Annotated in this window: 55 protein-coding genes (1 of these 55 only partly in view); 23 read left to right on the top strand and 32 right to left on the bottom strand. The window is 69.3% G+C overall.

Translation table 11 applies throughout. The annotated features are described in order from the left end of the window. A protein-coding gene (locus tag ACZ6ZD_RS37075) for an NAD-dependent epimerase/dehydratase family protein (protein ID WP_465679228.1) crosses the window boundary here: on the bottom strand, positions 1-774 show its 5' portion. The gene continues 111 nt to the left of window position 1, outside the view; the window shows 774 of its 885 coding nt (coding positions 1-774); the start codon lies at positions 772-774; its stop codon lies off the left edge, out of view. A 173-nt stretch (positions 775-947) separates the two neighbouring features. Between ACZ6ZD_RS37075 and ACZ6ZD_RS37070 the strand changes: the two genes are divergently transcribed. Beyond that, the gene (locus ACZ6ZD_RS37070) at positions 948-1,841 is read left to right on the top strand and encodes a trypsin-like serine peptidase (protein ID WP_465679227.1); all 894 of its coding nucleotides are present in this window, start codon (positions 948-950) and stop codon (positions 1,839-1,841) included. 42 nt (positions 1,842-1,883) lie between these two features. On the opposite strand, the gene ACZ6ZD_RS37065 is transcribed toward ACZ6ZD_RS37070, so the two are convergent. Next, positions 1,884-2,285 (bottom strand): hypothetical protein, encoded by a 402-nt coding sequence (locus ACZ6ZD_RS37065; RefSeq protein WP_465679226.1) that lies wholly within the window; start codon positions 2,283-2,285, stop codon positions 1,884-1,886. 2 nt (positions 2,286-2,287) lie between these two features. Next, positions 2,288-2,980, bottom strand: coding sequence for a hypothetical protein (locus tag ACZ6ZD_RS37060; protein ID WP_465679224.1), 693 nt, complete (start codon positions 2,978-2,980; stop codon positions 2,288-2,290). A gap of 116 nt (positions 2,981-3,096) precedes the next feature. Here ACZ6ZD_RS37060 and ACZ6ZD_RS37055 point away from each other — a divergent pair, with 116 nt between their 5' ends. From ACZ6ZD_RS37055 to ACZ6ZD_RS37040, 4 genes are all read left to right on the top strand, one after another. Beyond that, positions 3,097-3,453, top strand: a complete 357-nt coding sequence (locus ACZ6ZD_RS37055) for a hypothetical protein (RefSeq protein ID WP_465679223.1) — start codon at positions 3,097-3,099, stop codon at positions 3,451-3,453. Between the two features lie 43 nt (positions 3,454-3,496). Further along, positions 3,497-4,150: a hypothetical protein gene (locus ACZ6ZD_RS37050; RefSeq protein ID WP_465679222.1), complete on the top strand. Its 654-nt coding sequence runs from the start codon at positions 3,497-3,499 to the stop codon at positions 4,148-4,150. 163 nt (positions 4,151-4,313) lie between these two features. After that, complete coding sequence (locus tag ACZ6ZD_RS37045) at positions 4,314-4,616, top strand: hypothetical protein (RefSeq protein ID WP_465679221.1); 303 nt, start codon at positions 4,314-4,316, stop codon at positions 4,614-4,616. A gap of 21 nt (positions 4,617-4,637) precedes the next feature. Then, complete coding sequence (locus ACZ6ZD_RS37040; protein WP_465679219.1) at positions 4,638-5,627, top strand: Kelch repeat-containing protein; 990 nt, start codon at positions 4,638-4,640, stop codon at positions 5,625-5,627. Positions 5,628-5,674: 47 nt separating this feature from the next. On the opposite strand, the gene ACZ6ZD_RS37035 is transcribed toward ACZ6ZD_RS37040, so the two are convergent. The 3 genes from ACZ6ZD_RS37035 to ACZ6ZD_RS37025 are packed head-to-tail and all read right to left on the bottom strand — an operon-like array spanning position 5,675 to position 7,094. Then, entirely contained in the window at positions 5,675-6,040 is a 366-nt protein-coding gene (locus ACZ6ZD_RS37035; RefSeq protein ID WP_465679218.1) for a hypothetical protein, read from the bottom strand. A gap of 21 nt (positions 6,041-6,061) precedes the next feature. Beyond that, positions 6,062-6,424 carry a hypothetical protein gene (locus ACZ6ZD_RS37030; protein ID WP_465679217.1) on the bottom strand — a complete coding sequence of 121 codons (363 nt, stop codon included), beginning with the start codon at positions 6,422-6,424 and terminating at the stop codon, positions 6,062-6,064. 37 nt (positions 6,425-6,461) lie between these two features. Further along, on the bottom strand, positions 6,462-7,094 hold the full coding sequence (locus tag ACZ6ZD_RS37025) for a TetR/AcrR family transcriptional regulator (RefSeq protein WP_465679215.1): 633 nt from the start codon (positions 7,092-7,094) through the stop codon (positions 6,462-6,464). Between the two features lie 139 nt (positions 7,095-7,233). Between ACZ6ZD_RS37025 and ACZ6ZD_RS37020 the strand changes: the two genes are divergently transcribed. Then, entirely contained in the window at positions 7,234-8,118 is an 885-nt protein-coding gene (locus ACZ6ZD_RS37020; protein WP_465679214.1) for an alpha/beta fold hydrolase, read from the top strand. On the opposite strand, the gene ACZ6ZD_RS37015 is transcribed toward ACZ6ZD_RS37020, so the two are convergent. The 7 genes from ACZ6ZD_RS37015 to ACZ6ZD_RS36985 form a co-directional block, all read right to left on the bottom strand. Next, entirely contained in the window at positions 8,115-8,300 is a 186-nt protein-coding gene (locus tag ACZ6ZD_RS37015) for a hypothetical protein (protein ID WP_465679213.1), read from the bottom strand. The genes ACZ6ZD_RS37020 and ACZ6ZD_RS37015 overlap by 4 nt on opposite strands. 110 nt (positions 8,301-8,410) lie before the next feature. Next, positions 8,411-8,899, bottom strand: coding sequence for a DUF2505 domain-containing protein (locus ACZ6ZD_RS37010; RefSeq protein ID WP_465679211.1), 489 nt, complete (start codon positions 8,897-8,899; stop codon positions 8,411-8,413). 28 nt (positions 8,900-8,927) lie between these two features. Further along, positions 8,928-12,473: a DUF8189 domain-containing protein gene (locus tag ACZ6ZD_RS37005; protein WP_465679210.1), complete on the bottom strand. Its 3,546-nt coding sequence runs from the start codon at positions 12,471-12,473 to the stop codon at positions 8,928-8,930. 72 nt (positions 12,474-12,545) lie between these two features. Then, positions 12,546-13,700 carry an ROK family protein gene (locus ACZ6ZD_RS37000; protein ID WP_465679209.1) on the bottom strand — a complete coding sequence of 385 codons (1,155 nt, stop codon included), beginning with the start codon at positions 13,698-13,700 and terminating at the stop codon, positions 12,546-12,548. A 31-nt stretch (positions 13,701-13,731) separates the two neighbouring features. Continuing rightward, entirely contained in the window at positions 13,732-14,142 is a 411-nt protein-coding gene (locus ACZ6ZD_RS36995; RefSeq protein WP_465679208.1) for a hypothetical protein, read from the bottom strand. A 9-nt stretch (positions 14,143-14,151) separates the two neighbouring features. Next, positions 14,152-15,606, bottom strand: coding sequence for a glycoside hydrolase family 76 protein (locus ACZ6ZD_RS36990; protein ID WP_465679206.1), 1,455 nt, complete (start codon positions 15,604-15,606; stop codon positions 14,152-14,154). A gap of 104 nt (positions 15,607-15,710) precedes the next feature. Further along, on the bottom strand, positions 15,711-16,172 hold the full coding sequence (locus ACZ6ZD_RS36985; RefSeq protein WP_465679205.1) for a hypothetical protein: 462 nt from the start codon (positions 16,170-16,172) through the stop codon (positions 15,711-15,713). 81 nt (positions 16,173-16,253) lie between these two features. Here ACZ6ZD_RS36985 and ACZ6ZD_RS36980 point away from each other — a divergent pair, with 81 nt between their 5' ends. The 4 genes from ACZ6ZD_RS36980 to ACZ6ZD_RS36965 are packed head-to-tail and all read left to right on the top strand — an operon-like array spanning position 16,254 to position 19,708. Next, the gene (locus tag ACZ6ZD_RS36980; protein WP_465679204.1) at positions 16,254-17,075 is read left to right on the top strand and encodes a tryptophan 2,3-dioxygenase; all 822 of its coding nucleotides are present in this window, start codon (positions 16,254-16,256) and stop codon (positions 17,073-17,075) included. Positions 17,076-17,085: 10 nt separating this feature from the next. Further along, complete coding sequence (locus ACZ6ZD_RS36975) at positions 17,086-17,691, top strand: hypothetical protein (protein WP_465679202.1); 606 nt, start codon at positions 17,086-17,088, stop codon at positions 17,689-17,691. A 26-nt stretch (positions 17,692-17,717) separates the two neighbouring features. Beyond that, the gene (locus ACZ6ZD_RS36970) at positions 17,718-18,404 is read left to right on the top strand and encodes a response regulator transcription factor (protein WP_465679201.1); all 687 of its coding nucleotides are present in this window, start codon (positions 17,718-17,720) and stop codon (positions 18,402-18,404) included. Positions 18,405-18,406: 2 nt separating this feature from the next. Then, a complete protein-coding gene (locus ACZ6ZD_RS36965) occupies positions 18,407-19,708 on the top strand; it encodes a sensor histidine kinase (protein WP_465679200.1) in 1,302 nt (433 codons plus the stop codon). A 6-nt stretch (positions 19,709-19,714) separates the two neighbouring features. On the opposite strand, the gene ACZ6ZD_RS36960 is transcribed toward ACZ6ZD_RS36965, so the two are convergent. The 5 genes from ACZ6ZD_RS36960 to ACZ6ZD_RS36940 form a co-directional block, all read right to left on the bottom strand. Beyond that, positions 19,715-20,425, bottom strand: coding sequence for an anti-sigma factor (locus ACZ6ZD_RS36960; RefSeq protein WP_465679199.1), 711 nt, complete (start codon positions 20,423-20,425; stop codon positions 19,715-19,717). Then, positions 20,422-21,027, bottom strand: a complete 606-nt coding sequence (locus ACZ6ZD_RS36955; protein ID WP_465679197.1) for a sigma-70 family RNA polymerase sigma factor — start codon at positions 21,025-21,027, stop codon at positions 20,422-20,424. The genes ACZ6ZD_RS36960 and ACZ6ZD_RS36955 overlap by 4 nt, the downstream gene beginning before the upstream one ends. 102 nt (positions 21,028-21,129) lie before the next feature. Next, the gene (locus ACZ6ZD_RS36950) at positions 21,130-21,792 is read right to left on the bottom strand and encodes a fasciclin domain-containing protein (protein WP_465679196.1); all 663 of its coding nucleotides are present in this window, start codon (positions 21,790-21,792) and stop codon (positions 21,130-21,132) included. 100 nt (positions 21,793-21,892) lie between these two features. Continuing rightward, positions 21,893-22,732: a methionyl-tRNA formyltransferase gene (locus tag ACZ6ZD_RS36945; protein ID WP_465679195.1), complete on the bottom strand. Its 840-nt coding sequence runs from the start codon at positions 22,730-22,732 to the stop codon at positions 21,893-21,895. A gap of 12 nt (positions 22,733-22,744) precedes the next feature. Then, positions 22,745-24,079 carry an aminotransferase-like domain-containing protein gene (locus tag ACZ6ZD_RS36940; protein WP_465679194.1) on the bottom strand — a complete coding sequence of 445 codons (1,335 nt, stop codon included), beginning with the start codon at positions 24,077-24,079 and terminating at the stop codon, positions 22,745-22,747. A 62-nt stretch (positions 24,080-24,141) separates the two neighbouring features. Here ACZ6ZD_RS36940 and ACZ6ZD_RS36935 point away from each other — a divergent pair, with 62 nt between their 5' ends. Both ACZ6ZD_RS36935 and ACZ6ZD_RS36930 read left to right on the top strand, forming a co-directional pair. Beyond that, positions 24,142-24,750 carry a DJ-1/PfpI family protein gene (locus ACZ6ZD_RS36935; protein WP_465679193.1) on the top strand — a complete coding sequence of 203 codons (609 nt, stop codon included), beginning with the start codon at positions 24,142-24,144 and terminating at the stop codon, positions 24,748-24,750. Positions 24,751-24,863: 113 nt separating this feature from the next. Continuing rightward, the gene (locus ACZ6ZD_RS36930) at positions 24,864-27,353 is read left to right on the top strand and encodes a X2-like carbohydrate binding domain-containing protein (protein ID WP_465679191.1); all 2,490 of its coding nucleotides are present in this window, start codon (positions 24,864-24,866) and stop codon (positions 27,351-27,353) included. A gap of 55 nt (positions 27,354-27,408) precedes the next feature. Here the strand turns inward: ACZ6ZD_RS36930 and ACZ6ZD_RS36925 are convergent, their stop codons facing one another. Then, entirely contained in the window at positions 27,409-29,616 is a 2,208-nt protein-coding gene (locus ACZ6ZD_RS36925) for a hypothetical protein (RefSeq protein ID WP_465679190.1), read from the bottom strand. 225 nt (positions 29,617-29,841) lie between these two features. Between ACZ6ZD_RS36925 and ACZ6ZD_RS36920 the strand changes: the two genes are divergently transcribed. Beyond that, positions 29,842-30,225 (top strand): hypothetical protein, encoded by a 384-nt coding sequence (locus tag ACZ6ZD_RS36920; RefSeq protein ID WP_465679189.1) that lies wholly within the window; start codon positions 29,842-29,844, stop codon positions 30,223-30,225. Between the two features lie 90 nt (positions 30,226-30,315). On the opposite strand, the gene ACZ6ZD_RS36915 is transcribed toward ACZ6ZD_RS36920, so the two are convergent. The 8 genes from ACZ6ZD_RS36915 to ACZ6ZD_RS36880 form a co-directional block, all read right to left on the bottom strand. Then, entirely contained in the window at positions 30,316-31,794 is a 1,479-nt protein-coding gene (locus ACZ6ZD_RS36915) for an alkaline phosphatase family protein (protein ID WP_465679187.1), read from the bottom strand. A gap of 92 nt (positions 31,795-31,886) precedes the next feature. After that, a complete protein-coding gene (locus ACZ6ZD_RS36910; RefSeq protein WP_465679186.1) occupies positions 31,887-32,591 on the bottom strand; it encodes an ABC transporter ATP-binding protein in 705 nt (234 codons plus the stop codon). Further along, on the bottom strand, positions 32,591-34,444 hold the full coding sequence (locus ACZ6ZD_RS36905; RefSeq protein WP_465679185.1) for a dipeptide/oligopeptide/nickel ABC transporter permease/ATP-binding protein: 1,854 nt from the start codon (positions 34,442-34,444) through the stop codon (positions 32,591-32,593). The genes ACZ6ZD_RS36910 and ACZ6ZD_RS36905 overlap by 1 nt, the downstream gene beginning before the upstream one ends. Continuing rightward, complete coding sequence (locus ACZ6ZD_RS36900; protein WP_465679183.1) at positions 34,444-35,430, bottom strand: ABC transporter permease; 987 nt, start codon at positions 35,428-35,430, stop codon at positions 34,444-34,446. The genes ACZ6ZD_RS36905 and ACZ6ZD_RS36900 overlap by 1 nt, the downstream gene beginning before the upstream one ends. Continuing rightward, entirely contained in the window at positions 35,430-37,010 is a 1,581-nt protein-coding gene (locus ACZ6ZD_RS36895; protein ID WP_465679182.1) for an ABC transporter substrate-binding protein, read from the bottom strand. Before ACZ6ZD_RS36895 ends, ACZ6ZD_RS36900 begins: the two co-directional genes overlap by 1 nt. A 32-nt stretch (positions 37,011-37,042) precedes the next feature. Continuing rightward, positions 37,043-38,467, bottom strand: a complete 1,425-nt coding sequence (locus ACZ6ZD_RS36890; protein ID WP_465679181.1) for an amidase — start codon at positions 38,465-38,467, stop codon at positions 37,043-37,045. A gap of 79 nt (positions 38,468-38,546) precedes the next feature. Then, positions 38,547-39,419, bottom strand: coding sequence for an alpha/beta fold hydrolase (locus ACZ6ZD_RS36885; RefSeq protein ID WP_465679180.1), 873 nt, complete (start codon positions 39,417-39,419; stop codon positions 38,547-38,549). A 4-nt stretch (positions 39,420-39,423) separates the two neighbouring features. Continuing rightward, positions 39,424-40,002: a TetR/AcrR family transcriptional regulator gene (locus ACZ6ZD_RS36880; RefSeq protein ID WP_465679178.1), complete on the bottom strand. Its 579-nt coding sequence runs from the start codon at positions 40,000-40,002 to the stop codon at positions 39,424-39,426. A gap of 78 nt (positions 40,003-40,080) precedes the next feature. Here ACZ6ZD_RS36880 and ACZ6ZD_RS36875 point away from each other — a divergent pair, with 78 nt between their 5' ends. Both ACZ6ZD_RS36875 and bglS read left to right on the top strand, forming a co-directional pair. After that, positions 40,081-41,625 (top strand): acyl-CoA synthetase, encoded by a 1,545-nt coding sequence (locus tag ACZ6ZD_RS36875; protein ID WP_465679177.1) that lies wholly within the window; start codon positions 40,081-40,083, stop codon positions 41,623-41,625. Between the two features lie 106 nt (positions 41,626-41,731). After that, entirely contained in the window at positions 41,732-42,496 is a 765-nt protein-coding gene (bglS, locus tag ACZ6ZD_RS36870; RefSeq protein ID WP_465679176.1) for a beta-glucanase, read from the top strand. Between the two features lie 34 nt (positions 42,497-42,530). Here bglS and ACZ6ZD_RS36865 read toward each other — a convergent pair whose 3' ends face one another. Further along, positions 42,531-43,559, bottom strand: coding sequence for an SDR family oxidoreductase (locus tag ACZ6ZD_RS36865; protein ID WP_465679175.1), 1,029 nt, complete (start codon positions 43,557-43,559; stop codon positions 42,531-42,533). 85 nt (positions 43,560-43,644) lie between these two features. Between ACZ6ZD_RS36865 and ACZ6ZD_RS36860 the strand changes: the two genes are divergently transcribed. Further along, positions 43,645-44,175, top strand: a complete 531-nt coding sequence (locus ACZ6ZD_RS36860) for a TetR/AcrR family transcriptional regulator (protein WP_465679173.1) — start codon at positions 43,645-43,647, stop codon at positions 44,173-44,175. Here ACZ6ZD_RS36860 and ACZ6ZD_RS36855 read toward each other — a convergent pair. Both ACZ6ZD_RS36855 and ACZ6ZD_RS36850 read right to left on the bottom strand, forming a co-directional pair. Next, positions 44,143-44,712: a TetR/AcrR family transcriptional regulator gene (locus ACZ6ZD_RS36855; protein ID WP_465679172.1), complete on the bottom strand. Its 570-nt coding sequence runs from the start codon at positions 44,710-44,712 to the stop codon at positions 44,143-44,145. The genes ACZ6ZD_RS36860 and ACZ6ZD_RS36855 overlap by 33 nt on opposite strands. A gap of 37 nt (positions 44,713-44,749) precedes the next feature. Beyond that, a complete protein-coding gene (locus ACZ6ZD_RS36850) occupies positions 44,750-45,781 on the bottom strand; it encodes an aldo/keto reductase (RefSeq protein WP_465679171.1) in 1,032 nt (343 codons plus the stop codon). 108 nt (positions 45,782-45,889) lie between these two features. Here ACZ6ZD_RS36850 and ACZ6ZD_RS36845 point away from each other — a divergent pair, with 108 nt between their 5' ends. Then, positions 45,890-46,519 carry a TetR family transcriptional regulator gene (locus ACZ6ZD_RS36845; protein WP_465679169.1) on the top strand — a complete coding sequence of 210 codons (630 nt, stop codon included), beginning with the start codon at positions 45,890-45,892 and terminating at the stop codon, positions 46,517-46,519. Here ACZ6ZD_RS36845 and ACZ6ZD_RS36840 read toward each other — a convergent pair. Beyond that, complete coding sequence (locus tag ACZ6ZD_RS36840; RefSeq protein WP_465679168.1) at positions 46,506-47,345, bottom strand: arylamine N-acetyltransferase family protein; 840 nt, start codon at positions 47,343-47,345, stop codon at positions 46,506-46,508. The two genes, ACZ6ZD_RS36845 and ACZ6ZD_RS36840, sit on opposite strands and share 14 nt — an antisense overlap. Before the next feature lie 88 nt (positions 47,346-47,433). Between ACZ6ZD_RS36840 and ACZ6ZD_RS36835 the strand changes: the two genes are divergently transcribed. The 3 genes from ACZ6ZD_RS36835 (at position 47,434) to ACZ6ZD_RS36825 (ending at position 49,553) form a co-directional block, all read left to right on the top strand. Then, positions 47,434-47,742 (top strand): ArsR/SmtB family transcription factor, encoded by a 309-nt coding sequence (locus ACZ6ZD_RS36835; RefSeq protein WP_465679167.1) that lies wholly within the window; start codon positions 47,434-47,436, stop codon positions 47,740-47,742. Positions 47,743-47,744: 2 nt separating this feature from the next. Further along, positions 47,745-48,482, top strand: a complete 738-nt coding sequence (locus tag ACZ6ZD_RS36830) for an SRPBCC family protein (protein WP_465679166.1) — start codon at positions 47,745-47,747, stop codon at positions 48,480-48,482. 99 nt (positions 48,483-48,581) lie between these two features. Beyond that, a complete protein-coding gene (locus ACZ6ZD_RS36825; RefSeq protein ID WP_465679164.1) occupies positions 48,582-49,553 on the top strand; it encodes a helix-turn-helix transcriptional regulator in 972 nt (323 codons plus the stop codon). 46 nt (positions 49,554-49,599) lie between these two features. Here the strand turns inward: ACZ6ZD_RS36825 and ACZ6ZD_RS36820 are convergent, their stop codons facing one another. Beyond that, positions 49,600-51,810, bottom strand: a complete 2,211-nt coding sequence (locus tag ACZ6ZD_RS36820) for a M4 family metallopeptidase (RefSeq protein WP_465679163.1) — start codon at positions 51,808-51,810, stop codon at positions 49,600-49,602. A gap of 252 nt (positions 51,811-52,062) precedes the next feature. On the opposite strand from ACZ6ZD_RS36820, the gene ACZ6ZD_RS36815 reads away from it, so the two are divergent. The 3 genes from ACZ6ZD_RS36815 to ACZ6ZD_RS36805 all read left to right on the top strand — a co-directional run bounded on the left by ACZ6ZD_RS36815 (position 52,063) and on the right by ACZ6ZD_RS36805 (position 54,826). Next, positions 52,063-52,803 (top strand): SDR family oxidoreductase, encoded by a 741-nt coding sequence (locus ACZ6ZD_RS36815; protein ID WP_465679162.1) that lies wholly within the window; start codon positions 52,063-52,065, stop codon positions 52,801-52,803. A 33-nt stretch (positions 52,804-52,836) separates the two neighbouring features. Beyond that, positions 52,837-53,577, top strand: coding sequence for an SDR family oxidoreductase (locus tag ACZ6ZD_RS36810; protein ID WP_465679160.1), 741 nt, complete (start codon positions 52,837-52,839; stop codon positions 53,575-53,577). Positions 53,578-53,716: 139 nt separating this feature from the next. Beyond that, positions 53,717-54,826, top strand: a complete 1,110-nt coding sequence (locus ACZ6ZD_RS36805) for a sugar phosphate isomerase/epimerase family protein (RefSeq protein ID WP_465679159.1) — start codon at positions 53,717-53,719, stop codon at positions 54,824-54,826. Positions 54,827-54,933 lie beyond the last annotated feature (107 nt).

Here is a 54,933-nt window from a genome sequence, read left to right as displayed (position 1 = left end):
GGCGTCGGCGAAGCCGGTGCCGAGGCGGGTGTGGGCTTCGTCGGTGGAGCCGGGGGTGGCGCCGGGGGCGCCTAGGGTGCGGGCGGCGGCTTCGGTGAGGGTGCGGAGGGTTTCGGCGGTGTTGTTGCCGACGAGGTAGCGGCCGTGGGCGGCGGGGTTCTCGAGGGCGCGGCGGTAGAAGTCGGCCAGGTCGGCGGCGTGGACGAGGGCCCAGTGCTGGTCGCCGCTGCCGAGGATGACCAGGCGACCGGCGTCGTCCCGCGGCGAGTTCAGGATGATGCCGGGGATGGAGCCGCTGGCGCCGTCGCCGTACGCGTTGCAGGCCATGGTGATCGTCGCGCGAATGCCGGCGGTGCCGAGGAGGCGGTCCTCGATGGGCTTGCGCCAGGCGATGACGGACGCCGGGTCGAACGGCGACTGCTCGGTGATCGTGGTGCTGTTGCCGTACGTCCAGACGCCGCCGGTGTGCACGTAGGGCCGTCCGCTGCCGTCGTACGCCGCGATCGCCGCGTCAGCCACCGAGGAGTCCACCTGGGCACTCGTCGCGTCGCCAGGACTGGCAGTGTGGACGGCGCCGTCCGCCGCCTCGAAGATCTTCGTCACAGCAGCCTGATCAGTGAGATCGACGACGACCGGCCGCACACCGCGGACGGCGAGCGCATCGGCGCCCCGGTCGTCGCGCATCAGCGCGGTGACCTCATGACCATGGTCGAGCAGATTCGTGAGAACGTGCGAGCCGATGAACCCGGTTGCCCCCGTGAGCGCCACCTTCATGCTGATGAACCTCCTTGTCGAGACCTGACACGTTGCCTGTGTCAACTAGTCGCCCGCTATGACCGAACACCCGCTGATTTCGTGACAGGCAGCCGTGTCACAAGCCGATGGCGCGTCATGTCTTTCTGGGCATGCGCAAACTATGGTTGCTGACAGCCACGACGCTGTCGGCCATGAGTCTGATCCCAGCCAACGCCGCGAAAGCGGACACCCTCGAGGAGCCCTCGGGCAGTTCGTCCAGCAATCAGTCCGAGGTGCGCTCGGAGGCGGACACGCTGACCTACTGGACGCCGGAGCGGATGCGGAACGCCAAGGAGCTCGAGGCGCCCGCCCCCGCTCCGGGGAGCACGGGTAGCTCGCTGCCGACGTCGTCCGGCGTGGTGGTCGACCCGGTCCTGCCGAAGCGGAGCGGCGGTGGGACGGCGGCGCACGCCGTTCCGTTCGGCGCCGGGAAGCTGTTCTTCCGGACGCCGGCGGGCGACAGCGCGTGCTCGGCCTCGATCGTGTCCAGCCCCAAACAGAATCTGGTGATCACCGCGGCCCACTGCCTGCACGGCGGAACCGGCGGTGCGTGGTCCACCGACATCGTCTTCGCGCCGGCCTGGAACAAGGGGCCGTCGAAGCTGGGCAGGTGGTCCTGGACGGGATCACGTGTTCCGACCGCGTGGATCGATCACAAGGACGTCCGCTACGACCAGGGATTCGTCACCTTCGGAGAGCGCAACGGCCGTACCCTGCAGGACGCCGCAGGGATCGCCAACGGTCTGACGTGGGGGGAAACACCGGAACACTGGACCGTGGAAGCGTCCTGGCCGACCAATGAGCCCTGGCGTGGCGAGACCCGGCGGGTCGTCTGGGGTCGCACGACCCCGGACCGGGGCGCCGCGATCCTCAAGGGCGCGAACGGCTTCGGATCGAGTGGGGCAGGGTGGATCCGGGACGTGCAATTCGGCCCGGACGGCCCCGGCTGGCTCTGGACAGTCCACTCGCACGGCAACTCGACGAGCGGGCGCGCCTACCCCAACCAAGCCATCGTGAAAGAGATGTGGGACCTGATGGTCAGCTGACCAGGACGCCGGTCGGCAGCTGCCGACCGGCGCTCAGCAGCCTTACGTCCAAAGCGCCGGCCAGGCCCAGTCGGAGCACTCGTCGCGGCCGAACCCGTTCGGCCCGCAGGCCCGGAACTTCGTGACGTCGATGCCCAGCGGCAGTGCCCGCGAACTCTTCTTGTCGGTGTAGAGCTTGTGCATCTCGGGGTCGCCGTCCAGGTAGTAATCGACATGCGCGCCCAGATTGGTCGTACTGATCCAGACCCAGCTCTTGGCGCCGGGTGCGGAGTACTTGTTGTCGACTTGCGCGGTGTACTTGCCGACCGCGCGCAACGGAGTGATCGAGATCGTGCAGACAACCCAGCCGTCGCAGTCGTAATCGGCAGCAACCGCAGGTGTGGCGGTAGCCGGGCCGGCGATGAGTGCCGCGCCGGCTGCGACCAGGATCGCTAGGGTCGGCATGGTCAGTATCTCCAGGGGGAGCAGTTGTTGTCGCCGCGGCTTTCGCAGATGCGTACTTGGGCGATCTTTCCGTAGGGGAAGCTCCAGCTGTTCGACTTGCCGCCGTCGACGATCTCGCTGCCTTGCGTGAAGCCGTCGTACATCAGGTATTCGAGGTGGATCTTGCCGCGGCCGGCGTTCTTGACCCATAGCCAGCTCGATATGGTGGCGCCGCTCGGGTTGTTGCCGAAGGCAGCTTCGTGTTTGCTCTTGCCGGGGCTGGTCCAGGTGAACTCGCGGGCCGCGATGGGGGTCTGGTTGGAGAACCGCTCGGAACAGGAGCCCCCGGAGGCGGTCTCGCAGATCTTCACGTAGATGAGGTTGCCCGTGTCGACGTCGAAGGACTCGCTCTTACCGCCGCCGACGGACTTCGTGTACTGGTAGAGATTCTGGCCGTATGCCCAGAACTCGACGTTCACGCTGCCCTTGCCGCCGTTCTGCACCCAGATCCAGCTCTCTTTGCCGCTGCCTGGGTTGTTGTCGTACTGCACGGCGTGCGTGCTCCCGCCGGGGCTCTTCCAGGTGTACCGCGGCGAGGCGCTGGGGCCGGCATCAGGCGCGGTGGACGCCGACGCGGGCGCGAGGGGGATCACGGACAGGGCGGCCGCCGCCAGGATGAATGCGGTACGGCGGGCTCCGGCAATCTTTGGCTTCATGCCAGGCAATGACCTTCGACGCCGTCGACCTGTGACGGGCCGGGCCGTGACGGCGATCACGCGGGGCGTTGTCACAACCGGCGAAGGGCGGCTGTCTTGTCGGCATGACTCCTCTCATGACACGAGCAGCCCGTGGGTTGGCCTTGACGGTGGCGGTTGCCGCGGCGATCACGATCGCGCCGGCGACGGCGTCCGCGGCGTACGACGCGAACTTGAAGTGGGAAGGGCACGAGATGCAGATCGATCGCTATCCGAGCAGCCGGGTGAAGGCCTGGGTGTGGTTCTACAACGGTCGCAAGGGGACGAAGCTCCGGCTGGAACTCAAACACGACGCTCCGATCCAGAGCCAGCACTTCGTCCTGGACTACAACCAGGGGAAGGCGTACGAAATCATCGACCACCACGTCGTGTGGGCACAGCTGTGCGAGCTCGACCGTGACAACCGCCCGACCCGGTGCTCGGGCACGATCTAGGCAACGCTGTCACAGGGCGGCCGGGTTGTCGGTCTGGGTGGGCATGAGACTCAACATGCTGCGCCGCGGCGTCACCGTGACGGTGCTCGCCCTGGCCGCTTCGGTCCTCGCCGCCCCGCATTCGTCGGCCGAAGGGCCGGCTCCCGCCGGTTCGCCGTACACCTGGAAGTGGCGGGAGCACACCTTTCAGATCGACAACCAGCCGGACAACGGCGCCGCCGGCTGGGCCTGGGTCCACAACGGCGGTCGCGCCGGCCTGAAGGTCGAGGCCTACCGCCGGAACGAGAACTTCCCGAAGTCCGAGAGCATCAAGTCGGGCACGACCTGGCATCGTTCGTACGACTCGCCGGTCACCGGCCTGATCGTCTGTGAGAGCTCGGGAAGCCGCCGCTGCCGGGCCGCGGTCCAGCCGTCGTCCAACGGCGGTCACCACAACTACACCTGGAACTACACCAGTGGGCCCGCGGTGACCGTGCAGATCGACAACGATCCTGGGTTCGGGCGGGCGGCCTGGGCGTGGGTCAGCAATCGAGGAGCGCAGGTCATGGAGGTGGAATTCGACTTCGCCGAGGGCGGCAAGACGATCCACGTCGCCTCGGGGCGCAGTGTCGGCCTCTACCTGGACAAGCAGGTCGAGCACTACGTCCTGCGGGATTCCTACTTCTCCTACAACACCTTGGTCCCGGTCGGTCCGTGACCGGGTGAAGACCTGACCGTCCACCTGCCCGTGGACGGCCAGTAGGCAGGGCCGGGTCCTGGGACAGGGGCCCGGTCCGCGCCTGTTCTCGTTACCTGCAAGCGGTCACAGCTTCTCAGAGCTGTCTGTCTGTAGGGGTATGAAACGAGCAAACTGGCGCTCGATGCTCGAGCTACTGGGATGGGCTGCACCAGCCGCGCCCGTTCTCCGCAGCTTCCACTGGCAAGGACGCGCGGTCCAGGCCGGCAACCATCCCGGCGTCGGCGCGTGGGCACATGTCGACAACTGCGGCCGGGGTGGGGTTCGGCTGCACGTCCGGTTCGCCGACAACCGCGAATACGTCGGTGATCGGATCGAGCCGGGTGAGTCGGCGGGGGACTGGTGGCCGTTGGCAACGATCCGCACCGTGCACCTCGAGGCGGATATCGACGCCGGTGTCTGCTCGCCCCTGTTCTATCTCCGATGACCTCGATCCGAAAGGTTGGCCATGCGTCGTGTGGTGGCGTTTCTCCTGGTTCTGATAGTCGGCAGTGTGTTGCTGGTTCCGAATGCGACCGCCGCGGCCGGATGGCGGTCGCTGGCTCCCCTCGCCGGCGGGCCCCGTCAAGAGCACGGTGTGGCAGCGCTGAACGGCAAGATCTACGTGATCGGCGGTCTCGACGGGACGACGCCGGACACGAACACCCGCCGGGTCGAGGTCTACGACCCGCGTACCGACACCTGGTCCACCGCGGCGCCATTGCCAATGGCAATCAATCATCCGAACATCGCCGCGGTCGGCGGCAACATCTACGTTCTCGGCGGCCTCACCGGCTCCGGCCCCTGGGTAGCCACCGGGGCCGCCTTCAGCTACGACCCGAAGACTGATCGATGGAGCTCGCTGCCCACGATGCCGGCCGGTTCGGAGCGTGGCGGCGGTGCCGTCGGAACGTCCGGCACGAAGATCTACATCGCCGGCGGTCTGCGGCAGCTGGTCCCCGGCCCCGGCGGCTTACAAGACACGGTCGCCACGTTCTCGGCGTACGACGTGGTCACCCGCAAGTGGCAGGCCCTCCCGCCGCTGCCCGAGCCGCGTGATCACCTCGGCGGCGCCGTCGTCGCCGGCACCTTCTACGCGCTGGGTGGCCGCGCCAACGGCATCGGTAACCCCAAAGCCACGGTCTTTCACTTCAGCCTGAGCACCGGGCGCTGGACCACCGGTACGCCGATGCGCACGCCGCGCAGCGGAGGCGCCACCGCCGTCGTCGGCGCGCGGATCTACCTGATGGGTGGCGAAGGTAACGACGCTTCGCCCACCGGAGTCTTTCCCCACAACGAGTCCTACGACACCCGAACCAACTCCTGGACCAGGCACGCCGACATGCGCACCCCGCGCCACGGCATGGCCGCGGTTGCTCTCGGCAACACCATCTACGTACCCGGCGGCGGACCCATCACCCGCCTGAACCCTGCCACCACCAACGACGCTTTCCGGTAAGCGGGCTTGCTCGAGCTGCTCCGCCCCGCAGCTCGAGCAGGTACCTGCTACCAGTCCGGGTCGAGGTACTGACCGGAGCACCGCTGTTTGCCGCTGATCTCGCAGATCTCCACCCAGCGGACATCCGAACTACCCTCGACGCTGAAACTCGACTTCTTCGCGATGCCCAGACTCTCGAAGTAGTCGCCGTCGGCGAACTTCACCTTGACCTTGATCCCGGCCCGGCCGCCGTTCCAGGCCCAGATCCAGCTGCCGGCGCCGTTCCCGGGATTGTTGTCGAACTTGATCGTGTGTTCGCGCCAGTAGTTGGTCACCTCAACCGCGGACGCGGTGGTCGCGACACCGGCCGCGGACACCAGAGCAAGGGCCAGGACGCCGGCGCCGCGCCGGATCGTCGTACGCAAGAACTTCATGTCGTACTCCTTCCGAAAGGATCAGAGGTCCGGGTACCAGAGTTCGGAGCAGCGGCCGAGGAAGTTCGTTTCGCACACCTGCACCGTCAGCACGGCGCGCTGGGTGAAATTGAACGCCTGGTCGGTCCGCGGCGGGATGCGGTCCGAGGTCCAGCGCTCCTGGCCGAAGGAGACGACCAGCTTCACCCCACCGCGGCCGCCGTTCTTGACCCAGGCCCAGCTACCGGCGCCGTTGTCGGGCTCTTGGTCGATCTGGACGGTGTGCTCACGCCAGTAGTAGGTGTTCGGTGTTTTGGCGCTCGCGGGAGGTGCCAGACCGATGCAGCTCACCAGGGCGGTCGCCAGCACAGCTGTCAGCTGCGTCGCGAGTTTTCGTGAGTTCATGCTCCCTAAGACAGGGAGCTACCCGTTCGCGTGACAGTCAGCGGGTGAGGCCGCGGCGGACGGTGATGTAGAAGGTGGTGAGGTCGTCGATGAGGAGCTCGACCTGGGCCGGGCTGGTGAGGTCGGCGTCGAGGAGCCAGTCGGAGATCTGGTCGAACATGCCGCCGACGAGGCCGATGGCGACGGAGTGGCGCAGGGGGCGGTGCTCTTCGGTGGGCGGGCCGTCGTAGTGGTCCCAGAGTTGTTCGAGGAAGGCGGCCGACCAGCGGCGGTTGGTCCGGCGCTCGCGTTCGGCGGATTCGGAGATGCCGGCGGCCATGCCGAAGGTGACGCGGGTGACGCGCGGGTCGTCGACGAGGGCGTGGACGAAGGTCGCGAGCAGCCGGGGGGCTTCTTGGCGTTCGTTGCCGGTGGCCTGTTTGGCGGCCTCGGCCATCTGGGCCTCGAGCCGCTCGGACGTCCGGCGGAGCAGCGCCACGTAGCACTCCTCGCGGCTGCTGAAGAGCTCGTAGAAGCTCTTGGTGCCGATGTACGCCGTGGTGCAGATCTGCTCGATCGAGGTGTTCAGGTAGCCGTTGGCGGCGAAGAGGGTGAGCGCGGCGTCGAGCAGCTGCTCGCGTCGCTCGGCGCGCCGTTGTTCGGCGTCCAGTCCCCGAATGGTCCGACTCATGCGCTGGACGTTACCCCCGGTGCGGTCTGCGTAACCAAGTGATGTGTTTTGAACACGAGCTCTTGTTCATAACCCGGAAACCTGCTCAACTTTCCGTTACCCACCGGTCACCGACCGACACGTCACGGGGAGTCCCACCATGTCCAACCGCCGTACCAGCACTTTGTTACGCAGGGCCGCCCAAGCCCTGCTCGCGACCGCCGTGGTGACAACCGCCCTGGTCACCACGACCCCGGCCGCGACCGCGGCCCCGTCCGCCGGCTTCGACAACTGGTCCTGCAAACCGTCGGCCGCGCACCCGAACCCGGTCGTGCTGCTGCACGGCCTGGGCGGCAACGGCCCCGGGAACTACTCGTTCCTCGGCCCGTACCTGGCCGCGAAGGGGTACTGCGCCTTCACGCTCACCTACGGTCAGGCGTCGCCGCTGATCCCGGTCGGCGGCACGATCCCGATCGCGGAGTCGGCCGCGCAGATCCAGGCCTTCGTCCAGCGCGTCCGGCAGACCACCGGGGCCGCCAAGGTCGACATCGTCGGCCACTCCGAGGGCGGTTTCCACAGCATCTACGGCCCCAAGGTCCGCGGGTACGCCGGATCCGTCGGCAAGGTCGTCGCGCTCGCGCCGCCCACCCACGGGACGACGTTCGCCGGCCTGGTCAGCGTCGGCGACTACCTCGGGCTGCGGCCGCTCGTCGACCAGGTCCTCCGGGACTTCGGCTGCCCGGCGTGCAAGGAGATCATCGTCGGCGGCTCCGCGATCAAACAGCTCACCACCGGCCCGATCGCCCAGCCGGGCGTCAAGTACACGGTGATCGCGAGCCGGCTCGACGCGCTCGTCACACCGCACGAGACGTCGTTCATCCGCGAGCCCGGCGTCACGAACAAGTTCGTCCAGGACGTCTGCCCGCTGGACCCGGTCGGTCACGTCGGCCTCGCCTTCGACCCGACGGTCGCGCAGCTGGTCGCCAACGCCCTCGACCCGGCCCGCGCCAAGCGGGTGATCTGCGGCTTCGGCCCGCCGCTCTAGGCGGAGCGGTCGAGCTCCTGCAGCAACGGATCCACCAGGAGCGCGTAGCCGCACGCGACGCAGACCAGCTCATCGGTCTCGTCACCCGCGTGATCGACCGCGTCGACCCGCTCGAACGGCATCGTCCCCGCGCAGATCACGCAGAACTGAGCGGTATCGGCCACCAACTGGAACTTCCGCATCAGGCTCACCTCCGGAGAGCGCTCACTGACCACCATGCCACCGGAGGCCGGGCAAACCGATGAGCGACACCCCCGCGCACCTGGGGGGCGGGGGTGTCGCTCAGCGGGACTTACTTGGTCCACTCCTGGCCGAGCTCGTGCTCCTTCTCCAGGCCCTTGCGGATGGCGTCGACCACGAACGGCTCGATCTTCTTGCCGATCAGCGGTACGGCGACCTTCACGTCCAGCTCGATCCCCTGGGCGGTCTGAGCGCCGCCCGGGACGATACTCGCGGTGCCCTTGAGGCTGACCGGGGTGTTGGTGATCTCGCCGCTGACGTCCGCCGTCCGGGAGCCGTCGGCGGCCGCCGCGTGCCAGGTCTCGGTCTGGACGACGGTGAGCGTGCCCCCGACGAACTTGCGGGCGATGTCCGGGACGTCGTCCGACGCCATCTCCCGGGTCACCTTGACGACGGTGTCGGCGCCGGACGTGCTCACCTGGACGTCGTACGACAACGCGTTGGTCTTCTCACAGGCCTGTTCCCGGAACGTCTTGTCCGTGACGACCGCGAACACTTCCTCGGGCGTGGCGTCGTACGACGCGGAAAGCTTCAGCTCCATGGCGCCATCATGGCATCACTCGCCGAGTTCAGGCATCGGCAACCTCACCTCCGCGCCACGGGCCGTTACCCGGCACGTCCTGCCACCAGTGCCCGAGGCGGCCCGACGCGAGCCGGGCGAGGTAGTGCAGCCGCCCGTCCGCGGACTGCGTCGCGGTCCCGTCGCCGGCGATCACGGCCGGGACGCCGTCCACCCGGATGACGGTGCTGTCCCAGGGCCCGCTGGCCGGGGATCGCTGCCAGCTGTGGAAGATCCGGTTGTCCGTCGTCCGGGCGAAGTACGCGAGCTTGCCGGAGGCATCGAGCGTGCTGACCGGATCGCCGGCGATCGTGACGGACTCCGCCGCGCCGTCGATCGTGAGCGGCAGCGTGTCCCATCGCCATGGCCCGCTGCCGGGCGACGACTGCCAGCCGTGCACGATCGCGCCGGCCAACGACCGCGCGTGGAACGTGAGCCGTCCAGAGATCTCCTGGGACACCGCCGGTCGCCCTTCGAGGACGGCGGCCACCCCATTACCCCCTTGGCGAATCAGATCGACGGCCCACTGGTCGTTGCCGGGCGCGGTCTCCCACCCGTGCAGCAGCTCGCCGTTGTGCCCGCGGACGAAGTACGTCAACTTCCCGGACGGGTCCTGCACGCTCATCGGATCCGCGCCGACCCGCATCCGACTTCCGCTGCGGTCCAGCACGTACGACGCCAGCCAGGTCGTTGCCCCGGGCGCGGTCTGCCGACCGCGGATCAGATTCCCCTCGGTGGTGCGGGCGAAGTAGGTCAGGCGGCCGAGCGCATCCAGTACGGCGGCCGGCGTACCGGTCAAGGTCGCCCGCGGCCCATTGCCCGGCACCGGATCGACGACGGTGTGCGTCCAGCTGCGATCCAGTCGGCTCCACCGCAGCTGGCCGCTGGTCGTCAGCCCGACCAGGTTCATCCGCTGCGCCACATCGACGACGCCCGCAACGACTCCGGTCACGCCGGCCGCGACACTCGTCACCTCGAACCCGGCGCCGTTCTCTCGGCCGTATCCGATCGTCCCGTCCGCACGCACGGTCTGGAACGTGACCCGCTGCTCGGCGTCCTGGCGCGACCACGTCCCCGGCGTCGGCAGCCCGGTCTTGCTGCGCAGGAATCGGACGCTGTCCAGGTAAACCGTCAGCGCAGCATCCCGCTTGTCCACCCGCAGCTGGATCGATGTGATCCGAGTCAGATCGTTGACCAGTCGCGTCAGCGGTACGACGACGCGCTGCTGCTTGCGCGGCGCGAGATAGAACGGGTTGCCGTCGTCCCGGCGTACCGGGTCGTAGAAGTCGCAGTGCATCACGACCAGTTGGTCGGAGTCGTTGTAGAGGTCGAACGCGACCGCGTCGATCGTCGACCAGTCGTTACGGCCGATCGATTGCGCGGGCTGCCCGTCCTTCTGCGTGTACAGGTAGACCCCGGCCCACGCCGGATCGGTTGCGTTGGCGTTGAAGACCAGCTTCGCTGACCGGCCGCCGGTGGTCGGGTGCTGATCGCTCAGCGTCGCCGATGCCTCCCGGGTGGTCAGCCGCCCGACGTCCGCTGAGGTTTCGAAAGCGTTGATCATGATCTCGTGCGGCGCTGCGACCGGGGCGACCTTGATCGTCCGGGAAAACTTGCTATTGGCAACGGAAATGGCGATCGTCCGTTCACCGGCGGGGAGATCGAGGACGACGCGATGCGTTGCCGAGGGCCCCGAAACGGCGACCGGCGTGCTGGTGACGCCGCCGATGGTCACCGCGGCGTCCTTCAGTGTGATCAGGTCGACCGCCACGTGACCGGCCGTCGGCTGGTCGATCCGGACCAGCGCCGGCGTCGGCCCGAACAGCTGGGCGACCTCGGCGCCGACCTGCGCTCGCACCTGGTGGAAGAAGGCCGGATCGTTCCGGTACGGCGCCAGCCGGTCGTACAGGACGTCGTGGTACGTGCCCAAGCCCCGCTCGGGTTTGGCGACGCCCCAGCTCGCCGCGAGTGCCTCGGCCTTACGGTCGTAGAGGGCGAGATACTCCAGATCCTCGAACCCTTCCCGCATCCACTCCAGTCGCACGGTCCCGGCCGGCCCGTCGACGCCGACCGCATTGCCCGGATACATCAGGAAGCCGTCGCCGGCCTCGGTGTCCAGTCCGAACGGATCGGTCCATCGGTTGCCCGGCTCGTAGCCGTCGCCGGTCCACTTGCCGAAGACCGTGCTCGACCAGAACAGATAGCCCTCGATGCCCAGGTTGTACTGGATCCACGGCAGCAGTCGATGCCCGACGCCGCTGTCGGCGATGAAGACGCCCGGCAGCGGGTAGTGGTGGCTGACCGCCGTGTACCACCAGACCAGATCGCCGCGATCCTTGAGCTGGGCAACGATCTCCGGAAGCTCCGGCTTCGGCACCGTGATCACGAAACACCAGGCGCGGACGAAGTCGAGCAGCTTCTGGACCGGTGGTCGCTCCAGCGTCAGCACATGTGTCAGGTCCGGCGCGACCCGGCTGACCGTCGCGAAGAGCTTGCGGACGTGCTCGTACGCCATGTCCGTCATCGGCTCGTCGGCGTAGTAACCGTAGGCCCGGTCGAGTAATCCCTTGGCCCGCAGGCCGTCCACGAGTTGGCGGAGCTTGACCTCGTCGGTCTGGAAGCCCTTCTCGTAGTCGCCGCTGGTGTAGAGCGGGACGCGGAACCGGACCACCCGCGGATCGCGAAGGTACTGATCCGCCTTGGCCAGGAACTCGGCCGGCTCCGGATCTTGCCCCGGCCCGGGCGCCAACAGATGGGGCTGGTTCGGATGCTGGAGCTTCGGTCTGGTCGAGATCGGGATGTCACTCGACAGCATCCGGTGCTTCAGCTGGAACTCGTAGTACTTGCGCAGCAACGGCTCGTGCCGCGGATCGCCGTACGGGATGTTGTGCGACCGGGCGACCTGCTGGTACCAGATCGACACTGCGGTCGCCGTACTCCACTTCTCCGGCAGCTCGAAGTTCCAGACCTCCAAGTCGATCGGGACGACGACCGGCGTCGTCCCGCCGGTGATCGTGAGCGAGCCGGTGTAGTGGCCGGGCGCGGCGTCGCGCGGGACGTTGACGGTGAACCAGATGCCCTGGTTGGCGCTCGCGTCGACGGCGATCCGCCGCGTCGGGGCGAGCGGCACGAGAGCGTCCGGGTAGGTGCCCGGCCCGTACGGCGCGGAGTCCGGCGGCGTCTTGCTGACGTAGATGTAGCGCTGCTCGAAGACCTCGATCCCGCTCAGCTTCGCGCCGCCCGGGCCGGTCAGCTCACTCGCGGTGACGCCGATCTCGGTCGTGCCGCTCGTCGTCCGGACGACGACCTGGCCGGACTCGTACTCGTTGCGCGCGGCCTGCAGCCGGATCGCGTCGGTCGACGGGCCGAAGGCGCGGTCGCGCTTGATCTTGTCGGCCGGCGCGGGCAGCCAGACGGTGAGCGGGGCAGCCAGCGTTCCCAGACCGGCCGCGGCGGCGGGCTGTAGGCCCAGCGGCGTACCGGCGACGACTGCGCCGGCGCCCATCCAGCCGAGGAGTTGCCGTCTGCCGACGGAGGCGGGGGTGTTCTCGGGCATGGGCGACTCCCTTATTTTGAACGGACTCCATAGATATAAGTCCGCCCCCGGAAGCTGGCAAGCCCCTTCGATTCAGGTGGAAACGGTTGGCCGGGCGTGCGCGGGTAACGGGCCGCTGCCAGCTCCGAGGAGTGCGTCGTTCACCAGGTCGGCCGCGGCGCAGAGCGCGCCCAGGGCGGCCGAGTCCGCCCCGAGCGCGGAGATCTCGAGGCGCGGCATCCGGAGCACGAGCAGCTCGAGCTCCGCGGCGAGCAGCGGGACCAGCAGCTCGCCGTGCGCCGCCAGCGAGCCGCCGAGGACGAGCACCTCCGGATCCAGGATCGACACCACCGCGCCCGCGGTGTTCCCGAGCATCCGGACGTACCGGCGGACGGCGGCGAGCGCCTCCGGCGAACCCTCTTGCGCGGCGTTGAGCGTGTCGGCGACCGGGTCAGCGGTCGGTCCACTCGTCGGCGCGACGCCGCTCAGCGCGAGGAACTCGATCGCACCCTCCCACTTCAGCGCCGGGAACCGGCTGAGATCGCCCGCCGTCCCGCCGAACCCGCTCAGCGGCCGGCCGTCCAGCACCAACCCGAGCCCGGTCCGTCGTCCTGCCTGCAGGAGCACCAAACTCTCTGGCTGCCCAGGCCCGAGCCGCTGCTCGGCCAGCGCGGCCAGCCGGCTGTCGTTGCCGATCTCGATCATGCTGCTCGGGAAGCGGTCGCGCAGCTGGCCGCGGAGGTCGACGCCCGTCCAGTCCGGGATGGCGGCCGACAGCACGATCCGGCCGTCGCCGACGCGGCCGGTGCTGCCGGCGACGATGCCCCAGGCGTCGCCCTGGCCGACCTCGCGCAAACAGTCGGTGATCGCCGTCGCGATCAGGTCGATCCGCTGATCAGCAGGTAGTTCGGGCGTCGTGTCCCGCCGCTGCCAGGCCAGCGCCCGCCCGGTCAGGTCCCCGACGACGACGCGCAGGTTGAACGCCCCGACGTCCACCCCGACCAGCATCCCGGCCCCCGCTGGGTACTCGTACCGCACTGCCGGCCGCCCGCGCCCGCGTACGACCGGCGCCACCTCGCGGATCCAGCCGCTGGCGACCAGGTCTCGCGTCACGTCGCCGACGGAAGCGCGCGCGAGCCCGGTCCGGCGGACCACCTCGGTCAGGGTCTCCGCGCCCGCGCGGATCGCGCCCAGTACGGCCAGCTCGTTGATCCGCCGCAGCCCGCCAAGATCCGTTCCGACCGTCATGCCGCCGAATTATGCCGGAAACCGGCTCAATTCAGTCCGAGTTCATCCAGAACCAGTTGCTCTTGGTGGCCGGGACGCCGGCGGCGAGGAACCCTTCGAGAACCTTGGCCTGGTTGCCTTTCAAGGGCAGCTGGCTGCCCAGGACGCCTTGGTCGATCAGCGCGGCCAGCCCGCCGGCGAGGCGCTCGCGGGCAGGATCGGCGCCCGGCGCGTACGCATCCGCGAGGACGTCGAGGGCGTCGTACGGGGCGTTGACGCTGTAGCCGTACTCACGGCCGGCGTCGGCGCCGAGCGGGGCGTAGTCGTAGAACTCGGTGAAGACGATGCCTTCGGCGCCTCGGCTGGGGTCCACGAGCAGGGTCAGCCGAAACAGACAGTCCGAGGGGCGGTCGGCACGCAGCAGCGTCGCGCGCCACTGCGTGCCGTAGCTTTCGATGTCCACTTGGCAACGTTAGACAGGGGAGTTCAGTAGGTCGAGGGCTGACTGCTGGCGAGCTGAGTCGAGTTTGTCGATCGGGCCGGACCAGCGCAGGCCGTACTGGTCCATGGCCGTCCGGTCGGCGGCGTACGCGCGGTCGGCCTGCTTGCGCAGGTAGGGCGTGTAGGGGCGGTCGGAGAGGGCGTCGTTGAGCTTGGTGAGGGCGCGGGCATAGATGCCCTTGAAGGACGGTCCGTCGCCGCCGCAGTCGCCGTTCTCGCAGGGCTCCCGCAGAATGCCGTCGGAGGTGTGCAGACCGGCCGCACTGGTCGAGGCGTTCGCCAGCTGACGCGCAGTGGTCAGGTACGCCGAGTTGTTGGTCGCCTTGTGCAACTCGGTCAGCGCAGCGATCGGAACGCCCTGGTTGTAGGTCCAGGTGGTGTCGCCGTTGTTGCGGCAGGTGGACAGGTCGATGCCGTCGTTCACCAGGTTGGCGCTGTTGATCATTCCGGTCTGCTGGAACCACGTCCAGCCGCTCTGGGCCCGCTGCAGGTAGGTGGTGTCACCGGGCATCCGGTTGTGCAGTGCGGCGTTCAGCTGGATGTAGAGCGCGTTGGTGATCGCGTTCTTGTAGGTCTTTGCCTGACTCCACCAAACGCCGCCACCGCACACGTTGTCCCAGTGCGCGGCCATGTGGTCGGCGTCGATGCGTGCTGTCTGCAGGTAACGCGCCTCACCGGTCAGGTCGTACGCCGCGATCCACGTCAGCCCCCACCAGCCGGTGTCGTCGATGTAGTCGTTGCGGAACTGGCCCTGGTGCGCATTCAGGTTGAGGTCGTACGTGCGCCCGATGGCGTACTTGTAGCTCTGCATGCCGCTGACCCGGATGTTGTCGATCAGTGCGTTGAGCGCGTTGGCCGAGTTCCACCAACCCGTCGTCCGGAAGAGGCCGGTGGCAAGGTTGTAGTCCTGCATGAGGGCGGTTGCGGCCGCTGTCCGCCGGTCCCACGCGTTCCACGTCGTCCGGGCCCAGGGGGAGCAGGCGATCTCAGGGCGGCTGTTGGCCTTACCGCAAACCCGGAGCGCGCCGACGCCGAGGTTCTGCCAGTCGTCGACGTTGTACATCTGGGTGCGCCAGCCGCGCTGGCCGGCTGGTGTGGTCGTGGCGCCGAGCTTGCTGCCACCGCTCCAGCTGCGGCCGCCGTCCATCGAGCGGTCCAGCCATACCTCGTCGCCGGGGTCGCCATTCTCGACCGAACCCCAGCCCATCGCGTCGGCGTCGGTGAAATGCAGTTTGAAGGTCCGGCCGAACAGCGTGGTCGAGACCGGCACCCGGTCGCCGGGCGCCAAGGCCGGGTCGCGGGCGTCGCAGTACTTGTTGCAGATCGCGGCTTGTGCCGACACAGTGCCCTCCGGTGTCGCCGGCGGCGGGGGCGCGCCGAGCGGGGTGACGAGCAGACTGAGGCTGGAAACGATTCCAAGTAACATCACGAGCCTCCCTGGGGCGGTAGGGGGTGAGCGGTGCACCGAAAGTAGGTGTCCGCCCGAGTGACGTCAAGACATCAAGCCGGCGTCGAACCGGCCGCGGCCGGTCAGAAGGTCAGCAGCGCGGCGAACAGACCCACCGCGAGGACGGCGGTGGCGGTCACGGCGACCCGGCGGCCGCGGATCACCCGCCGGGCGATCGCCGACCGGTCCAGCTCGACGGAACAGGGGTCGAAACCGAGGGCGTCGGCCGGGGCGAAGACACCGCCGACGCGGTCGAGCAGCGGGCGGCAGGCGGCCTGGCGGGTGGCCTCCTGGACGACGCGCTGACGGAGGAACTCCCGGGGCTCCCGATCCGGCACCGGCAACCCCGGGGGCACCGCGCGCTGCACCACCCGGTGCGCGGCCGCGATCCGCCGCGCCCGGCTGAGCGCCGGGGGCAGGATCAGATAGGCCAGATGGGCCAGCGACCGGTACTCGTCCAGCAGCAGCGCCTCGATCATCGGCTCTTCGCGCGTCGGCCCCTGAACCGGCCCCGGGACCAGCGGCGTCTCGACCGTGGCGGTCATGCAACTCCTCAACTCGGCGTACCCCTGGTCCAACGACCCAATCGCTGACCGGTCACGAAGTGCCTGAGTTAGTCTCCCCACATGACCAGTGGTGAAGAGGTAGTAGGCCGGTGGGGCGGCGTCGACGTGAACTTCGGCGAGGAGGGCGGCCGGCTGACGTACGGCAGCTACCTGCGGTTGACCGAGCTGCTCGACCAGCAGCGCCTGGAGTCGGACCCGCCGGCGCACGACGAACTGCTGTTCATCACGATCCACCAGGTCTACGAGCTGTGGTTCAAACAGGTGTTGCACGAGCTGACGGCGTCCCGGGACGCGATGCTGAACGATGAGCTGTGGCTGGCCCAGCATCTGCTCCGCCGGGTGCACACGATCGAGCGCACGCTGACCCAGCAGGTCGACATCCTGGAGACGATGACGCCGCAGGACTTCGGTGAGTTCCGGCACCGGTTGTCACCGGCCAGTGGGTTCCAGTCGGTCCAGTTCCGGGAGATCGAGTTCCTGTCGGCCGCGAAGGACCCGTCGTTCGTCCGGCGGTTCCGCGGCCTGACCGAGGCCGAGACCGCGCGGCTCGACCAGCGCCTGACCGAGCCGACCCTGTGGGACTCGTTCCTCGTCGTCCTCCGAACGGCCGGGTTCGCGACCGACACCGACGACGCAACCAGCGACGCCTTGCGCAAGGTCGCCGGCGACCGCGCCCACTACGGCGCCGTCTGGGAGCTCGCCGAGGCCCTCCTCCAGCACGACGAGCTCGCCGCCGCCTGGCGCGCCCGGCACGTCGTCATGGTCGAGCGGATGATCGGCACCAAGCCCGGCACCGGCGGCTCCTCCGGCGCCAACTACCTCCGCAGCCGCCTCGACCTTCGTTATTACCCGTTGCTGTGGGATCTCCGCTCCAGCCTCTAATCTCACTGCGGTGAAGCTCTACTCGCAGGTCGGTGGACAGCGGTTCTGGCAGCTCTTCGGCGACCTTCTCCTGGTCGCGTGGATCTACGTGTGCGTGCGGGTCGGCTTGCTGGTCTTCAAGATCACCAACGCCCTGGGGACGCCGGGGCGCAAGACCGCGGAGGCCGGCGACGGTCTGGCCGAGGACCTGCGCCGGCTGTCCGACCCGATCGGCAAGGTCCCCGCCGTCGGCGACGAGCTGCGCAGCCCGATCGACGGCGCCGCCGGGGCCGCCGCCCGGATGGCCCAAGCCGGCCGCGACCAGGCCCACGCCGTCGAACAACTCGCCTACGTCCTCGCCGCCGTCACCATCACCCTCCCCATCCTCTTCGCCCTCCTCATCTGGCTCCCGCGCCGCATCCGCTTCATCCGCCGCGCCACCGCCGCCCAGCGCTTCATCGACTCCGCCGCAGACCTCGACCTCTTCGCCCTCCGCGCCATGGCCAACCAGCCCATGCACAAACTCGCCCGCATCTCCGACGACCCCGTCACCGCCTGGCGCCAAGGCGACCCCGCCACCATCCGCCAACTAGCCGCCCTCGAACTCCGCACCACCGGCCTCAAACCGCCTGAGTAGTTAGTTGGGGTGGTTAGGCTCGGGGTATGGCTCGGGTGCTGTTGGTTGAGGACGACGATGCGATTCGGGTGTCGTTGGAGAAGGCGCTGACGGCGGCCGGGCATGTGGTGGCGGCGGTGGGGAGTGGGGCCGCTGGGGTTGCGGGGGTGGCTCGGGATCGGCCTGAGGTGGTGTTGCTGGATCTGGGGTTGCCGGATCTGGACGGGCGGGACGTACTGGCGATGGTCCGGTCGGTGAGTGCGGTGCCGGTGATCGTGGCGACCGCCCGGGACGACGACGCGAGCGTGGTGAAGCTGCTGGACGCCGGCGCCGACGACTACGTGATCAAGCCGTTCAGCTCGGCGCAGATCGACGCGCGGATCCGGGCGGTCCTGCGGCGGCTCGGTACGGATCAGCAGGGCGATCCGACGGTCGACGTCGGTCCGCTGAAGATCGACCCGCGCAGCCGGGAGGTGACGCTGGACGGCGCGCCCGTCGACCTGACGCGTAAGGAGTTCGATCTGCTGCTCGCGTTGTCCCGGCGTCCGGGGACAGTGGTGAGCAAGCGGGAGCTGCTGGCGGAGGTGTGGGGGCTGCCGTGGGGTGGCGGTGACCGGACGGTCGACGTCCACCTGTCCTGGTTGCGGCGCAAGCTCGGTGAGACCGCCGCCGCACCGCGCTTCCTGCACAGCGTCCGCGGAGTCGGCGTGAAGCTCGCCGCTCCCGAGGTCTGACCGTGCGCCGCCGCATCCTGTTGCTCTCGGTCGGTATGACGACGATCGTGCTGGTCGCGTTCGCCGTCCCGCTGATCCTGCTGTTGCGCAGTACGGCGGCCGAGGAGTCCAAGGAGAAGGCCCGCTACCGCGCGGAGAGCGTCGCCTACTACCTCGGCGGCAAGGACAGGGACAAGACCGCCGACGACATCGACGCCTTCATCAGCGGCCTCGCCAACGACGGCCCCGGCCGGATCTCCGTCCGCCTCCCCGACGGGACGACGCTCGGCGACGGCCCGCCCGGTGGCGTGTCGGCCCCGAAACCCTCGCCGACCGCGTACGACGACGACCACAAGGGTCCACCCAAGATCGGCGAGCCCAACTTCCGGCACGTGAACGGCGGTCTGGCCGTCGAGATCGACGTCAACACCCCGAACGGCCCGGCCTCGGTCTGCCTCTATCTGACCGACGACGAGCTGTACGCCGGGCTGACGCCGCGCATCCTGATTCTGGTCGCGGCCGGCGTGCTGGCCCTGTTCGTCAGCATCGTCGGCGCCGAGCTGGTGTCCCGCCGCCTCGCCCGTCCGCTCGAGGAGACCGCCAGTACGGCGGAGCGCCTCGCAGCCGGCGACATAGAGGCCCGGGCGCCAACCAGCGGCCCAACTGAGGTAGCCAAGGTAGGCGCGGCTCTGAACCTACTGGCGGACCGCATCGACGAGGTGATCGCAGTCGAGCGCGAGTCTGTCGCAGACCTCTCACACCGATTGCGGACGCCGCTCACCGCGCTCCGGCTCCAGGTCGAGGCCCTACCGGACCGGGAGCGTGCAGAGGAGCTCAACACCCAGGTCACCAGCCTGGAGCGCACGCTGACCGCAGTCATCAGCGCGGCCCGCCGTCCGCAGCGTGAGGGCCGAGTGCCGCAGTGCGACGCCGTCCAGGTCACCCGGGAGCGGGCCGCGTTCTGGGAGCCACTGTTCGAGGACCAGGGCCGAGAGCTGACCCTCGACCTCCTGACCCCGCCGGCGCTGGTCCGCTCCGCAGCAGAGGATCTGGCGGCCGCTCTGGACGCACTGGTCGAGAACGTCGTGGCCCACACCCCCGACGGGACGCCGGCCCGCATCACGATGGTCCGGATCGAGACCGCGATCCGCATCACCATCGCCGACGAGGGCCCCGGCATCCCGCTCGGCGCGGGGGAGCGCGGTCGCAGCGACCGCGGCAGCACCGGACTGGGCCTCGACATCGCTCGTCGCTACGCCGAGGCCACCGGTGGCCACCTCACCATTCACCGCAACGAAGTCGTCCTGACCCTCGCCGTCCCCTGAGCAGGATCAGGCCATCTGGACTGCGGCGACCGGGGCGGACGTCGGGCCGGGGGAGCCGCCACTCGGCTCGGCGGTGATGCCGAACGTGGTGTTGCCGACGACGTTGCCCTGGACGACCTTCGTCAGGTCACCGGAGGTGAGACCGATCGACACCGCCTTCTGGGAGGCGTCCATCAGCCAGAGCTGCCACACCTTGCCACTCGGCGGCTTGTGCAGATCGCGCAGTACGACGACGACGGCGTCCGCACGGGCCGACATGACCACGGTGGCCTGACCGCCACCGTTGACCGCGCCGTGCGACGTCCGGGCGTCCGGCTGCGACAGCACGGCGGCCATCTGCTCGTTGGTCTGCAGAGCGGACTGTTTGTCGCGGTACTGGTCGACGGCGACTCCGCCGGCACCGGCGATCACCAGCGCTGCGGCAGCCAGCGCGAACACCGACCGTCGGCTGTAGCGCTGCCGGCCGGACCCGCCACTGACCTGCGGTGGCAGCTGCCGGACGCTCTCGATCGCATTGAGGACGTCGGCCTTCAGCCGCGGCGGCGGTGGCAGCGCGACCTGGGTAGCGAGTTTGACCGCTGCCTCACGCAGCTCGGCGACCTCGGTGGTGCAGAACTGGCACGCGGCCAGGTGGGCCTCGAAGCGCGCCCGTTCCTCATCCGGTAGCGCGTCCAGGGCGTATGGACCAGCGAGCGTGTGGACGTCGGGCTCCGTCATCGGGTACCCCCCTTCGTGGTTCCGAGGCAGTCGCGCAGGCGAATCAGGCCGTCGCGCATTCTCGCTTTGATCGTAGGTAGTTTGGCGTCGAGTTGCTGGGCGACCTCGACATAGGTGTAGCCGTTGTAATAGGCCAGGTTGATCGACTCGCGCTGCAGGTCGGTCAGCGTGTCCAGACAGCGCCGGACCTGCTCGGCCTCGAGCCGGGTGCTGACGGTGTCGGCGACCTCGTCGTACTCGACTTCGCCGCTGCGGGCGGCGACCAGCGCCGTCCGGTCGGTCGAGGCCTGCTCGGAGCGGACCCGGTCGACCGCGCGGCGGTGCGCGATGGTGAGGATCCACGCCTGCGCGGAGCCGCGGCCGGCGTCGAAGCGGGTGGCGGTGCGCCAGATGTCGATCATCACCTCTTGGGTCACCTCCTCCGACTGGGCCGGGTTCCGCAGCACCCGACGGATCAGGCCGTAGACCCACGGGCTGATCCGGTCGTAGAGCGTGCTGAAGGCAGCAGTGTCCCCGCTCGCGACCCGCTGCAGCAGATCACTGTCGGAGACTCCCGGACCGGAGTTGCTGCCCGGCCAGGGAAGTGGGATGGAATCCGTCACGCTCGTTTCCTCTGCTCGACCCTCATAGTGACGCCGGATCGGTGCCACCGGCAATCTTTCGCTGTGGCACCGACCCGGCGGACGGCGTTCGTGCGGCGTGGATCAGGCCTTCGGGGGCATCAGGACGGTGTCGATCAGGTAGACCGTGGCGTTGGCGGTCTTGACGCCGCCGCAGACGACGTTGGCGTCGTTGACCTTGAGCGCGTCGCCGGAGCCGGTGACGGTGACGTCCTGCTTCTCGACGGTGGTCTGCTTGCCGACGACGGCGGTCGGGTCGAGCTGGCCCGGGACGACGTGGTAGGTCAGGATCTTGGTGAGCAGGGCGTCGTCCTTCTTGAGGACGTCGATGGTCTTGGCGTCGATCTTGGCGAACGCGGTGTCGACCGGGGCGAAGACGGTGAACTCGCCGCCGTTCAGGGTGGAGACGAGGTTGACCTTCGGGTTCAGCTGGCCGGACACGGCCGCGACGAGGGTCTTGAGCAGCGGGTTGCCCGAGGCAGCGGTGGCCAGGGGCGCGGCGGCCATGCCGTCGATCGAGCCGGCGCCGTCCGGGTTGGCCTTCGCGTAGTCGGCGCAGCCGGGGCCGACGAGGCCGGCGGCGTTGTCCATGGACGGCGCGCTCGACGGGGCGCTGGTCGGGGCGGACGTCGGCTGGGACGCGGGGGCGTCGCCGGAGTTGCTGTCGCCACCGCCACAGGCCGCGGTCGCCAGGATCAGGGCCATCGAAGCTGCGGCGAGGCCGACGCGAGCGAAGTTCTTGGGCATGACGATCTCTTTCCTGGGGAGAAGTCCGTGAGCGAAGGTCGCTCACACCAAGCAATTCGCCGCTGCCGGAGCCCCGGATGGGTCTGCCGCGAAAAAAGTTTCAACCCCGGGTGATCCGCACCGCGCCGTCCCCGGTGCGGAGGTCCCAGCCGTCCGGATACTTGGCCAGAACCGTGCCCGGAGCCGCGGTGCCCGGAGCGGCGAGCGCGGTGGCGCCGCTGACGAGCACCTGCTCGCCCTGGACGATCGCCGTCGCGCGCGGTGCGATCACGTTGAGCGCGGCGGTCTTGCGGACGATCGTCGCCGTCGGCTCCGTCAGGTCGAGCTCGGCCTCCGCCGGCGTGAAGACCCCGGCGTACGACGAACCGTCGGCCGGCTGGACGAGCCCGGGGTCACCCGCGAAGGCCTTCGCACCGGCCTCGTCGAGCGCGTCGGACAACAGCTCTACCCAGCTCTTGAAGAGCGTCGCCGCCGTGAGCTCAGCAGGCAATGGCGCCTGCCGCCGCGACATCACTGCTCCGGTGTCGAACTCGGCGTCCGTCCGGTGCACTGTCACATCCACTGTCGTCGCACCTTCGTAGATCACCCGCGCCGGGTTCGGCCCGCGCCCCTCTGGCAGCCGCGACGGGTGCAGGTTCAAGGCGCCGTACGTCGGGATCCGCAGGATCTCGGCCGGCAGCAACCGCGGAAACGCTGCTGAGACCACCAGATCGGGCTGGAGCGCCTCTACGGTCGCTGCAGCCGTGGACCGCAGCTTTCCGGTCGTCAGCACACTCACCTCACCAGCCAGCGCGTCCACGAACGGTGTGCTGCCGGTGCCGTAGCGGCCGGGCTGCGGCGGCGTCGTCACGACCAGCACGACCTCATGTCCGTTACGCGCCGCCCAGTCCCCGATGATCCGGTAGCTCGGCACATACGCGCTCATAGCAACGATTCGCACGATCTCCTCCAATTAGTGCGCAGCATCGTGAATAACGGTCTCCCGGACCGCCAGCACGGCACTGCGTAGGTCTGTGAGTGGTACCGAGCCCAGTGCGAGCCGCAGCGCCTGTGGAACGACTGGAGTGGCGCTGAAGGGCGTTGCTGTGGACACAGCGATGCGTCGACGGGCCAGATCGGCCACTACCCGATCCGGTCGCGCGTCCTGCGGTAACGGCAGCCATCGGAAGTACGACGTCCCGTGGCCGACCGACGGTAGGTCGCCCAGCGCCGCAACGGCGACGGCAACCCTCTCCCGCGCGTCAGCCCGCTTCTGCACCTCCAGACGATCGACTGTGCCATCAGCGAGCCACCGGCAGGCAATGGCCGCGGTCAGCCCAGGTGTCTGCCACGTCGTCGCCCGGATGACCCGCTCGAACGGACCGACCAGCTCCGTCGGGACGACGACGTAGCCGATCCGCAGCCCGGTCGCGACGCTCTTCGACAGTCCGGAGACGTAGACCGTCCGCTCCGGTGCCAGCATCGCCAACGGCGGCGGCGCGTCCTCGACGAGATAGGCGTACGTCGCGTCCTCGATGAGCATCAACTCGTGGAGCTGGGCCAGCGCGACCAGCCGATCCCGCTGCGCCCGGTCGAGCACCCAGCCGAGCGGATTGTGCAGCGTCGGCATCACATAGACCGCCCGGACCGGACGCCGTCGGCACAGCTGCTCGAGGGCGTCGAGATCCGGCCCGGTCGCCGTCACCGGGACGGGCGCCAGCTCCAGCCCGAGGGTGCGCGCGAGCACCACGAACCCTGGGTAGGTGACCGCGTCGACCGCGATCACATCACCAGCCTGGAACAACGCCATCGCGGCCACCGACAGCCCTTGCTGCGCGCCGTTCACGATCAGCACTCGCTCACGGCCGACCTGCAGCCCGTGGCCGAGCAGGTGCCGAGCTACGGCCTCCCGGTCCTGCGACCGGCCGCGGTGCGGCTGGTACCGCAGCAGCGCATCGAGGTCACCCGAGGCCGCCACGTCGCGCAGGGCCTGGCGCAGCAGCTCGGCCTGCCCGGGCACCGACGGCGAGTTGAAGCTGAGGTCGATCGCGTCGACCGCGACCGAGCCCTGGTCGAACTCCGCGCTCGCGACCGCGAGATCCCGGACGAACGTGCCGCGGCCCTGCTCCCGGCTGACCAGGCCCATCGCCGCGAGTTCGGCGTACACGCGGGACGCCGTGACGATCGCGATGCCCTCCGCGGCCGCGAGCTGCCGGTGCGTGGGCAGCCGCGTCCCGGCCGGCCACCGCCCGGCCCGGAGCTGCGCCGCGAGCGTGTCGACCAGCGCCTTGTACTTCGGGGTCCGCACCGGCCCAGTGTATGCAGGACAATTCCTGGATCGTCCTGGGTCGGCCGCTCTACGGTCCCGCTATGCATCTCGCGATCCTGACCTTCGACGGTTACAACGAACTCGACTCGCTGATCGCCCTCGGCATCCTGAATCGCGTCAAGGGCTGGCAGGTGTCGATCGCCGGCCCGACGCCTCGCGTCCGGTCGATGAACGGCGTCGTGATCGACGCGACGATCGGCCTCGACGAGGCCTGCGCGGCGGACGCCGTCCTGGTCGGCAGCGGCAGCAAGACCCGGGAGGTGGTCGAGGACCCGGCGATCATGGCCACCTTGCGAGCACTCGATCCGGACCGGCAGCTGATCGGCGCGCAGTGCTCCGGCGCGCTCGTACTGGCGAAACTCGGCCTGCTGGACGGCGTTCCGGCCTGTACCGATCTGATCACCAAGCCGTGGGTGGTCGCGGCCGGCGTCGACGTCCTCGAGCAGCCGTTCTTTGCCCGCGGCAACCTTGCGACCGCGGGCGGCTGCCTGGCGTCGACGTATCTGGCGACCTGGGCGATCGCCCGGCTGCACGGGCTCGACGCGGCGACCGCGGCGATGCACTACGTCGCTCCGGTCGGCGAGAAGGACGAATACGTCACCAGGGCGCTGCGGAACGTGACGCCGTACCTGGCCCCCGCGCTGACCTGAGCGGAGCGGCGCAAAACTGGGGCATCGGATTTCCTATCGGATCTTGACGGACTTACTTAACCCGATCAAGATTCCAATATCCTATTCGATCTGCCGCCAGAAGGTCGTCGCTCATGACCAGATCCACACGTTCCAAGGTGGTGCGAGGCCTGTTCGCCGGCCTCGCGCTCGCCGTCCTCATCCCGGCCGCGTCGTCCTCCGCGGCCCCGATCCCCGGGCCGGGCGCCACCCCCGATGCCGCCGTCCAGCCCGGTGCGGCGCCGCCCGCGCCGCCGGCCGCGAGCACCGCGACGCCGGGTCCTGGTGGGCCGGCGGGCGCCAAGGCGAACAAGCCGTACATGGGCTGGAGCAGCTACAGCATGCAGGTGTACGCCGGGAACGGCAGCACCTGGATCAACGCCAAGCAGATCAAGGCGCAGTCCGACGCGATGAAGAAGAAGTTGCAGCCCTACGGCTACAACTACATCAACATCGACGCCGCCTGGAACGAGGGGATCGACGCCTACGGCCGCCCGACCCCGAGCGCGAAGAACTTCCCGGACGGCTTCCAGTCCGTCATCGACCACATCCACAAGAACGGCCAGAAGGTCGGGATCTACGCGATCCCCGGGATCGGCCAGCAGGTGATCGACGCGAACCTGCCGGTCTACGGCGCCCCGGAGTGCAAGACCGGTGACCTGCCGGTCCGGCCGCTGCAGAAGGCCGACTACTGGGGAATCGGGTTCAAGATCGACTTCTCCAAGCCCTGTGGGCAGAAGTACATCGACTCGATCGCCGACCTGATGGGCTCCTGGGGGATCGACTTCCTCAAGTTCGACAGCGTGACGCCGGGTTCCGGCGTCAGCAACCTGACGCTGGACGCGCGCGACGACGTGAAGGCCTGGTCGACCGCGCTGGCCAAGCACAAGATCTGGCTCGAGCTGTCCTGGGCGCTCGACATCAACTACGCCGACTACTGGAAGCAGTACGCGAACGGCTGGCGGATCGACTGGGACGTCGAGTGCTACTGCGAGGGCACCGCGCTGACGGCCTGGCCGAATATCAACCGGCTGTTCCCGAAGCTCGCCGACTGGTGGCGGCACGCCGGCCCCGGCGGCTGGAACGACCTCGACTCACTGAACGTCGGCAACGGCCAGATGGACGGCCTGACCAAGGACGAGCGCCGGACGGCGGCCACGCTGTGGGCCGTTTCCGCGGCGCCGATGTACATCGGCAACGACATGACGCGTCTCGACCAGTACGGCATCGACCTGCTCACCAACCGCGAGGTCATCGCGGTCAACCAGGCCGGTCGCCCCGCGCAGCCCGTCCCGACCAAGACGAACCGGCAGGTCTGGTACGCGCTGAACGCCGACAACACCTACACCGTGGCGCTGTTCAACCTCGGCCAGACCGACGCGAACATGACCGCGACCTTCGCCGACCTCGGCCTGGAGGGCTCCGCGACCGTCCGCGACCTGTGGGCGAAGAAGGATCTCGGCAAGTTCACCGGCAGCTTCACGGCCGCCGACGTCCCGATCCACGGCGCGCGGCTGTTCAAGGTGACGCCGCAAGCCGGCGCCAAGATTCGCGTCAACGACGACGATCTGCGGACGTCGTACTCCGGTGAGTGGAAGCGCAACGCGAACTTCGAGGTGCCGGCCGTCTCCGAGCCGCTGACCGTGACGGTCTCCGACTCCGCGCCCGCGAAGGCCGCGGCCGCGAACGCCGGTACCCGCACGATCGAGGTCAACAACGACAGCTCGCAGATCGTCTACACCGGTTCGTGGAGCCGCAGCTCGGGCCGCGGGCTCGGCGACTACCAGGACGACGTCCAGTACACCGAGGCGAACGGCGACGCGTTCTCCTACACGTTCGTCGGGAACGGCGTCGACTACGTCACCGAGACCCACAACTCCCAAGGCGAGGTGGACATCTACATCGACGGCCAGCTCAAGCAGACCGTCAACACGTACCAGGCCGAGGGCCGGGGCGCGCAGCAGGTCGTCTACAGCATCTCCGACCTGCCGAACGGCACGCACACCATCCGCGGCGTGAAGAAGTCCGGCCAGTTCATGCTGGTCGACAAGCTGAACGTGCGGCAGGAGAGCCTGCTGAACCCGGATGCGGCGAACTTCAACAAGGCCCAGCCCGCCGACGTCAGCACTGTGATCGGCCGCGACTCCGGTGAACTCCTCGCCGTCTCCAAGGCCGGTCAGGACCTGGTCAAGGGCACCGACTACACCGTCAGCGGCAGCACCGTCACGATCAAGGCGGCGTACCTCGCCAAGCAGCCGGTCGGCGCCACGCCGCTCGACTTCCGCTTCCGCGGTGATCACCACGACGACATCCACGCCGCGACCGCGAACGGCGCGAGCGTCACCACCACCTTCAAGGGCACCGCGGTCGAATGGTCGACCGCACTCGCCCCCGACCAGGGCAACGCCGACGTCTACCTCGACGGCAAACTCGTCCGCCGAGTCAGTCTGCACAACGCCACCCGCGTCACCAACCGCGTCGCCTTCAGCGCGACCAACCTGGCGAACACCCAGCACACGTTGAAGATCGTCAAGGTCTCCGGCGACGCGCTCCGCCACGACACCATCCGCTACACCACGAGATAACCCTGGATCGGCGGGGCAGCTCCTGCCCGAGCTGCCCCGGCACTACGGACCCGAGTCAGCGCAGCAGATACGCGCGAATCGTCGTGATGCGCACCGCATTACCGTCCGGCGCCTCGGCCGAAGCCCGCAGCGACACGGGCACCGCTTTGGCCGGGTGCGTGACTACGGCCGACCAGCCGCTCCCCGTCCGGGTCAGGGACGCCGGTTGCCAGGTCGCGCCATCGTCGTACGAGACCTCGACCGACCGGACCGTCGCCGCCGGGCCAGTGGTCCCGGACTGCCGCCCGACCGTGACCGGGATGCTGAATCGGCGTCCCGCGGGGGCCGAGTTCTTGAGGTCCACGGCCGGGTCGAACCCGATGGTCAGCAGTGGCAACGGGCCGTCGCCCTTGGCCGGGGTTGTCCAGTCGGCGGAGACCTTGGTGGACAGCCAAGATTCGGGGGAGTGTCGCTCCACCTCCGCCGTCAGCCTGAGCTGCTTGGCGGCAGTCGGTACGGCGAATTCGCCGGTGCCTGGTGTCGTGCTCTCACCCACCTGCTTGCCGTCCGCGAACAGGCGGGTGACACCGCTGTCGCCCCGGCTGGAGTGGTCGTCGCCGACGAAGCCCTGGTGGCCGGCCGAGTCGGAACGCAAGGGGAGATAGGCCCGCAGGATGCCGGAGTCGATACTGGCCAATGGGACCGACTCCCCCCAGGGGTGCAGCCCGTTGAGGGCCGGCGTCAGGGCCGCCTTTCCCCAGTTCTCGCGGATCGGGCCGGGCCGGTAGGTGTTGTCGCCGCGCAGTCCCTGGTTTCCGTAACGGACGCTGTAGAGCCACGAGATGGGCGCCGGTGACAGCAGGCGGAGCTGCCGGGTGCCTACCGGAACGCGGAGCGGAAAGTCGAACATCTCCATCGGGCCCGCGATCGGGCTCTGGTTCGCGTAACCGATCGACTCGTTGTCGGCCAAGGCGTGGAATCCGGTGTCCACCGCGGCCAGTTCACGATCGGACGCACGGTAGGTACGCGCCGGCAGGGTGCCGCCGAACCGGGGGAAGGCCAGATCGTAGACATACGGCGAGATGCCCCGGCCCTCCAGGACGGCCGTGCGGGCCTTGGCCAGTTGGCGTCCGACCCGGTCGAGCGTGATCACGACCGGTAGCTCTTCGTCGCCCACTCGCAGCGTGACGAGCTCGGTCAGATAGATGGCGGCCGCCTTGGCACCGGCCGCGGCCAGGCCGCGCACGCGATCGATGTACTGCTGGGATTCGGTCGCGTCGAGGGTGAACACCGCGAGTTTTCCGATCAGGTTCTTGCCGGCGAGCTCTTCGGGGCGGGCGTGTCCGACATCGACCACGTCGAGGGTGTGCCGGCGCTGAAGGCGAAAGTCCTCTTCGACCCATTCGACCGGGATCGACGTCCGGGTCGGTGTGGTGATGGTCAGCGCGGCCTCCGGGCGGGCCGATTGAACGCGGAAGGACGACCGCAGGTGGGGCGCTGTGGTCTCCACCGAGTAAAGCTCCGCCTGACCCCCGGAGGTCAGGCCGAAGCTGCTGTCGCCGACGGCGATCTCGGCGCCGATCCGCTGGTCCGTGATCTGCGCGTCCGGCCGATCGACGCGGACGCCGACGGGCTTGCCCTTGCGGGCATCGAGGGTGAGCTCTCGCGGGCCGGCGACCCTGAACTCGGCTTCGGCGACGCTGGTCATCGTGGGCCGCCACTGGCCCGCGACCCGAGCGAAGACCGCGGCGATCGCCGAGTAGCGGCCGGCCGGCAGGTCGATCGTCTCCCCGGGGCCGGCGAAGTACCAGGTGTTCGGCTGGTCGAGATCGGCGATGACCGCGTGGCTCGGGTTGATCGCCGACTGGCCGTCCCGGCCGGTGAGGTTGACAGTCACCGGGTGCTCGGCCGACTTCGCGGCCTTCGGCGGCGCCGGTTGGGCGGCGGCTGCCGCGCGCAGACCGGTCGGGTCGTCGAGTGCGGGCAGACGCCGTCCGGCCCGGTCGTCATATCCCTGGCGGGCGAGCGCGGTGACGTTGAAGAGCCGACGGTCGACCTGTCCGGACCTGATCAGTTGCACGGCGTCGAGCGGGATGACGACCGTTCCGTCCGGACCGTCGTACCGAAAGAAGTCCTTGTCGGACTGAAGCGCCACCCGGCCAGTCGACTCGACCCGAACCTGGTCGCCGCTGACGAGAGTGATCGTTCGGGTGTCGGGCAGCGGTGGACCCTGCGCCGCGGCGGCGGTGCGGACGCCGGTCAGCATGAGGAGTGCGGTCGTCAAAGCAACCGCTCGGACTAAGGTTGTTCGCGGACTACTATGCATTCCATAATAGTATGCAGAGCACAGGACCGAGGCAGAGGGTTTCGATCAGGATTGAACGGGCGGCCGCCAGACCGAGTCAACCAACTCCGTTTCCCCTTGCAGGTAACAGATTTGACCCGTTGAGGTGCCGATACTGACGGCTCTGCCGGGCGAGCCGGTGGAGTACGAGGGGAGATGCGCACCATGACTGCACGCATGCTTCGGGTGGCGGCTACGGCCGGCGCGGCTGTTGCACTGACCGCCGCGACCGCACTGACGGCGACGCCCGCTTCCGCCGCGTCTTGCTACGCCAGCGGCGGCAACCTGTACTGCGGCAACGACTACAACGCGGGCGTCTACAAGTTCGCCCGCTTCAGCAACCCGTCGACGGGTAACCCGGAGGGCCCCATCGACCGCCTGCACTCGACCCACAGCTACTTCAAGTGCTGGAAGAACGGCGTCGAGCACGGCGGCCGCAACACGGTTTGGTACTACACCTACGGCGACGTCAGCGGCGCCTGGGGCTACGTCCCCGCCAGCCAGGTCCACACCCCGCGCGACCCCTTCCCCGGCGTCAACCCCTGCTGATCACCGACGCCAAGGACATGACGTAGTCGTGTACGTAGATCGCGGCGCCCGCGGGGGAGGTCCGCGCGGGCGCCGGATCGGGTCAGTACCTCATGTCGTTAGCGTCGGTGCGTCGATGGACCAGTACCAGTCGTTGTCGCCGTTGGTGAGGGACCAGGTGACGCGGAGCTGGCGGGCGTTGGCGGGGACGGGTAGTTCGAGGCGTTCGGATTTGGCGATGGCGTCGGCGGTGTAGGTGAGGACTGTTTGCTCGGGGCCGTTGTCGAAGGAGATGTGGACCTGGGCGGTCTCGGCGCCGCTCTTCAGGTAGTGGGACTGGAAGGTGAGGACAGCGCGGGTGGCGCCGGTGACGTTGTAGGGGGTTGAGGTCAGGCGGCTGTTGAAGCGGCCGGTGCGGGTTCGGTCCGACCACTCGTCGGAGTCGGCGACGGCGAAGATGCCGCGGGCGCGGACGTTGCTTTCGCGCTGCTGGTCCGGTGCGGCGCGAGTCCAGAAGTCGTCGGTGGTGAAGGACCAGCCGCGCCACTCGCGGACGCCGCCCGTGCCCATCGCGCTGTCGTCGATCGACCACCCGGCCGGCGGTGTCTTCGTCCAGCCCAGCACGGACGCCGGTACGCCGGTTTCGTCGAGCCGCGGCTGCAGGGTCAGCTCGTCGAACGGGTCCGTGCTCGCCGTCCCGAGCGGTCGCCCGTCCAGGTCGGCGTGGACGCCGAACGTCGCGAGCACGGTTGCCGCGATATCGACGTTCTTGACCGGTGCGGAGCCGGTCGGCGTACTGGAGATGACGAACGACGCTCGCTCGGCGGGCGAGCTCCCGCCATGGCCGCCGGAGTTCGTGTGCCCGTGGTCGGCGGTGACCAGGAAGCGCCAGGCCTCCTGGTCGTACGTCGGCCGGCTCTTGATCGCCGCGATCAGCTTCGCGATGTGCCGATCGGTCTGCTCGAGCGCCGTCCGGTAACACGCTCCGGCCGCGCCGCAACTGTGGCCGGCGATGTCGACGTTCCCGAAGTACACGAACGAGGCATCCGGCCCGCTGTCCCGCAGGTACGCCGATGCCTCGTCGGCGATCCGCGCGTCGGCGGCGGCCCAGCCGAGGGCGTCGCCGTCCAGGTTCACCCGGCGCTGGACCTCGGGCGAGAAGATCGCCTGCCCGGCCGAATCCGAGGTCAGCGGCGTCCAGTCGGCGATCGCGTACGTCGACAGCTCCGGCCGGGCGCGCTCCAGCCGGGTCAGGAAGTCGGGGTACTGGGTGAGCCCGGTCGACGGCCCCCAGCTGTTACTCAGCACGCGGTGCTTGTCCGGCCAGACGCCGGTCGCGTTCGTCGCCCACCCCGGCCCGGACAGGGTCGGCGCGAACGGCTGCGCGTACAGCGCCGTCCGATGCGCCTGGCCCGCGGCGATCAGCCCCTTCAGTGCTGGGGTGTCGAAGGCCTGGATCTTGTCGAGCATGGCCCCGTCGATCCCGATCACCACCACCTTCGGGATCGGCGCGGCAGCGGCAGACGGGGCGGCCAGCGCGGCGGCGGCAGCCAGGACGGCGAGAGGTAACAGGGCGGCGGTTCTCTTCACGGCGATCTCCCATCGAATGGTCCGGACCAATGTTCCAATCAGGGGAGATCCCGTCAACGGTCAGGAGATGGCGGCCTGGTGAACGCCGCTGATCAGGTGGGGACGGCGGCCAGCAGTTCGCGGGTGTAGTCGTGGTGTGGGGCGTCGAGGACGGCGGTTGTTGGGCCGTGTTCGACGATGCGGCCGTGGTGCATGACCGCGATCTGTGTGGCGACGTAGCGGACGACGGCGAGGTTGTGCGAGATGAAGAGCATTGAGAGGCCGAGTTGGGTTTGCAGGTTGCGGATCAGGTTCAGGACGGTGCCTTGGACGGAGACGTCGAGGGCGGCGGTGATCTCGTCGGCGATGATGACTTCGGGGCGGCCGGCGAGGGCTCGGGCGAGGGCGACGCGTTGTCGTTGGCCGCCGGAGAGTTGGGCCGGGTACTGCGTCGCGCGGCTCGGGTCGAGGTCGACGAGTTCGAGCAGGCGGGCGGTCTCGGCGCGCCGGTCCGCCCGGGAGGCGCGGGGCATCGGCTCGGCGATCGATTGGCCGATCGACATCCGCGGGTCGAGTGACGAGTACGGGTCCTGAAAGACGAGCTGGACCGGACTGCGGAGGCCGACCGGCCGCTCGCCGAGCAGGACCCGGCCGGACGTCGGCGTGACCAGCCCGACCCCGGCCCGGGCCAACGTGGACTTCCCCGACCCGGACTCGCCGACCAGCCCGACGATCTCGCCGTCCGGCACGGTCAAGCTGACGTCGTCGACGGCGATGCGGCTGCCGTAGCGAACGGACACCTGATCGAAGCGCAGCATCAAGACTCCTGGAGTGCGAGGGCGGCCGGAGCGGGATGCCAGCAGGCGATCCGCCGTCCGTCCGACGAGTGGACCAGTGCTGGCTGTTCCGCGGCGCAGTGCGCGTCGGCCAGCGCGCAACGCGGTGCGAACGAACACCCCGCTGACACCTCCTGCGGATCAGGCATCCGCCCCGGGATCACGGTCAGCGGCAGCTGCAGATCCGACTCCATGGTCGGGACGGCGGCCACCAGCGCCCGCGTGTACGGATGCCGAGCACCCCGGGCCAGCTCCGCCGCCGGGAGATCCTCGACGATGCGCCCGGCGTACATGACGAGCACCCGATCACAGACCGAGCTGACCACCGTGACATCGTGGCTGATCAGCAGCAGCGCCACGTCATCGGCCGCGCGGATCTCGGCCAGCAGCTGCAGAATCTGCTGCTGCACGGTCACATCGAGGGCGGTCGTCGGTTCATCGGCGATGATCAGCGCGGGCGTCCCCATCAGTCCCATCCCGATCATCGCGCGCTGCCGCATCCCGCCGGAGAACTCGTGCGGGTACTGACGCGCCCGCCGCTCCGGATCGCTGATCCGCACCGCCCGGAGCCGATCGATCGCCCGCACCCGGGCCGCCTTGCGGCTCAGCCCGCCGTGCTCCCGAGCGCCTTCAGCCAGTTGGGATCCGATCCGCTGTGTCGGGTTGAACGCCGTCATCGGATCCTGGAAGACCATCGCCAGCGACGTCCCCAGCAGCCGCCGATGCGCCTGAGCCTGCAGGTCCGCGCCCTGGAAGTGCAGCCGTTCGGCCCTTACCTGTAAGGGCTCCTCGACCAGCTGCGCGATCGCGAGCGCGGTCAGCGACTTGCCTGAACCCGACTCGCCGACGACGCCGACCGCCTCGCCACGCGCGAGTCGCAGGCTCACCCCACGCACCGGCTGCGCGCCGTCCGGCAGTGTGACGGTCAGGTCGCTCACCTCCAGCACCGCGTCGGACGGCACCGAAGAATCAGGACGCCGGGGGAGTCGCGGCAGCGTTCGCACGAGCGGTGTCGTCAGCCCGATGCCCTTCGCCAGCGCCTCACCGAACAGGTTGAACGCCAGCCCCGCGACCACTACCGCGACCCCGGGCGCCAACGCGGCCGCCGGCGTCACGTAAATCCCGGCGAGCCCGTCACCAAGCAGCCGCCCCCAGTCGTACTGCGGCGCCTGCACACCCAACCCAAGGAACGACAACCCGGCAAAGGCGAGCAAGGCACCGCCGGCGCTGATCGTCGCGTTCACGATCAACGGCTCCGCGATATTCGGCAGCACATGCCGCAGCAGCACGCGGAACCGGCCGACCCCCGCGGCCCGCGCCGCCGCCACGAAGTCGCGGTCGATCACCCCGGCGACCAACGTCTGCGTCAAACGAGCGAAGGACGGCGCACTGGCCAAGCCGATCGCCAGCACCGCACCTTGGGCCCCGACGCCGAAGATCACCGCCAGGAACAACGCGAGCAACAACCCGGGGAACGCCACGGTGACGTTGACGAAGGCAACGACCGACCGGCCGAGCCGCTTCCCGACCAAGGCCGGCAATGCCCCGAGCGCGAGCCCGACCACGACCGCGATCAGGGTCGCGAGCAGGGCCAGCTCGACCGAGAGCCGAGTGGCGACGAGGACGCGGAAGAACAGGTCACGGCCCAGGTCGTCGGTACCGGCCCAGTGCTCGGCCGACATCCCTTCGCGGATGGCGTCCGTGTCGACCCGATCGGCCTGCGCCGACCACAGGATCGGTGCGAGAACGGCCAGCGCGAGGACGCCGAACAACAGCAACCCGGCACTCGCGCCGACCGGAGTCCGCAGTACCGACAGCCAACGAGACTTGGTCATCAGCTCTCCCTGATCGTCGACCGCGGGTCGATCAGCGCGAGCGCGATGTCGACGACCAGATTCACCACGAGGACGCCGACGCCGTACACGAGCACGATCGCCTGCACGACCGGGTAGTCGCGCGCCAGGATCGAGCTGATCATCGTCGTCCCGAGGCCGGGCCAGGCGAACACGTTCTCGACCAGGACCGTCCCGGCGACCATCACGCTCAACAGCAGACCGCCGAGCGTGAGCGTCGCCGTCAGCGTGTTCGGCAGCGCGTGCTTGAGGTAGACGGCGGCGGCCGGCAGCCGCTTCGCGCGCGCCGTCCGCACATAGTCGGCCTGCAGCACGCTCCGCAGCTGGACCCGAACGATCCGGCTGAGCACCGCGGCCGGCCCGATCGCGAGCGCCAGCACCGGCAGCACGTACGACGACGCCCCCGACCGCCCGGCGACCGGCAGCCAGCCCAAGCTGACGCCGAAGACGTACACGAGCCCAACAGCCAGCAGGAACTCCGGAATCGCACCCAGGATCACGCTCGTCGTCGTGAACGACAACTCGGCCCGCCGAGCCCGCCCGCCGCGCGTCAGCACACCCATGAAGACGCCGAGCGGGATGGCGATCGCGACCGCGACGAGAAAGGCCAGCACGGCCAGCGTCGCCGTGGTCGGCAGCCGCTGACTGATCACCTGCGACACCGGCAAGCTGGACACCAGGCCGGTCCCGAAGTCACCGGTCAGCACACCTTGCAGGTAATGCAGGTACTGCGACCACAGCGGATCATCCAGCCCCAGCGCCGCCCGCTTGGCCGCCACCACCTCCGCGGTGGCGGTCGGCCCGAGCACAGCCCGCACGGGATCGCCGGGGACCAGATGGATCATCAGGAAGGCCGCGGTGATCAGCACCCAGACCGACACCACGATCCGGCCCAGCCGCCGGGCGGCGAAGCGCACCCAGGTGTTCTCCAGGACGCCGGCCCGCGGCGCGGCAGCGGCCGTCGCCATCAGCCGGCCAGCATCCGGATACTCGTCGGCACCAGGCCGCCGATGTTCTCGAACCGCGCGCCCTTGCCGAAGGTCTGCAGGACGTCGTTCGCGAACGGGACCACATCGACCTCGGCGATCAGCTTGGTCTCGGCCGCCAGCCACTGCGCGCAGCTGTCCGCGCCGGGCAGCTTGGCCGCGGCGGCGACCGCGGTGCTGTACGCCGCGTTGTCGACATGGGCGAAGTTCGTCCCGGCCGGCGGGACCGGCCCGGAGACGAACGGGACCAGCTGATCGGGTGAGCTGGTGTTCACGCCGATCCACGCGATGTCCCAGTCGCCGGTGCCGAAGAGCGTGCCGTTGATCGCGGAGTTGTCCTGCGGTTTCGCCGTGACCTTGACGCCGAGCTCGGTCCAGGTCTTGGCGGCGAGCTCGGCCGCGGCCGAGATCCCGGTGCCGAGCGCGGTGTTGAAGGTCAGGGTCAGCGCGAGCGGTTTACCGGCCTTGGCGCGGACGCCGTCCGCCCCGGGCACCCAACCGGCCTGGTCCAGCAGTCGCTTCGCCTGCTCGGCATCATGGGCGGGCAACGCGGCAGTCACCGAGTTCCCCGGGCAGGCCAGCGGGACGACGGACGCGAGCGTGGTCGGCGGCGTACCGGCCCCCGAGGTCATGACCTTCGCAAGCTGCGGCAGGTCGACGGCGTGCGTCAGGGCCTGGCGGACGGCCTGGTCGGCGGCCGGGCGACCCGGCGCCTGGTTGAACCACATCTCGCCGACGAGCAGCGGCATCTTGGCCGAGAACAGGTCTGCGGCCTGCAGACGCTTGGCGTCGGGGCCGATCACCGTGCCGCCGTTCAGGTCGCCGGCGAGCAACAGGTTCGCGGCGGTCGTCGCGTTCGGGACGATCTTCGCGACCACCTTCCCTGGCAGGCCTTTGGTGTCGGAGCCGAGCCCGTCGGGGCCCCAGGCGTAGCCGTCGCGTTTGGTGAACGTGTACTGGTCGTTGGCCGCGACCGAGGTCAGCGTGTACGGGCCGGTGCCGACCATGCCGTGCGCGAGGGCCTTGCGGTCCTGCAGGCCCTTGGCACAGACCATCGCGAGCCGGGCCAGCCCGTTGAGCACGAACGAGCCGAGCCGCGGCGCCGTCAGCGTGACCGTGCCGGCGTCGTCCGCGACCGCTTTCGATCCGGCCGGGAGGTAGGTGCCGAGCAGTGGGCTCTTGTTCTTCGGGTCGGCGACCCAGGCTACGTTTGCGACGACGTCCGCGGCCGTGAATGGCGTCCCGTCGGAGCAGGTCACGCCCGGCTTCAGCGTCAGCCGGAGCCGGTTGCCGTCGACCTGCCAGGCGGTCGCGAGCCCGGGCAGAACCTTGCCCTGGGCATCGATATGGACGAGCGGGTCGTACCCGAACCGGCCCAGCTGCTGGACCCAGCTGTTCGCTCCGGCCTGCGGATCGAGGTTGCCGGGATCCGAGTCGATGTTGAAGGTGAAGGTGGCGCCGTCGACCAGGGCCTGGTCCTCGGCCGCGGGGCTCGCGCCGCCGCAGCCCGCGGCCAGCAGCGCCAGCACGCAGACCGCGCTGGTCGCACCGATTCTTCTCATGGTTGTTCTCCCCTTGCGGGACTGGCTGGTCGTCACTGACTCCAGCAGGGTGGGTGGACGTCGTCCCACCGGGCGGCGCCCTCGAGCTGCGCGGCGAGCGCGAGCAGCTCCAGGTCGTGGCGAGGACGGCCGACGAGCTGGACGCCGTACGGCAGCCCGTCGGGATCGAGATGGGAGGGCAGTGCGACGGCCGGCTGCCCGGTCAGGTTGGCCCACGGGGTGTGGACCGACCACTCGAGCATCCGGTCGATGACGGCCTCGATACCGTCGGCCTCGAAGTGGCCGATCGGCACCGGCGGGCCGCTGGTGACGGGGGTGAGCGCGACGTCGACGTCCGCGAAGGCGGACAGGAACGCGCCGGCGAAGCGGACCATGATTCCCTGCGCGGTCAGGACGTCGGCGCCGGACAGCTCGGCGCCGATGCCGTTCAGGAACTGCGTGTACGGCGTGACCAGATCCGCCCGGTCGGCGGGGACCATCGTCTCGACCACCAGGTTGACCAGGTAGCCGAAGTGGGTGCGCATCGCGCGGCGGACCGACTCGTCCCAGCTGGCCGGGATGCGGATCTCGCGGACCTCATGTCCCAGCTCCTGCAGGAGAATCGCCGTCCGCTCGACGGCGAGCACCGTCTCCGGATGCGGGGTGATGCCGTCGAGACCGGTCTCGGTCCAGACGGCGATCTTGAGCGGGCGCGGTGGCCGCTTGATCGCCTGGCCGAACGACTGATCCGGCCGCCAGCCGTGCAGGTCGCCCGGCCAGGGCTGGGCCATCACGTCGAGCAGCAGCGCGGCATCCTCGACCGTACGGGCGATCGGCCCCTCGACGGAGGTCGGGAAGAAGGATCCCGCCGGGACCGCGGGCGTGACCAGGCCCAGGCTGGGTTTCACACCGACCAGATGACAGGTCGTGGCCGGCGTCCGGATCGATCCGGCGCCGTCGCTGGCATGGGCCACCGGCAACAATCCGGCCGCGACGGCGGTCGCCGCGCCGCCACTCGACCCGCTCGCGTACCGCGTCAGGTCGTACGGCGTGACCGACGGTTGAGCCGTGACGTCGTTCTCGGTGTAACAGGTCGAGCCGAACTCAGGAGTGTTCGTCTTGCCGACGAGCACCGCGCCGGCCCGCCGCAGCAGGCCGGTCGCCCAGCCGTCCGCCTCGGGAACGGCGTCGGCGAACGCGGCCGACCCGAACGTCGTCCGGACGCCGGCCGTCGGGAACAGATCCTTGATCCCCAGCGGCAGTCCGCGCAACGCGCCCGCGGTCCAGGTGTCGTCGGCCGCGGCGGCCTCGGCCATCGCCAGATCCGCCGAGACGCTGACGAAGGCCCCGAGACCCTCGTCGTACTTGGCGATCCGCTCCAGGTAGTGCGCGGTCAACTCCCGCGAGCTGAAGTCGCGCGCCCGCAACCCCGCGACCTGCGCCGCCGCCGACAGCTCGTGCAGTTCGTTGCCCACCACACCGACCCCATTTCGCTACACCATGCAGTTTAAGTAATGTAGAGCTGTCCCTCGGTCGAGCACAAGGGATCGCGGGAAGTCAGCTCGCCGCGGCGAGGATCTCCAGGATCGCCGCGTGGACGGCGGCCGGATTCTCCTGCGGGACAAGGTGTCCGGTGCCGGCGGCGATCTCGACCCGGCCGCGCGGGACGGCGGCCATCAGATCGGCAGCCGCTTGGTTGAACGCCGGGCGGCGGTCCTTCATACCGCGATCGACCCGCCCGGCCTGCAGGCAGATGGTCGGTACGTCGGGCGTCCCGGCGTCCTGCAGCCGGCGCATCGTGGCGAGGGCCGGGATCACCTGTCGCGCCTCCCGCCGGGCGGCGCGCATCGCGCGGGCGCAGGCGTAGTCGCGGGCCAACAGCTCGCGGTCGGCCGTGCTGATCTCGGGAGACCAGTGCGCGATGGTCTGCTTCATGACCAGGCCCTGGCCGCCGAACCGGGCCAGTAGGCCCATGATCGCGAACGACGCGGACAGGACTCGGCTGTCGCTCGCGGGCATCACCTCGACGATCGTGGCGTCGATGAAGACGAGACCCGCAACGCGTTCCGGATGCCGCTCGGCGAACAGCCGGATGATCGGGCCGCCCCAGCTGTGCCCGACCAGGACGACCGGCGCGGTCTCGCCGACGGCGTCGAGCAGGGCGGTCAGGTCGTCGGCGATGCGTTCGAGCGTGCGGTGGGCCGGGTCGACGTCGCTGCCGCCGTACCCGGCTCGGTCGTAGGAGAGCGTTCGGGTGTGGACGGCGATCGCGCGCTGGGTATGGGCCCAGGAGGCGGCCGGGGCGCTCATCCCTGCTTCGAAGACGACGAGCGGGCCGTCGCCGCTGCCGGCGGTGATCGTGCGCAGTCGGCGACCGTCCGGGAGGACGACGTACTGCTCGGTCAGCCCGGCGCCGGGGTACAGGGACATGGCATCACCGTTTCGCTGGGGACCCCGCGGTCAGGACCTGGTGGACGACGGCGGCGAGCGCGTCGAGGAACTCGGGAGTGAGCGGCTGGCGGGCCGCGATCCGCCGGTGCATCAGCGGGCCCTCGACCAGGTCGCCGACCAGGGCGCGATCGGTGGTGGCGGCGATCTCGCCGCGCTCGATCGCCCGGTTGAGCGCGTCACTGAGCGCCGTCCCGCGCCCTTCGCCCATCCGGCGGAAGGCCAGCTCGGCGTCCGGATCGCGTTGCAGGTCGGCGGACAGCGCGACCGCGCCGTCGATCCAGGACGAGGACCAGGACTCCGCGAAGGCGCCGAGGATCGAGCGCAGATCGGACAGCAGTGAGCCGGTGTCGCGAGCGACGATCGGCGGCAGGTGCTCGGTCAGCGTGTCGACGACCAGCTGCGCCTTGCTCGACCAGCGGCGGTAGACGTCGGTGCGGTGCGCGCCGGCGTGGTTGGCCACCTCGGCCAGCGTCAGCGCGTCGTAGCCGCGCTCGGTGAGCAGCTCCCAGGTCGCTTGCAGCAAGCGCTGTTCGAGTTCGGGGTTGCGGGGACGTCCGGCCACAGTGATACTCCATTACGCTACGCCGTGCAGTGAATTCACTCTAGAGCTTTCGTGAGCACTTTGCCAGAGGGGTGTGCGATGGATCTGACCCAGGGTTTGCACCGGGCCGTTCAGCAGCAGCCGGACGCGGTCATGACGATCTGTGGCCCACGGCAACGAACCTTCCGGGAGGTGGCCGATCGGGTCGCCCGGCTGGCGGGTGCGTTACGCGGGCTCGGCGTCAGGTCGGGGGACCGGGTGGGAATCCTCGCGCTCAACTCCGACCGCTACTCCGAGTACCTGATCGCCGTCCCTTGGGCGGACGCCGTCCTGAACCCGGTGAACATCCGCTGGAGCGCGGCCGAGATCGCTTACTCGCTGGCGGACTGCGACACCCGGACGCTCTTCGTGGACGACGCGTTCGCGCCGATGCTGCCCGCGCTGCGGGCGAATGTGCCCGGCCTGACGACGGTGATCCACGTCGGCGACGGCCCGGCGCCGGACGGCGCTCTCGACTACGAGAGCCTGATCGCGGGCGCGGTGCCGATCGTGGACGCGCATCGTGGCGGCGACAAGCTGGCCGGCGTGTTCTACACCGGCGGGACGACCGGGTTCCCGAAGGGTGTCATGCTCTCGCATGCGAATCTGGCCACCTCGTGGCTCGGGTCCGCCGCCACCGGGTGTTTGCCGACGGCCGATTCGCGCTCGCTGCACTGTGCGCCGATGTTCCATCTGGCCGCGCTCGCGGTCTGGGGCTCGACGCTGCTGATGGGCGGGAGTCATGTGATCGTGCCGAGTTTCAAGACCGCCCCGGTCTTCGAGGCGATCGCCGCCCACGGCGTGACCGACGTCCTCGTCGTCCCGACGATGATCCAGCTGATGGTCGACGATCCGGCGATCGGCGACTACGACCTGACCAGCCTGCATGCCGTGCTGTACGGCGCCTCGCCGATTCCGGCCGCGGTGCTGGAGCGCGCGATGAAGGTCCTGCCGGATGTGACCTTCACGCAGGCGTACGGCCTGACGGAGACCGCTCCGATCGTGACCGTCCTGACCCCGGCCGATCACCGGCGCGGGCTGCTCCGCTCGGCGGGTCGTTCCGCACCGCACAACGAGCTCCGGATCGTCGATCCACTCGGCGCGCCAGTCCCCGCCGGGACGGTCGGCGAGATCGTCGTCCGCGGCGATCATGTCATGCACGGCTACTGGGACAAGCCGGCCGAGACTGCCGCGGCGATCCGGGACGGCTGGTTCCACACCGGCGACGCGGGGCAGCTGGACGAGAACGGCTACCTGTACGTCGTCGATCGGATCAAGGACATGATCGTCAGCGGCGGTGAGAACGTGTACTCGGCCGAGGTGGAGAACGCGATCGCGCGGCATCCGGCGGTGGCTCAGTGCGCGGTCATCGGCGTACCGGATGCGGAGTGGGGTGAGCGGGTGCACGCGGTCGTCGTCCCGCAGCCCGGCATCAGCCTGACGCTGACCGAGGTGCGCGACCATGTGAAGACGCTGATCGCCGGCTACAAGGCGCCGCGATCGCTCGAACTGGTGGAAGCGCTCCCGATTTCGGGCGCCGGGAAGGTTCTCAAGCGGGAGTTGCGCGAAGTCCACTGGGGTGCCGCGGATCGCCAAGTCCACTAGGTCTTTGAACAAGGTCTGAAACAAGTTCCGGAACCGGCGGGGTGTTGACCGGGAGCGCTCCCAATTTCATCCTCTAGCTGCCGACTCCCCGCCCCCGGAGGACATCATGTTCAGACGCGTCACAGCCCTGCTCGCGATCAGCGCCACCCTCGCGTTCGGCGTACTCGCCCCCACCGGCAGCCAAGCTGCCACGACCGCCATCGGCGGCAGTTTCGTCGACAACTTCGACGGTTTCGACACCGGTCGCTGGCACAAGGCCGACGGCTGGAGCAACGGCGGCATGTTCAACGCCGGCTGGCGTGCCGACCACGTCTGGTTCAACGGCGGCGTGATGGGCCTCAACCTCGACAACGCCTCCTGCCCGGGCGGCTGCTCCGGCAAGCCCTACGCCTCCGGCGAGCTACGGACCAACGACCTCTACTCCTACGGCCGCTACGAAGTGCGGATGAAGGCCGTCAAGGCATCCGGCACCGTCACCGGCTTCTTCACCTACACGGGCCCGAGCGACGGCCAGCCGTGGGACGAGATCGACATCGAGATCCTCGGCAAGAACACCACCCAGATGCAGACCAACTACTTCACCAACGGCGTCGGCGGCCACGAGAAGATCATCAACCTCGGCTTCGACGCCGCAGCCGGCTACCACGACTACGCGATCGAGTGGTGGAACCAGGGCACCATCAACTGGTTCGTAGACGGCCGCCTCGTCCACCAAGAGAACGGCTCCCGCGGCCCGCTCCCAACCCACCCAGGCCGCCTCATGCTCAACCTCTGGCCGGCCACCGGCGTCGACAGCTGGACCGGCCCCTTCACCTACCCCGGCACCACCCTGACCGCCTCCTTCGACTCCGCCCGCTACACCAAGTACTGATCCCTCACCCGGGCGCCGTCCTGGCTTGGTTGAGTCAGGCGGCTGCCGGGTGGCGGTGGGTGAGTAGGGTTTCGGCGGTTTCGGCGATTGTGTCCTCGATGGGGCGTGGTTGCCAGGCGAGGAGGCGCTCGGCTTTTGCGCTGGTGGCGTTGAAGTCTTGGCCGAGTTGGGGGCGTAGGGCGCGTAGTTGGGGGTTGAAGCGGCTCATGAAGCGCGCGAGGGGGAGTGGGAGCTCGCGGGTCGGGGCGCTCGCGGCGCGGTCGCCGAGTCGTCGGCGGAGGATGCGGGCGACCTCGACGATGCGCAGGCTGGGGCCGGCTGATGCGAGCCAGCGTTCGCCGGCTGCGGTCGGCTCGGTCATCACGCGTAGGTGCAGGTCGGCGACGTCGCGGACGTCGACCCAGCTGGTGCCGAACGGCGGGCAGGCGGGCAGATCGCCGTCCAGCATGCTGCTGATCGTGCGTAGCGACGGCGGGTCGTCCGGCCCGAGGACCGGGCCGATGACGGCGACCGGGTGGACGGCGGTCAGCTCGAGTGTGCCGCCTTCCTCCTCGATGAACTGCCAGGCGGCGCGCTCGGCCAGCGTCTTCGACTTCTGGTACGGCGCGATCTCGGCGTCGACGTTCGTCCAGTCCGCCTCGGTGAACGGCGCCTTCCGGCGCGGGTGCCCGTAACCGATCGCCCCGAACGCGCTCGTCAGCACCACCCGGCGTACCCCGGCATCGCGGGCCGCGCGCAGCACGCGCAGGACGCCGTCCCGCGCGGCGCTGACCATCTCGGCCTCGCTCGCCGGCCCGTTCCGCAACGTCGGCGACGCGACGTGCAGCACGTACTCGCTGCCCGCGACCGCCTCCGCCCAGCCGTCGTCGCTCTGCAGATCCGCGCGGACGACGGTAAGCCGCGCGTCCTCGAAGTCGGCGGCGGCGTGCAGCTGAGCGCGCAGCGCCGGCTCCCGATCCAGGCTGCGGACGGTCGTCCGGACGTCGTGCCCGGCCTGCAGCAGCGCGAGCACGCACCAGCCTCCGATGAATCCCGAGCCTCCGGTGACCATGACCTGTGACATCTCTGGTGTCCTCCTCTAAGCTATGTGGAGAGTTCTCCATTTACAGTAGTGGAGAGTTCTCCACTTAGCAAGGAGAGGTCTGTCCGTGGTTCGTTCCGACGCTCGTGAGAACCGGGCCCGCATCCTCGCCGCCGCCCGCGAAGCCTTCGCCGCGGACGGCGCGACGTCGTTGAACCAGGTCGCGCAGCGCGCCGGCGTCGGCGCGGGCACGCTCTACCGCAACTTCCCGACCCGGGAGTCGCTGGTGCTCGCCGTCTATCAGGACGAGGTCGACCACATCACCGACGGCGTGACCCAGCTACTGGCCGAGCTGCCGCCGTTGGAGGCGCTCCGCCAGTGGACGACCGGCCTGGTCGAGGCGATGCGCCGCAAACACGGCCTGGGAGACGCGCTCAGCCCCGCCGCCCACCAGGCGATCGCCGAGCAGACCTATGAGCCCGTGGTGGCAGCCATCGGCCGGATCCTCGACGCGGGCAAGCGGGACGGGAGCATTCGCGCGGACGCCGACCCCGGCGACTTCCTCCAGCTCACCGGCGCGCTGTGGCGGGCCGCGCCGGGCCCCGAGGATCGCTCGCCGCGGATGCTAGCCCTGATTCTCGACGGACTCCGGCAATAGCCCGGCGACGGCTTCGAGGAAGGTCGCGCTGACGCCAGCTGGGTCGGCCAGGCAGCCGGCGGCCATTGCACCGTCGCGGAGCATGACGAACTGGAGCGCCCGGACCGAAGGTGCGTCGAATTGCGCGAACAGCTCGGTGACCGTGGTCTGGAACCAGGCGCGGTGGGCCAGCACGGCTCGGTGCACCGGGTGCTCAGGGTCGGGGTACTCCGCGGCGGCGTTCAGAAAGGCGCAGCCGCGGAACACCGGGGAGCCGATGCCGGCTGTGATCGATTCGGCGATCAGACGGACGACGTCCGCCGGTGCGCGGCCGCTGTCGACGGCCGCGCCGACCTGGTCGCGCTCCATCTGGCTGACGCTCTCCAGGTAGGCGACGACGAGGTCGTCCTTGCTGGGGAAGTGCCGGTAGAGCGTGGCGCGGGTGATCTGCGCCTCGGCGACGATCCGGTCGATACCGACGGCGTGCAGGCCTTCGGCGTAGAAGACCTGCGTCGCGGTCTCGAGCAGGCGGGTGCGCGCGGCGGAGGTCTTGGTCATCACCTCCGAGAATAGCCGACAGAACGTTCGGTCTAGCTCAGGCCGGGTAGCGCAGTCCTTCGGCGCCGGTCTGGATCCAGTTCGGGTACGCCGGCGGCAGGGCGCTGGCCGCGTCGAGTTCGGCCAGGTCCTCCGCGGTCAGCGTGAGGTCGCTCGCGGCCAGGTTGTCGGTGAACTGCTCGATCTTGCGGGCCCCGACGACGACGCTGGTGACGGCCCGCTGCGCGAGCAGCCAGGCGATCGCGACCTGGCCCGGGTTCGCGTCGTGCCGCTTGGCGACGGCGCGGACGACGTCCAGGACGTCGAAGCCCTTCTCCTCGTCGAACGGGACGAAGTCGATCCCGGTCCGGGCTCGTCGTGAGCCCGGGTCGGTGACGCCGCCGCGGTCGAACTTGCCGGTCAGGAATCCGCCGACCAGTGGCGCCCAGATGGTCAGGCCGACCCCTTCGGATTCGGCCATCGGGACCAGGTCGCGCTCGGCGTCCCGGCCGAGCAGCGAGTAGTGGACCTGGTTCGCGACGAATCGCGCCGAGTGCTCGCGCTCGGAGATCCCGAGCGCCTTGGCGACCTGCCAGGCGGCGAAGTTCGAGCAGGCGGCGTACCGGATCTTGCCCTGCCGGACGGCGTCGTCGAGTGCGCCCAGCGTCTCCTCGATCGGCGTCAGGTGGTCGTGGTTGTGCATGTAGTAGACGTCGATGTGGTCGGTGCCGAGCCGGCGCAGGCTGTCCTCGAGCGCGTTCATCACGTGCAACCGGGAGGCGCCGCGCGCGTTCGGCCCGGCGGTCGCGCCGACCGGCGCCATGAACTTGGTGGCCAGGACGACGTCGCTACGGCGCTGCCGGATCGCCTGGCCGAGGATCTCCTCGCTCTCGCCGTCGGAGTACACGTCGGCGGTGTCGATGAAGTTGACCCCGGCGTCCAGCGCGGTGCCGACGAGCCGGTCCGCCTCGGCCTGCCCGAGCATGCCGAGGTTGCTGTAGACGGGGTGGGACGCGCCCCCGAACGTCATCGCGCCCAGCGAAATCTCCGAGACCCAGACTCCGGTCCGGCCGAGCAGTCGATATTTCACGGTGATCCATCCTCCTGAACAGTGTGTCCGGACAGTGTGTCCAAAAACCATGCTACATGATGTCCGGACAAGGTGTCTTAAAACTGTTTCCGCCGGTATGCTCGGCCCATGCCATCGATCACCCGCCGGAGCGGCGCGCAGCCGGGCCGCCCCGCCACCGCGGAGGCCGAGCTGCTGGCCGCGGTCCGGCGGTTGCTGGCGGGCGGGTCGACGTTCACCGAGCTCGGCGTCCAGGCGATCTGCAAGGAGGCCGGCGTCGCTCGCTCGACCTTCTACATCCACTTCAAGGACAAGGCCGACCTGCTGGTCCGGCTCGGCGCCGAGATGACGAGCTCGTCGTACGTCGTCGCCTCGGCCTGGGCGCCGACCGACGGCCCTGACCGGCTCGCCGAGACCTTCCTGGAGGTGCTCGGCGTCTACCGCGCGCACGGCGCCGTCCGTCGAGCGCTCGCCGAGGTGGCGGCGTACGACGAGACCGTCCGGAGCTTCTGGGAGGCCGAGCTGGCGCCGTTCAGCACCCGGACGAGCGACCTGCTTCGCGCCGAACAGGCCGCCGGCCGCGTCCCGGCCGATGTCGACCCGGTCAGCGCCACTCGGATCATCGTCCCGGGCGGTGAGCGCGCGATCGCCGACCAGCTGGAGAACGGCGACCCCGCGGAGGACGCCGTCTTCGCGCGCGAGCTCGCGCTGATCTGGTGGTACGGCGTCTATCGGCGCCCGACCTTCAAGCGCGAGTGAGGAACTCTTCGTACTGCTGATGGACCTGCCGCCACAGCTGCTCGCGCTGCGCGCCGCCGTACTGCGGGAAGGGGAGGTGGTACTCGTCGGCGAGTAGCGCGAAGTAGTCCGCCGGCGTCTCGACGATGAGGTTGTCGTCGCGCTCGGCGAGGACCTCGGTGTGGCTCAGTGAGCGCAGGACGAGTAGCGATTTCGCCTTACGTCTAAAGGCAAATGCGGTGCGGACGAAGCCGGCTTCGGGGTCGGTCGACAGGATCGCGTGCTGGGCGGCGAACTGTTCGAAGCTGACCGGCCGGGCGGCGAAGTCCATCCCGGTGATACTTGCCCGCGGGTCGTGATCGAGGCGCCATCCGTGGGTCTTCTCGGAACGCCGGAGCCGCAGGTCGAACGGCTCCTGATGCCATGCGCTCGCCTCCAGCGGAATCGGCCGCAACAGCGCCCCGCTGAGCCCGGCGTCCACGAGCCAAACCCGCTCCGGATCGTCGGCCAGTCCGGTGACGGTCAGCACCAGATGCGTCCCGTCGACGTCGCCAGGCCGAGTCGGCGTCTCGACGCCACCGGCATGCATTCTGACCCGGTACCCGAGGTCGGTCAGCAAGCGAGCCAGGACGCCGTTCAGCTGGAAGCAGTACCCGCCCGCCTCACGGTCGACGATCCGCCGCGCAGTCTCATCGAGGTCGAGCGGCGCACCCGGCGTCAGCTGAAACTGGATGGACTCGTATGGGATCTGATCGACGTACGCCTCGTGTAACCGCGCCAAGGCCTCAACTGCTGGTGGACCGTCGTGCCGCACGCCGATCCGCCGTAAAAGCGCACCAGTATCCATGCTCTCCTAGACCAGCGATCGGTCGCGCCTGTGACGGGGCGCTTACATGCTCTTGCAGTTATATAGCCAACTGGGTATGTTGGATCGTGTGAGCGCACCCTTCGATGTTCTGGCCGAGCCGCGGCGGCGGCAGATTCTCGAGTTGCTGCGGCAGCGGCCGCGGCTGGTCGGTGAGTTGACCGTCGAGCTCGGCGTCAGTCAGCCGGGGGTGTCGAAGCACCTGCGCGTCCTGCGGGAGGCGGGGCTGGTCGGCGTCCGGCAGGATGCGCAGCGGCGTTGGTACGAGCTCCGGCTGGAGCCGTTGCGCGAGCTGGATGCCTGGCTGCACCCGTACCGGCTGCTGTGGGACGGCGCTCTGAACGACCTCGAAGACCACCTGGATCGGATGGAAGGCTGACGATGGCGAACGAGACCCTGCGCAGAATCGAGGGCCGCTCAGTACTGCGGATGGAGCGCCGGCTGCGCCACCCGGCGGAGAAGGTTTGGCGCGCGCTGACCGACCCGGAGGAGCTGGTCCACTGGTTCCCCGCGACCGTCCGCCTGCAGCCGCGGATCGGCAGCCCTGTCGAGTACCTGATGGACGGCGAACCGGGCGGCGACGGCGAAGTCCTCGAGTTCGACCCGCCGCGCGTTTTCGCGTTCACCTGGAGCGGCGAAGTCCTCCGCTGGGAGCTCCTGCCAGCAGACGACGGTTGCCTGCTCGTCCTCAGTCACACCTTCGACGACCACTTCGGCGCCGCCAGCTTCGGCTCCGGCTGGTCCCTGTGCCTCGACGCCCTCGACCTTCGCCTGGACGACAAGCCGATCGACATCGAGCCCGACACCGGCCCCCTCCATGACCGCTACCTCGCCCTCCTCGAACTCGACGAGGGCACCGCCGAAGAAACCGCCGACGGCTGGCAGGTCCGCTTCGAGCGCCAACTGACCCGCCCCGCCGAAACAGTCCGCCCCGAACTCGCCACCTGGCAAGACGAAAACCTCCACTGGGAGCTGAACCCAGGCACCGGCCACGGCGCCCGCCTCGTCCTCACCCAGTCAGGCCTCGCCACCCCCGACAAAGCCCTAGCCGCCTGGCGCGAACGCCTCAACCGACTCGCCGCAGATCTCCTCGAAACCCCGCCCGCGAGCGACAGATAGTCACCGCCGATGTGGCCACGGTGACTGCCGTGGCCACCGGGCAACGTCGGCGGTTCTGGACCCTCGCTTAGGTGGTGGGGGAGGTGGTAGGACGGGCGGATGGGATCGTTGCTTTCGGCCGCGGCGGAGCCGATTTATCGGGCTGCCGTCGTGGGGGGAAGGGTGCGGTTGGCGGAGTTGGCCGAGCGGGCCGGGGTGGATTGCGAGGTCGCGGCGCGCGAGGTGGAGGTACTGGCCGGGATCGGTCTGCTCGACGTCCGGGACGGGATGATCGAGGCGGTGGCGCCGCGGATTCCGTTGGAGCATGTGGCGGCCGAGCATGTGAAGGCCGCGGACGCCGCGCGCCGGTTCGCTTCGCTGTTCGCCGAGATCTGGAGCGAGGCCGACGATCGGCTGAACTTCGTGGAGGTGATCGCCGACGAGGTCCGGATCAACGCCGTCGAGGCCGAGTTGATGGGCGATGCGAGCTCGACCGTCGACGGTTTGTGTATTGGTCCGGTCTCGCCGCGGAAGGTGCAGCCCGGGATGAAGATTCCGCCGCCCAGGGTGGCAGTCGGCTTCCTCGACGCGTTGGAGCGCGGCGTCCGGGCGCGTGGGTTGTACGGCGTCTCGGTGCTCGAGGACTTCGAAGGACTGGCCGCCGTCCATCAGTGCATCGCGGCCGGCGAGCAGGCGCGTGTCTTCGCGCAGGTTCCGCTCAACCTGATGTTGTTCGACGACAAGCGGGCGCTGATCACGGTCCCGGGTCAGCAAGGGGCGCGGCGGTCGGCGATCGTCGTCCATGAGTCCGGCCTGCTGGACTGTCTGATCGGGCTGTTCGAGGTGTTCTGGCAGATGGGCGTGCCACTGTCGACGGAGTCCCAGGGGGTCGATGCCCTGGATCGTCCGGGGCCGGGAGAGCAACAGTTGCTGTCGTATTTGGCTGCCGGCCTGACCGATGAGGCGATCGCGCGTGACTTGGGTGTGAGTGCACGTACGGTCGGACGGCGGATCGCTCGGCTCGAAGAGGTGCTCGGCGCGCACAGCCGGTTCCAGCTGGCCGTCCAAGCGAGCCGCCGCGACTGGATCTGAGCCGAACGGCCCCGGCACGCAGCCGCGCCGGGGCCGTCCAACAAGGTCACTCAGACACGGACGCCGTGAACGCACCCGATCCGGAGTCGGACTTCACCTGCAGGCGGTAGGTCCCCGCCGTGTTGTTGTAGGTGAACGACTCGTCCGGGTTCGGACTGGTGCCCTGGGCAACCGTCACCCAGTAGTAGCCGAACAGCTGCTGCTGCAGGTAGACGTCGAAGTCGCTGCCGGTCGGCCCGTCGAGGCAGACCTTCAACTGACCCGCATCGCTGTCACTGAAGGCCGGGAAGGTCTTGGTCCCGCCCGAGGTCAGGGTGCCGTTGTACTTGAGGTCACCGGTGCAAGCCCCGCCACCGCCACTGCTCGAGACGACCCACGAGAACGTGACGCTGGCCGACTTGCCCGCGGCGTCCGTGACCTTCGCCGTCACCGACGAGGTGGCCGCGGTGGTCGGCGTCCCGGAGATGAGTCCGGACGACGAGTTGACCGTGAGACCGGCCGGGAGACCCGTCGCCGACCACGAGTACGGCGTACTGCCGCCGGTCGCTGCGAGCTGCAGCGAGTCCGCCGTACCGGCCGTGCTCGTCTGCGCGCCCGGGTTGGTGACGGTCGGGGCGCCCGGCTCGGGGTTGCCGGTGCCGCATGTCTCGCTCGTCGCCGCGACCGAGATGGCCGTGAACGCCTTCTCCACCGCCAGGCACTCGGCCGAGCCCTGCCCGTAGAGGTCCTTGGCCGACTTGATCGCGCCGGTCCGAGCGTTGGAGTACTTGCTCGACGACGTCAGGTAAGTCGCGAGCGTGCGGTACCAGATCTTCTCCGCCTTCGCGTGCCCGATGCCGGTCACGGCCGCGGCGCCGCCGCAGGTGGGGGAGTTGTAGCTGACGCCGTTGATCGTCTTGGCGCCCGAGCCCTCGGAGAGCATGTAGTACCAGTGGTTGAGCGGGCCCGAGGAGTAGTGCGGGTCGAGCCCGCCGAGGCTCGAGGACCAGCAGTCCTTCGACACGCCGTCCTTACTCGGCTTGTCCATGTAGCGCAGCGGCGTCCCGTTGCCGTGGATGTTGATCTCTTCGCCGATGAAGTAGTCCGGGACGTCGTTGGGGTTGTCGACGTAGAACTCGACGGCCGTGCCGAAGATGTCGGAGGTCGCCTCGTTCAGGCCGCCGGCCTCGCCGCTGTACACGAGCCCCGCCGTGTTCTCGGTGACGCCGTGGCTCATCTCGTGGGCGGCGACGTCCAGCTCGGTGAGCGGGGCGGCGTTGTTCGCGCCGTCGCCGTACGACATCTGCGTGCCGTCCCAGAACGCGTTCACCATCGCATTGGCGAAGTGGACGCGCGAGCGGGCGCCGCGGCCGTCGTTCCAGATGCCGTTCCGGCCGAGCTGGGTCTTGTAGTAGTCGAACGTCTTCTGCGCGCCGTAGAGCGCGTCGACCGCCGCGGACGCACGGTCGGACTGCGCCCCCGTACCCCACTTGTCATCGGCGTCGGTGAAGATGTCGCCGTCCGGGCCCTCGCCGGTGTTGGGGTTGCCCTGGTTGTGGACGTCGGTGGCCGTGTTGCCGGCCGCGTCCCGCATCTCGAATCCGCCACCGGACTTCGCGGTGGTGTTGATGGTGACGTTGCCGACGTGGATGCCGTCGCCGGTCCCCGTCTTGATCTCGTCGTCGGTCAGGAGCACGGCGCCGGTCGCGGCATCGACGTACGTGTGCAGCCGGGTCGGAACCTGGTTCGCCCGCAGGCCCGTGGTCAGGACGTCGTACGCCAGCTTGGGGCCCTGGTCGGTCACCAGGACGACCAACTCGTTGCGAGCCGTCTTCTCCTCCTTGGTGGCCTGCGCGGTGGCGAGGCCCTTGGCCTGAGCGGCCGCCTTGGAGATCTTCGGGGTCCGGGACGCCGGGGCGATGTTCTTGTGGCCGCGGTTGTACACGACCTCCTCGATCGCACCCTTCGCGTCCTTGTGCGCCACGAGGTCGCCGCCGATGACGCGGAGCCCGTCGAGGGTCCGCTCGTACCGCACATGCGTGCCGCCGTCGGCGTCCTCGATCACCGCCTTGACGCTGAGCTTCTCACCCGGCGCCAGCCCCAGCGCCGACGCACTCGCCAGGGTGCGCGTCTGCTCATCGGCGGCCAAGGACCTCGACTCGTGGGCGACGGCGCCGGGCGGCGTCCGGTCGGCGCCACCGGCGAAGGCGGGCGTCACCACCAGCCCGGCCACGAGGAGACCGCCGAGCGCGGTCACCCTGCTTCTGCTTCGATTCACAACTGCTCCTTAGGCGGGGTCGACGATCGGCCGACCAAAGGTGCGCCGGCCGCATCGGGGACATCGACCGCGACCGGCGCCTGGGGTGCTCCGAGTTTGCGGACCCCCTCCCACCGGCGGAAGGCGTCACCGTGACCGAGATCGGCACCGCCGATTTACGACATCGTTGCCCAGGGCACCCGCCGGCTGTCACAGGATCGGCCGACGTCCGGTCTTAGCTGCCAACAGCGTCTGCGCAACAGGAGGTTGGTCGTGAAGATCGTCGTGATCGGCGGTACCTGGGGGCTCGGGGTGGCCATCGCGCAACGGGTCCGGGCTGCCGGGCACGAGGCCGTCTCGACGTCACCCAACAACGGGGTGAACCCGCTGACCGGGGAGGGGCTGGACGAGGTGCTGCAGGGGGCGTCGGTCGTGGTGGACCTGACGAACAACCCCTCGGTCGAGGACAACGATCAGGTGGAGCTGGTCCGCACGTCCACCGCCAACCTCCTGCGCGCCGAACGGGCCGCCGGCGTCGATCATCATGTCGTGTGGTCGGTCCTGGGGGCCGAGCGGGCACCGGAAGTCCCTTATTTTCAAGCGAAACTGGTGCAGGACGAGATGGTTGTGAGCTCGGGTGTCCCGTTCTCACTGGTCTACGCCGCGCAGATGTACGAGTTCCTGCAGTCGCTCGAGATCTCCTTCGACGTCGGTGGCGTGCTGCGAGTGCCGCCGATCGACTTCCAGCCGCTCGCTGCCGCGGAGGTCGCCGGGCAGCTGACCCGGACCGCTCTCGGCGAGCCGCTGAACGGCCGGGTGGAGATCGCCGGACCGGAGCGGTTCCGGATGGACGAGTTCTTCCGTGAACTGCTGGCCGAACGCGGCGATCCGCGGCCGGTCGAGACCGACCCGAACTCTCGGTGCTACGGCGGGGTGACCGGCAAGGAGGTGCTGGTTCCCTCCGGCAACGCCGTGCTCGGCACGATCCGCTTCGCCGACTGGGCCAAGAAGTAGCCGAACACGGCGTCAACGAACAGGAGGATGGTTGTGAAGATTGTCGTGATCGGCGGTACCTGGCTACTCGGGTCGCTGGTCCTGCAGCGCTTGACCGCTGCCGGGCATCAGGTCGTCGGGACGTCGCCCAACAGCGGGGTGAACCCGTTGACCGGCGAAGGGCTGGACCAGGCGTTGGAGGGGGCGGAGGTAGTGGTCGACCTGACGAACTCGCCGTCGTTCGAGGACACACCCCAGGTCGAGCTGTTCCGGACCGCCATCGCCAACACCCTGCGTGCCGAGAAGGCGGCCGGCGTCCGTCATCACGTCGCCTTCGCGGTCGTCGGCACCGAGCGCTCGCCGCAGGTCCCGCACTTCCGCGCCAAGATCGCCGAGACCGAGTTGATCAAGGACTCCGGCGTCCCCTACTCCCTGGTCCACGCCACTCAGATGTACGAGTTCCTCCGCCCGGTCGGCGACTCCTTCGACCTCGACGGCACCCTCCGGGTCCAGCCGATCGACTTCCAGCCCGTCGCCGCCGCCGAGGTCGCCGACCAACTCGCCAAGACCGCCGTCGGCGAACCACTGAACGGCCTGATCGAGATCGCCGGGCCCGAACGAACCACCATGGACGCCTTCTTCCGCACCGCCCTCGCCCTCCGCGGCGACCCACGCGAAGTCGTCGCCGACCCCGACGCCCGCTGCTACGGCGCCGTCCTCGCCCAGGACGCCCTCGTCCCCGCCGCCAACGCCGTCCTCGGCACGATCCGCTTCGCCGACTGGGCCGGGAACTGACGACTTTGGTGGGTCTTCGGACAAAAGTATGTCGCGAACCGTAGAAAGTTCGGCGCGTCTCTGCAAGGGTTTTCCGTGGCTCTGTCACGAGCACTCAGCACCGTCGACTCTCCCGTCCTAGTCGAAAGGCGCGACCCCTATGCATGACAAGGAAGAGCAGGCTCCGGCCCGGTTCACCCGCCGCAACGTACTCACGGCGTCCGCGAGTGCCGCTGCTGCGCTCGGCGCGGCCGGACTGCCGGTTCTGGCCACCGCAACTCCGGCCTTCGCCGGCGGCGACCACGGTCACGGTCGTGGCCTGCGGGCCGAGCCGCTGATCCCGTCCCGTAATCGCGGGATCATCCTGTACAGCGTTCGCGACCGGATCGGCGCCGCCCCGGACAACAGCGGTGTGCCGTACGGATTCGAGCGGGTGCTGGCCCGGCTGGCCGAGATCGGCTACCGGGAGGTCGAGTTCGCCGGCTACACCCAGAACACCGCGGTCCTCGGCCGGCAGATCACGCCCAAGGAGATCCGCAAGATCCTGGACGACAACGGGCTGGTCGCCAACGGCACCCACACCCAGATCAGCCCGGACACGTTCGAGCAGCAGATGGACATCGCCCAGGAGCTGGGGATGAAGCACATCGGCACCGGCGGCGACCCCGCGTACAGCGCGTACAAATCAGACTGGGACGCCGCCGCCGACGTCTGGAACGAGCTGGGCCGTCGCGCCAAGGCGCGTGGCCTGCGGCTGTACACCCACAATCACGACGAGGCCTACGACTTCCTGCTGGACACCGGCCCCTTGGACGCGGCCGGCAAGCCGACCCGGTCGTCCGGGATGCGCCGGCTGGAGTACTTCTTCGGCAAGGCCGACCCGCGCTACGTGTTCTTCGAGATGGACATCTACTGGGCCTACGTGGCCCGCTTCAAGCACCGCACCTACATCGACCGCCGCGGCAACCAGCAGACCAACCTCTTCGACCCCATCCTGGCCGTGGCCCCGCGAACCACCCGCTTCCCCCTGTTCCACGCCAAAGACGGCGACCGCAACCCAGCAGCCCCCGACGGCTACGACATGGTCCCCCTCGGCGACGGCCACATCAACTTCCAGCAGTTCTTCCAAACCATCGGCGCACCAGACCTGCACCACGCCAATTGGGAACACGACGAAGCCTCCGGCGGCGCATCCGCCCCCGCACAATCCCTGAACTTCGCCGCATCCAGCTACACCAACATGTCCGACCTCACCATCTACCGCCACTAACAGCGCAGACCGCCGGGGGGGGGGGGGGGGGGGGGGGGGGGGGGGGGGGGGGGGGGGGGGGGGGGGGGGGGGGGGGGGGGGGGGGGGGGGGGGGGGGGGGGGGGGGG

This window comes from Kribbella sp. NPDC104218 (genome assembly GCF_055584105.1).
This window is presented reverse-complemented; position numbering and strand designations above follow the sequence as displayed.

Excerpts from the sequence above, each read along its gene's own strand:
- ACZ6ZD_RS37070 (WP_465679227.1), top strand. The coding sequence starts at position 948 with ATGAGTCTGATCCCAGCCAACGCCGCGAAAGCGGACACCCTCGAGGAG.
- ACZ6ZD_RS37065 (WP_465679226.1), bottom strand. The coding sequence starts at position 2,285 with ATGCCGACCCTAGCGATCCTGGTCGCAGCCGGCGCGGCACTCATCGCC.
- ACZ6ZD_RS37060 (WP_465679224.1), bottom strand. The coding sequence starts at position 2,980 with ATGAAGCCAAAGATTGCCGGAGCCCGCCGTACCGCATTCATCCTGGCG.
- ACZ6ZD_RS37055 (WP_465679223.1), top strand. The coding sequence starts at position 3,097 with ATGACACGAGCAGCCCGTGGGTTGGCCTTGACGGTGGCGGTTGCCGCG.
- ACZ6ZD_RS37050 (WP_465679222.1), top strand. The coding sequence starts at position 3,497 with ATGAGACTCAACATGCTGCGCCGCGGCGTCACCGTGACGGTGCTCGCC.
- ACZ6ZD_RS37045 (WP_465679221.1), top strand. The coding sequence starts at position 4,314 with ATGCTCGAGCTACTGGGATGGGCTGCACCAGCCGCGCCCGTTCTCCGC.
- ACZ6ZD_RS37040 (WP_465679219.1), top strand. The coding sequence starts at position 4,638 with ATGCGTCGTGTGGTGGCGTTTCTCCTGGTTCTGATAGTCGGCAGTGTG.
- ACZ6ZD_RS37035 (WP_465679218.1), bottom strand. The coding sequence starts at position 6,040 with ATGAAGTTCTTGCGTACGACGATCCGGCGCGGCGCCGGCGTCCTGGCC.
- ACZ6ZD_RS37030 (WP_465679217.1), bottom strand. The coding sequence starts at position 6,424 with ATGAACTCACGAAAACTCGCGACGCAGCTGACAGCTGTGCTGGCGACC.
- ACZ6ZD_RS37025 (WP_465679215.1), bottom strand. The coding sequence starts at position 7,094 with ATGAGTCGGACCATTCGGGGACTGGACGCCGAACAACGGCGCGCCGAG.
- ACZ6ZD_RS37020 (WP_465679214.1), top strand. The coding sequence starts at position 7,234 with ATGTCCAACCGCCGTACCAGCACTTTGTTACGCAGGGCCGCCCAAGCC.
- ACZ6ZD_RS37015 (WP_465679213.1), bottom strand. The coding sequence starts at position 8,300 with ATGCGGAAGTTCCAGTTGGTGGCCGATACCGCTCAGTTCTGCGTGATC.
- ACZ6ZD_RS37010 (WP_465679211.1), bottom strand. The coding sequence starts at position 8,899 with ATGGAGCTGAAGCTTTCCGCGTCGTACGACGCCACGCCCGAGGAAGTG.
- ACZ6ZD_RS37005 (WP_465679210.1), bottom strand. The coding sequence starts at position 12,473 with ATGCCCGAGAACACCCCCGCCTCCGTCGGCAGACGGCAACTCCTCGGC.
- ACZ6ZD_RS37000 (WP_465679209.1), bottom strand. The coding sequence starts at position 13,700 with ATGACGGTCGGAACGGATCTTGGCGGGCTGCGGCGGATCAACGAGCTG.
- ACZ6ZD_RS36990 (WP_465679206.1), bottom strand. The coding sequence starts at position 15,606 with ATGTTACTTGGAATCGTTTCCAGCCTCAGTCTGCTCGTCACCCCGCTC.
- ACZ6ZD_RS36985 (WP_465679205.1), bottom strand. The coding sequence starts at position 16,172 with ATGACCGCCACGGTCGAGACGCCGCTGGTCCCGGGGCCGGTTCAGGGG.
- ACZ6ZD_RS36980 (WP_465679204.1), top strand. The coding sequence starts at position 16,254 with ATGACCAGTGGTGAAGAGGTAGTAGGCCGGTGGGGCGGCGTCGACGTG.
- ACZ6ZD_RS36970 (WP_465679201.1), top strand. The coding sequence starts at position 17,718 with ATGGCTCGGGTGCTGTTGGTTGAGGACGACGATGCGATTCGGGTGTCG.
- ACZ6ZD_RS36960 (WP_465679199.1), bottom strand. The coding sequence starts at position 20,425 with ATGACGGAGCCCGACGTCCACACGCTCGCTGGTCCATACGCCCTGGAC.
- ACZ6ZD_RS36950 (WP_465679196.1), bottom strand. The coding sequence starts at position 21,792 with ATGCCCAAGAACTTCGCTCGCGTCGGCCTCGCCGCAGCTTCGATGGCC.
- ACZ6ZD_RS36935 (WP_465679193.1), top strand. The coding sequence starts at position 24,142 with ATGCATCTCGCGATCCTGACCTTCGACGGTTACAACGAACTCGACTCG.
- ACZ6ZD_RS36930 (WP_465679191.1), top strand. The coding sequence starts at position 24,864 with ATGACCAGATCCACACGTTCCAAGGTGGTGCGAGGCCTGTTCGCCGGC.
- ACZ6ZD_RS36920 (WP_465679189.1), top strand. The coding sequence starts at position 29,842 with ATGACTGCACGCATGCTTCGGGTGGCGGCTACGGCCGGCGCGGCTGTT.
- ACZ6ZD_RS36910 (WP_465679186.1), bottom strand. The coding sequence starts at position 32,591 with ATGCTGCGCTTCGATCAGGTGTCCGTTCGCTACGGCAGCCGCATCGCC.
- ACZ6ZD_RS36905 (WP_465679185.1), bottom strand. The coding sequence starts at position 34,444 with ATGACCAAGTCTCGTTGGCTGTCGGTACTGCGGACTCCGGTCGGCGCG.
- ACZ6ZD_RS36900 (WP_465679183.1), bottom strand. The coding sequence starts at position 35,430 with ATGGCGACGGCCGCTGCCGCGCCGCGGGCCGGCGTCCTGGAGAACACC.
- ACZ6ZD_RS36895 (WP_465679182.1), bottom strand. The coding sequence starts at position 37,010 with ATGAGAAGAATCGGTGCGACCAGCGCGGTCTGCGTGCTGGCGCTGCTG.
- ACZ6ZD_RS36885 (WP_465679180.1), bottom strand. The coding sequence starts at position 39,419 with ATGTCCCTGTACCCCGGCGCCGGGCTGACCGAGCAGTACGTCGTCCTC.
- ACZ6ZD_RS36875 (WP_465679177.1), top strand. The coding sequence starts at position 40,081 with ATGGATCTGACCCAGGGTTTGCACCGGGCCGTTCAGCAGCAGCCGGAC.
- bglS (WP_465679176.1), top strand. The coding sequence starts at position 41,732 with ATGTTCAGACGCGTCACAGCCCTGCTCGCGATCAGCGCCACCCTCGCG.
- ACZ6ZD_RS36865 (WP_465679175.1), bottom strand. The coding sequence starts at position 43,559 with ATGTCACAGGTCATGGTCACCGGAGGCTCGGGATTCATCGGAGGCTGG.
- ACZ6ZD_RS36855 (WP_465679172.1), bottom strand. The coding sequence starts at position 44,712 with ATGACCAAGACCTCCGCCGCGCGCACCCGCCTGCTCGAGACCGCGACG.
- ACZ6ZD_RS36845 (WP_465679169.1), top strand. The coding sequence starts at position 45,890 with ATGCCATCGATCACCCGCCGGAGCGGCGCGCAGCCGGGCCGCCCCGCC.
- ACZ6ZD_RS36840 (WP_465679168.1), bottom strand. The coding sequence starts at position 47,345 with ATGGATACTGGTGCGCTTTTACGGCGGATCGGCGTGCGGCACGACGGT.
- ACZ6ZD_RS36830 (WP_465679166.1), top strand. The coding sequence starts at position 47,745 with ATGGCGAACGAGACCCTGCGCAGAATCGAGGGCCGCTCAGTACTGCGG.
- ACZ6ZD_RS36825 (WP_465679164.1), top strand. The coding sequence starts at position 48,582 with ATGGGATCGTTGCTTTCGGCCGCGGCGGAGCCGATTTATCGGGCTGCC.
- ACZ6ZD_RS36805 (WP_465679159.1), top strand. The coding sequence starts at position 53,717 with ATGCATGACAAGGAAGAGCAGGCTCCGGCCCGGTTCACCCGCCGCAAC.